Annotated in this window: 51 protein-coding genes and 5 tRNA genes (1 of these 56 running past the window's edge); 23 read left to right on the top strand and 33 right to left on the bottom strand. The window is 64.6% G+C overall.

The features are described from left to right. Positions 1-926, top strand: the 3' portion of a protein-coding gene (locus H3H39_RS26045) for a D-2-hydroxyacid dehydrogenase (RefSeq protein ID WP_375540462.1). The gene continues 37 nt to the left of window position 1, outside the view; 926 of the gene's 963 nt are visible here — the last part of the coding sequence; the start codon falls outside the window, past its left edge; the stop codon is at positions 924-926. An 18-nt stretch (positions 927-944) separates the two neighbouring features. On the opposite strand, the gene H3H39_RS26040 is transcribed toward H3H39_RS26045, so the two are convergent. After that, on the bottom strand, positions 945-1,514 hold the full coding sequence (locus H3H39_RS26040; protein WP_182157304.1) for a hypothetical protein: 570 nt from the start codon (positions 1,512-1,514) through the stop codon (positions 945-947). Here H3H39_RS26040 and H3H39_RS26035 point away from each other — a divergent pair. From H3H39_RS26035 to H3H39_RS26025, 3 genes are read left to right on the top strand one after another with little or no spacing between them, the layout of a single operon-like run. Beyond that, complete coding sequence (locus H3H39_RS26035) at positions 1,513-1,797, top strand: hypothetical protein (protein WP_182157303.1); 285 nt, start codon at positions 1,513-1,515, stop codon at positions 1,795-1,797. The genes H3H39_RS26040 and H3H39_RS26035 overlap by 2 nt on opposite strands. Beyond that, on the top strand, positions 1,794-2,447 hold the full coding sequence (locus H3H39_RS26030; RefSeq protein ID WP_311196991.1) for a DUF1326 domain-containing protein: 654 nt from the start codon (positions 1,794-1,796) through the stop codon (positions 2,445-2,447). Before H3H39_RS26035 ends, H3H39_RS26030 begins: the two co-directional genes overlap by 4 nt. A 15-nt stretch (positions 2,448-2,462) precedes the next feature. Further along, positions 2,463-3,242, top strand: a complete 780-nt coding sequence (locus tag H3H39_RS26025) for a DUF2182 domain-containing protein (protein ID WP_182157301.1) — start codon at positions 2,463-2,465, stop codon at positions 3,240-3,242. Here H3H39_RS26025 and H3H39_RS26020 read toward each other — a convergent pair. From H3H39_RS26020 to H3H39_RS25985, 8 genes are all read right to left on the bottom strand, one after another. Next, entirely contained in the window at positions 3,239-3,862 is a 624-nt protein-coding gene (locus H3H39_RS26020; protein WP_182157300.1) for a glutathione S-transferase, read from the bottom strand. The two genes, H3H39_RS26025 and H3H39_RS26020, sit on opposite strands and share 4 nt — an antisense overlap. Before the next feature lie 237 nt (positions 3,863-4,099). Beyond that, positions 4,100-4,468: a nuclear transport factor 2 family protein gene (locus tag H3H39_RS26015; RefSeq protein ID WP_182157299.1), complete on the bottom strand. Its 369-nt coding sequence runs from the start codon at positions 4,466-4,468 to the stop codon at positions 4,100-4,102. A gap of 91 nt (positions 4,469-4,559) precedes the next feature. Further along, on the bottom strand, positions 4,560-4,964 hold the full coding sequence (locus H3H39_RS26010; RefSeq protein WP_182157298.1) for a hypothetical protein: 405 nt from the start codon (positions 4,962-4,964) through the stop codon (positions 4,560-4,562). 19 nt (positions 4,965-4,983) lie between these two features. Further along, on the bottom strand, positions 4,984-5,202 hold the full coding sequence (locus H3H39_RS26005; protein ID WP_182157297.1) for a DUF7661 family protein: 219 nt from the start codon (positions 5,200-5,202) through the stop codon (positions 4,984-4,986). Positions 5,203-5,344: 142 nt separating this feature from the next. Further along, positions 5,345-6,490, bottom strand: coding sequence for an alpha-hydroxy acid oxidase (locus H3H39_RS26000; protein WP_182157296.1), 1,146 nt, complete (start codon positions 6,488-6,490; stop codon positions 5,345-5,347). A 144-nt stretch (positions 6,491-6,634) separates the two neighbouring features. Continuing rightward, a tRNA-Arg gene (locus H3H39_RS25995) sits at positions 6,635-6,711 on the bottom strand. A 127-nt stretch (positions 6,712-6,838) separates the two neighbouring features. Beyond that, positions 6,839-6,915 (bottom strand) — tRNA-Arg (locus H3H39_RS25990). A gap of 164 nt (positions 6,916-7,079) precedes the next feature. Next, positions 7,080-7,156: transfer RNA gene (locus tag H3H39_RS25985), tRNA-Arg, on the bottom strand. Positions 7,157-7,583: 427 nt separating this feature from the next. On the opposite strand from H3H39_RS25985, the gene H3H39_RS28115 reads away from it, so the two are divergent. The 3 genes from H3H39_RS28115 (at position 7,584) to H3H39_RS25970 (ending at position 11,717) form a co-directional block, all read left to right on the top strand. After that, positions 7,584-8,414, top strand: coding sequence for a response regulator (locus H3H39_RS28115; protein ID WP_182157295.1), 831 nt, complete (start codon positions 7,584-7,586; stop codon positions 8,412-8,414). A 146-nt stretch (positions 8,415-8,560) separates the two neighbouring features. Further along, positions 8,561-10,447 carry a PAS domain-containing sensor histidine kinase gene (locus tag H3H39_RS25975; RefSeq protein ID WP_182157294.1) on the top strand — a complete coding sequence of 629 codons (1,887 nt, stop codon included), beginning with the start codon at positions 8,561-8,563 and terminating at the stop codon, positions 10,445-10,447. A gap of 286 nt (positions 10,448-10,733) precedes the next feature. Next, positions 10,734-11,717 (top strand): diguanylate cyclase domain-containing protein, encoded by a 984-nt coding sequence (locus H3H39_RS25970; protein ID WP_182157293.1) that lies wholly within the window; start codon positions 10,734-10,736, stop codon positions 11,715-11,717. An 8-nt stretch (positions 11,718-11,725) separates the two neighbouring features. Here H3H39_RS25970 and H3H39_RS25965 read toward each other — a convergent pair whose 3' ends face one another. Continuing rightward, positions 11,726-12,178, bottom strand: a complete 453-nt coding sequence (locus H3H39_RS25965) for a hypothetical protein (RefSeq protein WP_182157292.1) — start codon at positions 12,176-12,178, stop codon at positions 11,726-11,728. A 191-nt stretch (positions 12,179-12,369) separates the two neighbouring features. Here H3H39_RS25965 and H3H39_RS25960 point away from each other — a divergent pair, with 191 nt between their 5' ends. Together H3H39_RS25960 and H3H39_RS25955 are read left to right on the top strand one after the other, a co-directional pair. Then, positions 12,370-14,061, top strand: coding sequence for a response regulator (locus tag H3H39_RS25960; protein ID WP_182157291.1), 1,692 nt, complete (start codon positions 12,370-12,372; stop codon positions 14,059-14,061). A gap of 112 nt (positions 14,062-14,173) precedes the next feature. Further along, on the top strand, positions 14,174-14,890 hold the full coding sequence (locus H3H39_RS25955) for a sensor histidine kinase (protein ID WP_182157290.1): 717 nt from the start codon (positions 14,174-14,176) through the stop codon (positions 14,888-14,890). Between the two features lie 131 nt (positions 14,891-15,021). Here the strand turns inward: H3H39_RS25955 and H3H39_RS25950 are convergent, their stop codons facing one another. Continuing rightward, on the bottom strand, positions 15,022-15,492 hold the full coding sequence (locus tag H3H39_RS25950) for a hypothetical protein (protein WP_182157289.1): 471 nt from the start codon (positions 15,490-15,492) through the stop codon (positions 15,022-15,024). Positions 15,493-15,599: 107 nt separating this feature from the next. Next, on the bottom strand, positions 15,600-16,373 hold the full coding sequence (locus tag H3H39_RS25945) for a transporter (protein ID WP_229218307.1): 774 nt from the start codon (positions 16,371-16,373) through the stop codon (positions 15,600-15,602). A 159-nt stretch (positions 16,374-16,532) separates the two neighbouring features. Between H3H39_RS25945 and H3H39_RS25940 the strand changes: the two genes are divergently transcribed. The 4 genes from H3H39_RS25940 (at position 16,533) to H3H39_RS25925 (ending at position 21,396) form a co-directional block, all read left to right on the top strand. Next, positions 16,533-16,967, top strand: a complete 435-nt coding sequence (locus H3H39_RS25940) for a MarR family winged helix-turn-helix transcriptional regulator (RefSeq protein WP_182157288.1) — start codon at positions 16,533-16,535, stop codon at positions 16,965-16,967. A 10-nt stretch (positions 16,968-16,977) separates the two neighbouring features. Then, on the top strand, positions 16,978-18,645 hold the full coding sequence (locus tag H3H39_RS25935) for an MDR family MFS transporter (RefSeq protein WP_182157287.1): 1,668 nt from the start codon (positions 16,978-16,980) through the stop codon (positions 18,643-18,645). 11 nt (positions 18,646-18,656) lie between these two features. Then, positions 18,657-20,168 (top strand): efflux transporter outer membrane subunit, encoded by a 1,512-nt coding sequence (locus H3H39_RS25930; protein ID WP_182157286.1) that lies wholly within the window; start codon positions 18,657-18,659, stop codon positions 20,166-20,168. A 79-nt stretch (positions 20,169-20,247) separates the two neighbouring features. After that, positions 20,248-21,396, top strand: coding sequence for an HlyD family secretion protein (locus tag H3H39_RS25925; protein ID WP_182157285.1), 1,149 nt, complete (start codon positions 20,248-20,250; stop codon positions 21,394-21,396). Between the two features lie 5 nt (positions 21,397-21,401). Here the strand turns inward: H3H39_RS25925 and H3H39_RS25920 are convergent, their stop codons facing one another. After that, entirely contained in the window at positions 21,402-22,967 is a 1,566-nt protein-coding gene (locus H3H39_RS25920; RefSeq protein ID WP_182157326.1) for a hypothetical protein, read from the bottom strand. A gap of 86 nt (positions 22,968-23,053) precedes the next feature. Beyond that, positions 23,054-23,548, bottom strand: coding sequence for an Lrp/AsnC ligand binding domain-containing protein (locus tag H3H39_RS25915; RefSeq protein ID WP_182157284.1), 495 nt, complete (start codon positions 23,546-23,548; stop codon positions 23,054-23,056). A gap of 103 nt (positions 23,549-23,651) precedes the next feature. Between H3H39_RS25915 and H3H39_RS25910 the strand changes: the two genes are divergently transcribed. Beyond that, positions 23,652-24,941: a D-amino acid dehydrogenase gene (locus tag H3H39_RS25910; protein ID WP_182157283.1), complete on the top strand. Its 1,290-nt coding sequence runs from the start codon at positions 23,652-23,654 to the stop codon at positions 24,939-24,941. Positions 24,942-25,092: 151 nt separating this feature from the next. Beyond that, positions 25,093-25,932 (top strand): HDOD domain-containing protein, encoded by an 840-nt coding sequence (locus tag H3H39_RS25905; protein ID WP_182157282.1) that lies wholly within the window; start codon positions 25,093-25,095, stop codon positions 25,930-25,932. A 66-nt stretch (positions 25,933-25,998) separates the two neighbouring features. Here the strand turns inward: H3H39_RS25905 and H3H39_RS25900 are convergent, their stop codons facing one another. From H3H39_RS25900 to H3H39_RS25890, 3 genes are all read right to left on the bottom strand, one after another. Next, the gene (locus tag H3H39_RS25900; protein ID WP_229218305.1) at positions 25,999-26,946 is read right to left on the bottom strand and encodes a substrate-binding periplasmic protein; all 948 of its coding nucleotides are present in this window, start codon (positions 26,944-26,946) and stop codon (positions 25,999-26,001) included. A 66-nt stretch (positions 26,947-27,012) separates the two neighbouring features. Continuing rightward, positions 27,013-28,296, bottom strand: coding sequence for a YncE family protein (locus H3H39_RS25895; protein WP_182157281.1), 1,284 nt, complete (start codon positions 28,294-28,296; stop codon positions 27,013-27,015). 57 nt (positions 28,297-28,353) lie between these two features. Continuing rightward, positions 28,354-29,130, bottom strand: coding sequence for a creatininase family protein (locus tag H3H39_RS25890; RefSeq protein ID WP_182157280.1), 777 nt, complete (start codon positions 29,128-29,130; stop codon positions 28,354-28,356). A gap of 528 nt (positions 29,131-29,658) precedes the next feature. On the opposite strand from H3H39_RS25890, the gene H3H39_RS25885 reads away from it, so the two are divergent. Beyond that, positions 29,659-29,886, top strand: a complete 228-nt coding sequence (locus tag H3H39_RS25885) for a hypothetical protein (RefSeq protein ID WP_182157279.1) — start codon at positions 29,659-29,661, stop codon at positions 29,884-29,886. Positions 29,887-29,974: 88 nt separating this feature from the next. On the opposite strand, the gene phbB is transcribed toward H3H39_RS25885, so the two are convergent. Continuing rightward, a complete protein-coding gene (gene phbB / locus H3H39_RS25880) occupies positions 29,975-30,697 on the bottom strand; it encodes an acetoacetyl-CoA reductase (protein WP_182157278.1) in 723 nt (240 codons plus the stop codon). A gap of 345 nt (positions 30,698-31,042) precedes the next feature. Between phbB and H3H39_RS25875 the strand changes: the two genes are divergently transcribed. From H3H39_RS25875 to H3H39_RS25865, 3 genes are read left to right on the top strand one after another with little or no spacing between them, the layout of a single operon-like run. Further along, positions 31,043-32,503, top strand: coding sequence for an NADH-ubiquinone oxidoreductase-F iron-sulfur binding region domain-containing protein (locus tag H3H39_RS25875; RefSeq protein WP_182157277.1), 1,461 nt, complete (start codon positions 31,043-31,045; stop codon positions 32,501-32,503). Continuing rightward, positions 32,491-35,169, top strand: a complete 2,679-nt coding sequence (gene fdhF / locus H3H39_RS25870) for a formate dehydrogenase subunit alpha (protein WP_182157276.1) — start codon at positions 32,491-32,493, stop codon at positions 35,167-35,169. The genes H3H39_RS25875 and fdhF overlap by 13 nt, the downstream gene beginning before the upstream one ends. Next, positions 35,170-35,481 carry a BrnA antitoxin family protein gene (locus H3H39_RS25865; RefSeq protein WP_229218303.1) on the top strand — a complete coding sequence of 104 codons (312 nt, stop codon included), beginning with the start codon at positions 35,170-35,172 and terminating at the stop codon, positions 35,479-35,481. Positions 35,482-35,597: 116 nt separating this feature from the next. On the opposite strand, the gene H3H39_RS25860 is transcribed toward H3H39_RS25865, so the two are convergent. The 5 genes from H3H39_RS25860 to H3H39_RS25840 form a co-directional block, all read right to left on the bottom strand. Next, positions 35,598-36,494, bottom strand: a complete 897-nt coding sequence (locus H3H39_RS25860; protein WP_182157275.1) for an alpha/beta fold hydrolase — start codon at positions 36,492-36,494, stop codon at positions 35,598-35,600. Positions 36,495-36,550: 56 nt separating this feature from the next. Further along, positions 36,551-37,204 (bottom strand): TetR/AcrR family transcriptional regulator, encoded by a 654-nt coding sequence (locus H3H39_RS25855; RefSeq protein WP_182157274.1) that lies wholly within the window; start codon positions 37,202-37,204, stop codon positions 36,551-36,553. A gap of 1,172 nt (positions 37,205-38,376) precedes the next feature. Beyond that, positions 38,377-38,452 (bottom strand) — tRNA-Gly (locus H3H39_RS25850). 50 nt (positions 38,453-38,502) lie between these two features. Beyond that, a tRNA-Gly gene (locus tag H3H39_RS25845) sits at positions 38,503-38,578 on the bottom strand. A 90-nt stretch (positions 38,579-38,668) separates the two neighbouring features. After that, positions 38,669-39,520, bottom strand: coding sequence for a LysR family transcriptional regulator (locus tag H3H39_RS25840; protein WP_229218301.1), 852 nt, complete (start codon positions 39,518-39,520; stop codon positions 38,669-38,671). A 131-nt stretch (positions 39,521-39,651) separates the two neighbouring features. Between H3H39_RS25840 and H3H39_RS25835 the strand changes: the two genes are divergently transcribed. Continuing rightward, the gene (locus H3H39_RS25835; protein ID WP_182157272.1) at positions 39,652-41,043 is read left to right on the top strand and encodes an MFS transporter; all 1,392 of its coding nucleotides are present in this window, start codon (positions 39,652-39,654) and stop codon (positions 41,041-41,043) included. A gap of 5 nt (positions 41,044-41,048) precedes the next feature. Here H3H39_RS25835 and H3H39_RS25830 read toward each other — a convergent pair whose 3' ends face one another. The 8 genes from H3H39_RS25830 to H3H39_RS25800 form a co-directional block, all read right to left on the bottom strand. Continuing rightward, on the bottom strand, positions 41,049-41,297 hold the full coding sequence (locus H3H39_RS25830) for a DUF3297 family protein (RefSeq protein WP_182157271.1): 249 nt from the start codon (positions 41,295-41,297) through the stop codon (positions 41,049-41,051). A gap of 92 nt (positions 41,298-41,389) precedes the next feature. Further along, complete coding sequence (locus H3H39_RS25825) at positions 41,390-43,753, bottom strand: sensor domain-containing diguanylate cyclase (protein WP_182157270.1); 2,364 nt, start codon at positions 43,751-43,753, stop codon at positions 41,390-41,392. Continuing rightward, positions 43,731-44,996: an ABC transporter substrate-binding protein gene (locus H3H39_RS25820; RefSeq protein ID WP_182157269.1), complete on the bottom strand. Its 1,266-nt coding sequence runs from the start codon at positions 44,994-44,996 to the stop codon at positions 43,731-43,733. Before H3H39_RS25820 ends, H3H39_RS25825 begins: the two co-directional genes overlap by 23 nt. 61 nt (positions 44,997-45,057) lie before the next feature. After that, entirely contained in the window at positions 45,058-45,369 is a 312-nt protein-coding gene (locus H3H39_RS25815) for a hypothetical protein (protein ID WP_182157268.1), read from the bottom strand. 388 nt (positions 45,370-45,757) lie between these two features. Further along, positions 45,758-46,387, bottom strand: coding sequence for a bifunctional 2-keto-4-hydroxyglutarate aldolase/2-keto-3-deoxy-6-phosphogluconate aldolase (locus H3H39_RS25810; RefSeq protein WP_182157267.1), 630 nt, complete (start codon positions 46,385-46,387; stop codon positions 45,758-45,760). Between the two features lie 23 nt (positions 46,388-46,410). Then, positions 46,411-47,301 carry an SMP-30/gluconolactonase/LRE family protein gene (locus tag H3H39_RS25805; protein ID WP_182157266.1) on the bottom strand — a complete coding sequence of 297 codons (891 nt, stop codon included), beginning with the start codon at positions 47,299-47,301 and terminating at the stop codon, positions 46,411-46,413. Next, positions 47,301-47,429, bottom strand: a complete 129-nt coding sequence (locus H3H39_RS28240) for a hypothetical protein (protein ID WP_255462723.1) — start codon at positions 47,427-47,429, stop codon at positions 47,301-47,303. Before H3H39_RS28240 ends, H3H39_RS25805 begins: the two co-directional genes overlap by 1 nt. A 54-nt stretch (positions 47,430-47,483) precedes the next feature. After that, positions 47,484-48,503, bottom strand: a complete 1,020-nt coding sequence (locus tag H3H39_RS25800; protein WP_182157265.1) for a 2-dehydro-3-deoxygalactonokinase — start codon at positions 48,501-48,503, stop codon at positions 47,484-47,486. 339 nt (positions 48,504-48,842) lie between these two features. Here H3H39_RS25800 and chvE point away from each other — a divergent pair, with 339 nt between their 5' ends. The 3 genes from chvE (at position 48,843) to mmsB (ending at position 52,774) form a co-directional block, all read left to right on the top strand. Continuing rightward, positions 48,843-49,910 carry a multiple monosaccharide ABC transporter substrate-binding protein gene (gene chvE, locus H3H39_RS25795; protein WP_182157264.1) on the top strand — a complete coding sequence of 356 codons (1,068 nt, stop codon included), beginning with the start codon at positions 48,843-48,845 and terminating at the stop codon, positions 49,908-49,910. Positions 49,911-49,974: 64 nt separating this feature from the next. Further along, positions 49,975-51,516 carry a multiple monosaccharide ABC transporter ATP-binding protein gene (gene mmsA, locus H3H39_RS25790; protein WP_182157263.1) on the top strand — a complete coding sequence of 514 codons (1,542 nt, stop codon included), beginning with the start codon at positions 49,975-49,977 and terminating at the stop codon, positions 51,514-51,516. Next, positions 51,509-52,774: a multiple monosaccharide ABC transporter permease gene (gene mmsB / locus H3H39_RS25785; protein ID WP_182157262.1), complete on the top strand. Its 1,266-nt coding sequence runs from the start codon at positions 51,509-51,511 to the stop codon at positions 52,772-52,774. The genes mmsA and mmsB overlap by 8 nt, the downstream gene beginning before the upstream one ends. A 172-nt stretch (positions 52,775-52,946) precedes the next feature. Here mmsB and H3H39_RS25780 read toward each other — a convergent pair whose 3' ends face one another. Both H3H39_RS25780 and H3H39_RS25775 read right to left on the bottom strand, forming a co-directional pair. Next, positions 52,947-53,387, bottom strand: a complete 441-nt coding sequence (locus tag H3H39_RS25780) for a nuclear transport factor 2 family protein (protein WP_182157261.1) — start codon at positions 53,385-53,387, stop codon at positions 52,947-52,949. Positions 53,388-53,415: 28 nt separating this feature from the next. Continuing rightward, the gene (locus H3H39_RS25775) at positions 53,416-55,212 is read right to left on the bottom strand and encodes a hypothetical protein (protein ID WP_182157260.1); all 1,797 of its coding nucleotides are present in this window, start codon (positions 55,210-55,212) and stop codon (positions 53,416-53,418) included. Positions 55,213-55,343 lie beyond the last annotated feature (131 nt).

Below are 55,343 nucleotides of genomic sequence, written 5' to 3'. Positions count from 1 at the left end.
ACCGCGACAGCCTGATCGCCAACGTGCGCCCGCCCGCCTTTCCCCATCACTGGGCGCAGTACCCGGCCACCGGCCATGCCGACGTGGTGGAACGGCTGCGCGACGCCACCATCGCCATCACCAACAAAGTGCCGCTGCGGGCCGCCGACCTGGCCCAATTGCCGAAGCTGAAGATGATCGCGGTGGCCGCCACGGGCACCGACATCCTGGACCTGGAAGCATGCCGCGAGCGGGGCATCGCCGTCTCCAACATCCGCAACTACGCCGTCCACTCGCTGCCCGAACACACGTTCGCGTTGATCCTGGCCTTGCGCCGCAACCTGGTCGCCTACCGCGCCGACGTGGAAGCGGGCCGCTGGCAGCAGGCCGGCCGTTTCTGCCTGCTCGACCATCCAATCAGCGACCTGGCGGGCAGCCGTCTGGGGCTGGTGGGCTATGGCGCGCTGGGCAAATCGGTGGCCGCGCTGGCGCGCGCGTTCGGCATGGAGGTGTGCGTGCATACGCGCTCGCCCGTGGACGATCCCACCGTGCGCCAGGTGGACTGGGACGAACTGCTGGAAACGTCGGACGTGATCAGCCTGCACCTGCCGCTGTCGCCGCAAACCCGCCACATGATAGGCGCGCCGGAACTGGCCCGCATGAAACGCGGCGCCCTGCTGATCAACACGGCGAGGGGCGGCCTGGTGGACGAACAGGCGCTGGCCGACGCGCTCAACAACAACGTGATCGCCGGCGCCGGCTTCGACGTCCTGACCAAGGAACCGCCGCCGGACGACCACGTGCTGCTCAAACTGCGCCTGCCCAACTTCATCCTCACCCCGCACACGGCGTGGGCCAGCGGCCAGGCCATGCAGGTGCTGGCCGACCAGCTGATCGACAATGTCGAAGCATGGGTGGCGGGTGCGCAGCGCAACGTGGTGGTGTGAACAGGCCCGCCGTCCCAGTCAAAAGCTTAGCGGCGTCCCCTTGTAGTAGACCGTCGCGGGCACGATGCTGCAGTTGAAGGTGATGGGCGTGGATACCTCGTATGCCCAGCCCTTGGTGACCAGCGTGGCGATGTCCACCAGCGTCAACGTGCGGTGATTGGCGGCACCGGCGGCCAGGCCTTCCGGCGTGAACACTACCAGGATCACGGACCAGGCCACATTGAAGTCGCCGGTGTGCGGCACGCCGATCAGGTGGTCATGGCCGATCAACAGTGCGCACTGGTTGGCCGGATAGCCAAACTGGACGCAGGCGGCACCGCCATTCGGATAGCCGGGCGCCGGGAACGGCAGCACGTTCACGTGGTCGCAATTGTGCGGCTGGCAGTTCAGCGTGGCCGGATTGATGGTCGAATTACTGGGATACGCCGGCAGATAAAGCGGCGCGGCCGCGCGCGGGTTGGACATGGACGGGAATGGCGCCTTCGATGGCGTCAGCAGATAGACGGTGCTGCCGTCCGCGGCGTTCACGGCTGGCTCCACGGTCGCCCGGCCGAAAGCGGTTTGCCCGGACTGGGCATACGCGCTCATGCTCGCGCCGACCAGGCCTGTCGCCAGTAACAACATCAAAACAGTTCGCTTGCACATCTTCTTCTCCCCGATGGAAACAGGCGCACCCAAGGGCACCCTTGCCCTCCTGCTGAAGCTGAATTGCGCCGCCGCTAAAGCCGGCCGATGCAGCTTTCAATATAGTTCACGTTGGCTCAACAGCGAATTCATTCATTACTCAACGGTGCGCCTGTCTCAGCAGGATCAACTTGTGTTTACCGGGACGCGACCTAGAGTGAAGCATGCGGCGTTACCGCGTGAATGACATTCGGGGAGGCGATCATGGCAACGGCAGATTGGCGCCTGGAAGGCGACTGGGTAAAAAACTGCAACTGCGCGTACGGGTGCCCGTGCGACTTTAACGCAAGACCGACCGAGGGATATTGCAAAGGACTGGTCGCCATGCATATCACTTCCGGCTATTTCGAAGCGACGCGGCTCGATGGCCTGTCATTCTGCGTCACCGTGCACTTTCCGGGCGCGCTGCATGAGGGCAATGGCGAGGCCCAGCCCATCATCGACGAACGCGCCACGGCGGCACAGCGCGACGCCCTGTTCGCCATCTTGTCGGGCCAGAACTCGCAGGAAGGCACGTTGTTCCAGATTTTCAGCCTGATCGTGACCAAGATGCACGAGCCCGTGTTCGCGCCGTTCCGCTTCGAGTTCGACCTGCGCGAGCGCAAGGCCCGCGTGGTCATCCCCGGCGTGCTGACGACGGAGGTGGAACCGATCAAGAACCCCGTGACGGGTGCGCCGTTCCGTGGCGCCGTCCTGCTGCCGGATGGCTTTGAACACCGCGAGGGGCAGATCGCATCGTCCGATATCGACAGCATCGGCGCCGTGCCGTTCGTCACCAAGGCCAAACACAGTACGCTGGCACATGTGATCCAGAGTCCGGCGGGCGTGCTGGGCTAGCACACGGCGCTGGCCATGACTGCGGCAATGCTGGCGCGCGTGCTGCGCCACGAACGGCTGCCGCCGGTGGCGGCGGTGATGCTCGTGGTCGCCATCGCGTGGGCCTACCTGCTGGCCGGCGCCGGCACCATGGAGGAAATGGACGGCATGCTCATGCCCATGAGCGCCGGGCGGTGGACGGCGGGCCATGCCCTCATCATGCTGGGCATGTGGATCGTCATGATGGTGGCCATGATGCTGCCCAGCGCCCTGCCCGTGTTGCTGCTGTATGGAACCATCGTTCGCAGGAAAGCGGCGCAGCAGGGCGCCGGGCCGGGTTATGCGGTCGCGTTGTTCGCGCTCGGTTACCTGGCCGTGTGGAGCCTGTTCAGCGTGGCGGCCGTCGCGCTGCAGTATGTACTGGAACGGGCGGCCTTGTTGTCGCCCATGATGGAAAGCACCAGCATCGTGCTGGCTGGCCTGACGCTCGTCGCGGCCGGTGTGTATCAGTGGACGCCGATCAAATCCACCTGCCTTGCCCACTGCCAGTCACCGCTGGAATTCGTGCTGGCCAACTGGCGCGGCGGCGGCCTGGGCGCGTTCCGGATGGGCGTCCGGCACGGTGCATTCTGCGTGGGATGCTGCTGGCCGCTGATGCTGTTACTGTTCGTGGGCGGCGTGATGAACCTGGTCTGGATCGCTGGACTGGCCGTGTATGTGCTGGTGGAGAAGCTGACACCGCCAGGCCACTGGATCAGTCGCGCTACCGGTGTCGTCTTCATCGCCTGGGGGGTGGCGACGCTGCTGTCGCCTTAGGCGGCGTTGAATTTCGCGTAGTACGCCAGGACTTCCGGGGTATCGGCGATGCGTAGCTGGTGCGCGTTGAGCGCTGGCGCCACGCTTCGCACCAGGTCCGTCGGCACGTGATCGAGCCGGCCCGAGTTCAGGTTGCGCACATCGACGAACACTTTCAGGTCGGCGATCGTGAGGCGGTTATCGGCGAAGAACTGGCCGCCATGGGCCAGCAACTGCGCCTCCAGCCAGCGCAGGTAGACCGGCATGGAACCGTTGACCAGCGCCAGCCGCGCCGCCTTCTGCTCCTCGCCCGCCATGCGGAAGGTGGGGCTCAGCTTGTCATTGGCGTCTTCCACCACGTACGTCACCTCGTCGCACAGCAGGGCCTGCAATGGGTCGTTCGGGTACAGGCCGGACAATTTTCCCACGTAGCGCAGGATGGCGTCGCACTGGGTGACCAGCGTGCCGTCCACATGCAGCGTGGGGACCTGACCGAACGGCGTGGCCTTACGCAACTCGGCGAATTCGGGGAAAGCGAAGCGGTGGTCTTCAAATGGAATGCCGCCGATGTGCAGCGCCAGGCGCGCCGGCTCTGCGCGGCCGCCATGGAAGTCGAAATACGTCAGTTTGAGTTGTGGCATGGTGGATTCCTTGGGGTGATAGTTTAAAAAACCGGTGTCAGGTCTGACAATTGGACAAGCAGCGTGCGCATTTGATATATCTCAAAGTGCGCAAATGGTATTCGATTTCATAAAAAGTGGTTTCATATCCATAGATCTTAGAAACGATATTGATCTTGCTCAAAGATGATGCTCACGTGTCCGAATGACAGACCTGACACCGATGTTTCGTGACACCGATGTTTCGATACCGATGTTTCACCGGTGTTTCAGGATCTTTTGGCCAGGGGCAAACGAGGCCCGCTGGATGCGCCCATCCACGACTTCGTAGATGCACAACATCTCTTGTGTACCTGGGCCTTCCGGAAAATCGCGGGTAATAAGTTCAAGGTCGGTCACGATATTGCCCATCACCGTGCGCGACAACAGTCGGGCGAGCAGATTCGGCTCTTCGAACCGGGCCATATATCGCGGTCGCAACTCAGCATGACCCTTCGCAAGCCGTTCGCCATGTAATGCAAACTGCTCGGCGTCCGGTGAGTAGGTGCTTAGGAACGCGTCGATATCCTTGGCATTAAATGCGTCGAGTTGCGCTTGAATAACGGCGAGCGGCGAAGTATTTTCCATGCGATTTCTGTCCGATTGTTCTTGAAATGTGGGGTTAAGCGTTCATTCCTGTCGAGGTTGGATCCCGACAACGAGAGCCATCCATGACGCATTAAAATCTATAACAGTGCGCCTGCTGCGCATCACTGCGCATAAATGGCATGGTTAGCACTACCGAGGTTTCTTGCTGGCATTCCAAAAGCACTCGCCTGGTTTCCTCCACGCCTACCTCGATAAATCCTCTTTTCCAAGCTTGCGCAAGCGCAATTGATAGCGTTGTTTCGATCGCTTGCGGATTTATCGGCGTCCTTTTCTGCACCTTCGAAACGTCATCATCGCCATGGTGCATCCGTAACACATTCGGCGTTTTTCGTTGGACCGAATGCAGGAGGTATGCGCCATCAGATGTGATGAATTGGCTTGCACCTTCAATGCCAGAATTGGCAGCCGCAGATACCTGAGCAAGCGCCGACGAGGCGACAAGTAGAGAAGTGACAAGTAAGATCGCGCGTCTCATGGTCACCTGCCAGTACGCGCTACAGCAATTGTTTGGCCGTGCTATTCCTCGGCGTCGCATGTTCATGAAACAGGTCGGCCAGATATTCGCACAGCTCATGTTCCGCCACGTCGTCCGGCACCACAAAATCAGCGGCCCTGCGCTTGCCCTCCGCGCCAAGAATAAAGGCACGCCATGAACCAGCCTCCCCCGTCACGGCGATGTGGGCGCCAAAAATATTGAATTTAAACTCGCTCATTGGTCACCATCAACAAAACAGGAATCGAGGCACGCTTTCCCTTCAAAAAATGCACCTCATCCATCACCCACCCTACAGCGCGGAATACCAAAGCGTACCGCACACTTGCATTCTTGGCAATCAACTAAACCCTTGCCGCAATTTAGAACGTCCCCGGCAACAGAATATTCCGATCCACCTGCTGCACGTCGCGCAGCCCGCAAAACGCCATCGTCAAATCGAGCTCATTGCGGATAATCTCCAGGCATTTGCTCACGCCCTGCTCGCCCATCGCGCCCAGCCCGTACAGGAATGGCCGGCCGATATACACGCCGCGCGCGCCCAGCGCCAGCGCCTTGATCACATCCTGCCCGGAGCGGATGCCGCCGTCCATGTGCACTTCGATCCGCTTGCCCACCGCTTCCACAATGCCTGGCAGCGCGCCGATCGACGATTGCGCGCCATCGAGTTGCCGCCCGCCGTGGTTGGAGACGATCAGCGCATCGGCGCCACTCTCCACCGCCAGCCTTGCGTCTTCGGCATCCATGATGCCTTTGATGATCAGCTTACCGCCCCAGCGCTGCTTGATCCATTCCACATCCTTCCACGACAGGCTCAGGTCGAACTGCTGGTTGGTCCAGGCGGACAGCGAGGACATGTCCGACACGGACGAAGCATGGCCGACGATGTTGCCAAAGCTGCGCCGCCGCGTGCCGGCCATACCCAGGCACCAGCGCGGCTTGGTGGCCATGTTGACGATGTTGGCCAACGTCAGCTTGGGCGGCGCCGACAAACCGTTGCGTATATCCTTGTGGCGCTGGCCCAGCACCTGCAAGTCCAGCGTCAGCACCAGCGCCGAGCAGCGCGCGGCCTTGGCGCGGTCGATCAGGCGGTTGATGAACTCGCGGTCCTTCATCACATACAACTGGAACCAGAACGGCTGGGAAGTATGGGCGGCGATATCTTCGATCGAGCAGATGCTCATGGTGGACAGCGTGAACGGCACGCCGAAGCGTTCGGCCGCGCGCGCGGCGAGGATTTCGCCGTCCGCGTGCTGCATGCCCGTCAGCCCGGTGGGCGCGAGCGCCACCGGCATGGCCACTTCCTGCCCGACCATGGTGCTTTTCAGCGTGCGGTTTTCCAGGTTGACGGCCACCCGCTGGCGAAATTTGATGGCGGCGAAGTCGCTGCTGTTGGCGCGGTAGGTCGATTCCGTCCAGGAACCGGCGTCGGCGTAATCGTAGAACATGCGCGGCACGCGTTTTTGCGCCAGGACGCGCAAGTCTTCTATGCAGGTGATGACGGTCATGAACACTTCCCTCTTCGATGATGCTTCAGATCATCGGCTATTTCATTGCAAAAGCCAATAAGAATGTGGGAAAGGCAATACAGGAGGGAAACGGAAGCTGAAATAGAAAAAGGGGTCAGATTTTGCAATCTGACCCCGATATTCTGGTGCGGCTGGCAGGAATCGAACCCACGACCCCTTGGTTCGTAGCCAAGTACTCTATCCAGCTGAGCTACAGCCGCGCGAGGCAAGATTATAGCAGGGGTGTTTGTGTATGCCAATAGGAAATTGTGGCTTTCACTTCCCCGCGGATGAAACACATTCGGAAAAGAAAAAGGGGTCAGATTTTGCAATCTGACCCCGATATTCTGGTGCGGCTGGCAGGAATCGAACCCACGACCCCTTGGTTCGTAGCCAAGTACTCTATCCAGCTGAGCTACAGCCGCAAAAAACAACATTATAACAGGTTTTCCGCTTCGCGAAACATTCCTTGAAGAAATGCCACACTCTACTTCTTGCAACGTCATACGATGGTGACGTACTCCCTGTGGGGCGAACCCCGGTACAACTTGACACTACAATCAGACCCGACGATCTGATCCCAATATTCTGGTGCGGCTGGCAGGAATCGAACCCACGACCCCTTGGTTCGTAGCCAAGTACTCTATCCAGCTGAGCTACAGCCGCTTAAGCAACATTGTAACGCATTAATTAAATTTTGCAAAGTGCGATATTTTCAATCGCTTAGTTGGCTTGGCGATACAACCACCGAATCAACTACTCCGCAATAACGTAAAAACCGCGTTTATTGCCTCTTTCAGAAGGCTTGCCGTCCGAAAGAAGCAAGATTATAGGGAGGTTCACCGTGCTTGTCCAGCACCTTCTGCCAACTAACACCGCGCACCCACCGTTTTCATGGCCGCCAGGGAATCGACTTGCTTCATTCATGCCAGTGATGCCTTGTATCACAAGTCTAAATTGGCATCTATAACTGCATTCCGGCATCATTCACCTGTCTCCTCTATCTCCTCCAAGGAAATAGATTCAGCCCGCTTCCGTAGCGGGCTTTTTTTTGTCCGTAGGTTCAGGCTGCCAATTGGTGTACGATTTAAGCATGAACCTGTCCGACAGCGTCGTGCCCCCTGCCCCAGACTGGTCGCTCACCTGTCTGGGCGAGCCCGTCTGCTGGCCACCGGGACTGCGAACGGCGATCGATATCCTGCTCAACTGCCCCACCCCCATGTTGCTGATGTGGGGCCGCGAACAAGTCATGCTCTACAACGATGCCTACGCCGCCTTCAACGGCATGCCCAACCTGCAAGCGCCCGGTGGCAATGTGCCGTCCGTGTTGCCGCCGGCCTGGAGTTGGAGCGCCGCCGTCATCGACCATGCCTGGCACGGCCACAGCGCCAGCTACCGCGCCCAGCCGCTGACCGTATGGCGCGACGGCGCGCCCACCCAACTGCCGTGCGACTTGTATTACACCCCGGTGCGCGATGCGGACGGTACCGTGGCCGGCATCCTGTGCACGCTCACGCCAGCGGCTACCGTGCCCGCGAGCGCGCCGCCCCATGCTCCGCTGCGCATCCTGGTGGTGGAAGACAATACCGACGCGCGCTACCTGGCTTGCGAAACGCTGCGCGCGCTGGGCCACGAGGTCCGGGCCGTGGCCAGCGGCGAGGCCGCCCTGCCGGCGCTGGAACAGGGGCCGGTCGATATCCTGTTCACCGACGTTAGCCTGCCCGGCATGTCCGGCGTGGAACTGGCGGGCCAGGCGCTGGCCCGTCATCCCGCCCTGCAACTGCTATTCGTGTCCGGCTATGGCGACGCGCTCACGCGCCACTTGCCCTGGCCCGTGTCCACCTTGCAGAAACCCTACGAACTGGCGCAATTGCAACATGCCCTGACCACTATCGGCCGCCGCCTACACGATGAGGCGAAATAGTCCGACACCACGGCGCGGCTATCGTGTGCCCCGTCGCTTGTCGGGCCAGCTACAATATTGTCATCGGCCTAAAGAAACCGCACGTCTCATCTCGTCCCGCTGGCCTGGCCGATATTGCACCGCTTCACAAGGGCAACGACTCACCCATGACCTTAACCACTGAGCCGACGGGCAGCGTCCGTTTCGCCCCGGCAAAAACTATCCAGTCCGCCGCATCCGCTGACGACCACGATACCGAAGTCGCCGTACTGCGGGAATCGTTGCGCCAGGCCGAGGAACGCAACACGGCCCTGCTGCGCAATGAGCAAACCTTGCGCGACCGCTTGCGGCTGGGCGAGGAAGAAATGCGGGCACTGGCCAACGCCATGCCGCAACTGGCCTGGATCGCGGGACGCGATGGCAATATGATCTGGTGCAACGAGCGCTGGTATGCCTACACGGGCACCACGCCCGAGCAGACCGGGGTGGCCGGCTGGCCCGCCGTCTACGCGCCGGACTGCCTGCCGCAATTGATGGCGCGCTGGCACGCCTCGCTGGCCAGCGACCAGCCATTCGAGATGGAAGTGCCGATCCGTGGCGCGGACGGTCAGTACCGCTGGTTCCTGACCCGCGCCAATCCCGTGCGCGATGGCGGCGGCCCGGCGTTGCGCTGGTTCGGCACCAGCACCGACGTGGACCAGGTCAAGCGCGCCCAGGAAGCCTTGCGGGATGAGACGACCGTGCTCGAACTGCTCAACAGCACCGGCAGCGCGCTGGCCTCCACCCGTGACCTGCCGTCCCTGCTGCAGGAAGTGACGGACGCGGCCACCAGTATCAGCGGCGCCCGCTACGGCGCGTTCTACTACCACAGCGGCGACGCGGAAGGCGCGCCCCAGATGCTGCACGCCCTGTCCGGCAGCGCGCCAGCGCAATTCCCCAGTTTCGGCCGGCCCCGCGCCAGCCCTCTGTTCGGCATCGGCCTGCGCGGCGAAGGCACGGTGCGCAGCAACGACCTGCTGCGCGACCCGCGCCATGCCCAGTCCATGCGCGACGACGCGGCCATGTCGCCCGTGATCCGCAGCTACCTGGCCGTGCCCGTCGTGTCGCGTTCGGGCGAAGTGGTGGGCAGCCTGTATTTCGGCCACCCGGAGCCGGACATGTTCAGCGAGCGTACGGAGCGCATCATCGGCGGCATCGCCGCCCAGGCCGCCGTCGCGATCGACAACGCGCGCCTGTATGCGGCGGCCCAGCATGCGGCCGAGGAGCGCAAGGTATTGCTCGACAGCGAACGCTGCGCGCGCGCCGAAGCCGAGCGCACCAGCCGCCTCAAGGATGATTTCCTGGCCACCCTGTCGCACGAATTGCGCACCCCGCTCACGGCCATCCTGGGCTGGGCCCAGGTGTTGCGCCGCGGCAGCCGCGAGGTGGCCGACGTGCAGCGCGGCCTGCAAACCATCGAACGCAACGCCCGCGCCCAGGCCCAGTTGATCGAGGACTTGCTCGACATGAGCCGCATCACCTCCGGCAAAGTGCGGCTCGAAGTGCAACTGCTGGCGCCGCAAACGATCGCCGAGGCCGCCATCGATGCGGCGCAGCCGGCCGCCGACGCGCGCCAGATCCGCATCGAACGGCACTTCGATCCGCTGGCCGGCCAGGTGGCGGCCGACCCCAGCCGGCTGCAGCAGATCATCTGGAACCTGCTCAGCAACGCGCTCAAGTTCACCGAGCGCGACGGCACCATCACGGTGCGCGTGGGCCAGGCCGATGGCCAGCTGGAAATCGCCGTCAGCGACAACGGGGTGGGCATCCGGCCCGAATTCCTGGCCCATGTGTTCGAACGCTTCCGCCAGGGCGACTCGTCCACCACGCGCCGCCATGGCGGGCTGGGCCTGGGCTTGGCCATCGTCAAGCACCTGGTGGAACAACATGGCGGCAGCGTCGGCGCGGCCAGCGAGGGTGAAGGCCGCGGCGCTTGCTTCACGGTGCGCCTGCCGCTGGCCCAGCCCGGCGCGCCAGGCAGCGGCGCGGCCTGCGCTGCCCCGCGCCTGACTTAGTTTATAATTAAACAATATCACTATGCTAACGGGACGCGCGGCGCCGGGATGAGTGTCCTATCAACTTACCACGCAGCAACAGTCAAATCCTACCCGCACATGGGGCACTGTCCTACAGCAACTTTCTGTGCGTTTGCTACACTTTAAAAAGGATCAAAACGCGGTACAATAATTTCCATGTGGAAATAATTGCTCTCGCGTGCGCCATGTCTCAACCGGGCGCGTTATTATCGATTTATTACGCCGCCGGCGGGGTGCCGGGGCGTCTGCAATGACAGAGAATACTATGCCGAGCCGAGATGAAATCCTGAACGCCAAGATTCTGGTGGTGGATGATTGTGCCGACAATATCGACCTGATGCTGGAAATTCTGCGCGATGCCAGCTATACCGACGTGACCTCCACCATGTTGCCGGAACAGGTGTGCCCCTTGCACCGCCAGCACTGCTACGACCTGATCCTGCTCGACTTGCAAATGCCGGGCCTGAATGGCTTCCAGGTCATGAAGGGACTCAAGGAAATCGAACAGGGCGGCTACCTGCCGGTGCTGGCCTTGACGGCCCAGCCCAGCTTCAAGATCGCCGCGCTGGAAGCCGGTGCCCGCGACTTCATCAGCAAACCGTTCGACCTGCTGGAAGTGCACAAGCGCATCCACAACATGCTGGAAGTGCGTTTGCTGTACAAGGAACTGGCTCAATACAGCAAACAGCAGCAGGAACTGGCGCTGCACGACCCGCTCACGGGCCTGCCCAACCGCCGCCTGCTGGAAGACCGCATCGCCACCGTACTGCAACATGCGAGGCGCCAGCACGACAAGGCGGCCGTCATGTATCTGGACCTCGATGGTTTCAAGGGCATCAACGATACCTATGGCCACGCCTATGGCGACGAAGTGCTCAAGATGGTGGCGCGCCGCCTCACCGGTTGCGCGCGCAAGGAAGATACGGTGGCCCGCGTGGGCGGCGATGAATTCGTGATCGTGCTGGGCAATATATCGACCTTGCACGATGCCCAGGAACCGGCCGCCAAGCTGATCGAGGCGGTGTCGGAGCCCTACCAGATCAACGGCCTCACGCTCAAGCTGTCCACCAGCATCGGCATCAGCCTGTTCCCGGACGATGCCGACTCGGTGGATGCGTTGATCGGCGTGGCCGACATGGCCCTGTATCAAGCCAAGCGCTCCGGAAAAAACCGGTGCTGCGCGGCCTCGCTGGCCGCCCCGCTGCCCAGCGCGCCGGAGCAGCACAGCATGCTGTCCACCCCGGCCTGAACCATCCGCTAATGGCTACGGGCCGGCGTCCCCGCCGCGCGCCCGCCCGTTGCGGTTCCATGCCGCAAGCCATGGGCCGTGCTTTCCTCCACTTGCCCTGCGTGCTGGTGATCGTCGTGCCCGCCCACCACTTCCGGCGCCACTTCGATGCGCGTCACGCCGGCGTCCACCGACAGCGGATCGCTGGCGGGAAACGTCATCTCCACCGCCTCGTCGATCAAGGTTTCCCTGGCCTGCTCCACCGGCGTGGGTGGTTCCTCGTCGGCCAGCGCCGTGATGACGGTGGCCCATTTGACGCAATCGAGCCGCGCCAGGTCGCGCACGGTGTGCACGGCAAACACCCGCGCCAGCGCCTCGGCGCCGTCCGCGCTCATGCTGCGCAACGCGGTGACGGGGGCGCCGGCCAGGGCCCGCATGCTCAATTCCGCATAATCATCGTTGATCAAGGTCTTCAGGTTCATGATGCGATCCCTCCCCGATTGAGACGGCGCGATGTTGCACCGGCTACAGCTTGCACTGTGGAGGCGGCCGCCCCCGCCGTCTGTGCGCCAACGAACAGTGCCCCATGGGCCGCCTCGCGTACGATAGCGGTACGGTTTTGACATTCGTAAATGCTATTGCTATGATCGACCAGCACTTTCCTGACGGCCTCATGACAGCCCTTCCCGCCGCCGCTGCCCTGCCCGCCGCCGCCCCGTGCCGCGCCCTGACCGACAGGCCTGATCCCGTGTCCACACTACACAAACCGAAGATCCTGGTCGTGAACGACGACGCCGCCAGCCTGTTCGCGCTGACCAGCTTGCTGGCCCAGTGGGCCGACCAGGAAGGCTATGAAGTCTTGCCGGCCCGCTCGGGCCAGGACGCGCTGCGCCAGGTGCTCAGGCACGATTTCGCCGTGATCCTGCTCGACGTCAATATGCCCGGCATGGACGGGTTCGAGACGGCCGAAGCCATCCACCAGCGGGCCCGCTCGGCCAACATTCCCATCATCTTCATCACTGCCTTCCTGACCGACGAACTGGACCGGCTCAAGGCTTACCAGTGCGGCGCCGTCGACTTCCTGTTCACGCCCGTGATCCCGCAAGTACTGCACGCCAAGATTGCCGTCTTCGTCGCGCTGGCCATGAAGAATGAGGAACTCAGGCTGCAGGCCCGCCAGCTCAGCCTGCGCACTACCGCGCTCACCGGCACCAACAAGCGGCTCACGCGTGAGATCGAAGAACGCAAGTCGGCCGAACGGCAGAATCACGCCAAGGACGAATTCCTGGCCATGCTGGGCCACGAGCTGCGCAATCCACTGAGCGCCATCAGCAGCGCCGCCACCCTGATCGGCCTGCCCGGCGTCACGCCCGAAGGCGCGGCCCGCGCGCGCCAGATCATCCAGCGCCAGAGCCAGCACCTGGGCCGCATCGTCGACGACTTGCTGGACCTGTCGCGCGCCATGTCGGGCAAGATCCTGCTCAGCCGCACGCCCATGGACCTGGCCGCGCTGGTGACGGGCTGCCTGGAAACCTGCCGCGCCACCGGCCGCGGCGCCGGCTACACGCTGCGCCAACAACTGGAGCCGGCCTGGGTCGACGGCGACGCCACCCGGATCGAACAGATCGTCAGCAACCTGCTCGACAACGCCCTCAAGTACACCCCGCCTGGCGGCATTATCGAGCTGCGCACCGGCACCGATGGCGACGACGCCGTGCTGACGGTGCACGATTCCGGGGTTGGCATCGCGCCCGAGCTGCTGCCCCAGGTGTTCGACGTGTTCGTGCAAGGCGCCAGCACGCTGGACCGGTCCCAGGGCGGCCTGGGCATCGGCCTGTCGCTGGTGCGCCGGCTGGCTGAACTGCACGGCGGCCAGGTGCAGGCCGACAGCGATGGCGACGGCGCCGGCAGCACCTTCACCTTGCGCCTGCCGCGCGTGGCGCACGGTGTGCCGGCCGCGCCGGCGGCGCAGCGTCTGGCGCCAGCCGACAAGCCCACCGTGCTGCTGATCGAGGATAACGACGATGGCCGCGAAATGATGGCCATGATGCTGGGCTGCTACGGTTACGCGGTGCAGCAGGCGGCCGCGGGTGACCAGGGCTTGCAGCTGGCAAGCCGCTGCCGGCCCGACCTGGCCCTGATCGACATCGGCCTGCCGGCCATGGATGGCTACGAAGTGGCGCGCCGGCTGCGGGCCGACCCGGCCACGCGCGATATCAAACTGGTGGCCCTGACCGGCTACGGCCAGGCCGAGGACCGCCAGCGCGTGCTCGATGCCGGCTTCGACCTGCACCTGGTCAAGCCGGTCGACGTGGAACACTTGCTGCAAGTGATAGGCCATTGCATGGGCCAGGCGGTGGACTGAGGCCACCAATTGACGGCACCCATCGCTACTGTCGCGTTCGCAGTGCGCCAGAATTTTCGATCCTCAGGTATGATCGCTTCAATCCGTTGTTCCACCATCAACCGAGTACGCCATGCCCGTTCAGGCTTCACCACCGACCGATCCCGCCGCGCCAGAGGCGCAACGCAGCGCGGAGCTGAGCGAACTGCTCGGCCATGTGCATACCTGCTGGGACGATGAACGGCGTTCGCTATCGCGCCAGTTGCACGACAGCCTGGGCTCGTCACTGACGGCGCTCACCATGCACCTCGGCCTGCTGATGCAGAAAATGCCGGCCGAACCGGCCTTGCAGGAACGGGCCGCCCACATGAAGCAGCTGCTGCACCAGGTCGTGGAAGTGAACCGCGACATGCAGCACCGGCTGTGGAACGACAAGCTGGAATTTCTCGGCGTGCGCGTGGCGCTGGCCGAGCAGGTGGCGCAGTTCAGCGCCAGCCATCAATTGGCCGTCCATTGCAGCCTGCCCGATGAAGACCTGGATTGCCCGCGCGGCCACAGCGTGGTGTTGCTGCGCGCGCTGGAGGAAGCGCTCGATAATGTGGCCGCCCATGCGGGTGCCACGGCCGTCGACGTGATCGTCGACGACAACGAAGACCAACTGGTGTTGACGGTGCGCGATAACGGGGTGGGCCTGCCAGCCGGCGGCGCCTTGCCGGCCACCGGAAAATTTGGCTTGCGCATGGCGCGCGAACGGGCGGCCCACCTGGGCGGGCAATTGACCTTGGCCGCCAATGATGAGCATGGCGCGACGTTGACGGTGGTGCTGCCTAAGCCCTTCAGCGCGGCTTGACGGGCGTCCGGGCGCGCCCCACCTTGCAGCGGGTGCAGGTGCGGGTGCGGGCGGCGGGGTGGCGACCGTGCGATCGCCGCCGATGGCGGGCACGCCGGCGTCAAACCAGCGTGCCGCGCCTGAACCGGCTATCAGTCGTCGTGGCCGTGACCGTGGCCTTTACCGTTGCCGTGGCCTTTGCCATGGCCATGGTCGTCGTCGTCGCGGCGGTCGTCACGACGGTCATCGCGGCGTTCTTCACGATATTCGCGGCCGCGGTCGCCATGCTCGGAGCGGTAGCGCGGCGCGTATTCCTTCTGGTACCAGTTATCATCCACGAACAGCACGCGCTGGCCGCAGGCATTGTATTCGCGGCAGTGCTTGTCCCAGTGCTTGGCGTGGCCAGGCGGCACGCGCAGGTAGATGGGCGCGGTTTCCACATAGCGCACCGGGCGTTGCACGATCACGGGCTCACGGTACAGCACTTGCGGCTGCGGATAATTACCCAGGTCGATACGGCCATAAAAGCCGGGCTCGCCGACGCTGATGGACACACCGACATCGGTCGCCATCGCGGTGGAGGACAGGGCCAGCAGACTGGCGGCAAGAATCAGAGGTTTCATCAGCGTGCTCTTTCTTTGTTATAAAAATTAAAATCCGCCGCGTAATGCTAGCGAGAATGACATTTTAACCGGGAGACAGGCGCGCGCACCGTACGCTAGCGTACACATCACCACAAACGGGCCAGCGGCAGCACCACGCCGCCGAACAGCGACCAGTCGGCCGCGGCGCGGTTCAAGCCCTTGGCCATGCCGAAGTCCAGCGTCAGGTACTTGCTGGGACTGTAGGCGGCCGCCACCAGTGCCTGGGCCGTGCGGTCGGCGCCGCGCCGGCGGGTACCCGACAATTCGCCCGTCATGCCCCAGCGGTCAGACACCGGCGTCGAGAACGAGGCCGACAGCCCGGTCTGGGTGCGGCCACTGCCCTCCTCCCACACACCAAGACGGGTCAGGTTGAGGTTGGCATCCATGTGGATCGCCTCGAAATCGTGGCTGTAGATGCCGTTGACGCTGTAATCAGCCCGGCCGCTGCCGATGCTGTCCTTGGCCGTGGGCGCCTTGGCGCCCAGCTCCAGGCCGAACGCGGTGGCGCTGTCGACCAGGAAGGCGCGCTTGAGCACGAAGGTGGTGTCGCCCACGCCGTGGCTGCGCCCGCCGTTATCGTCCGGGGCCGACACCCACGCCTCGCCGCCCACCACCACGCCCCAGCTATCGTTGAAGCCCAGCTTGAAGGCATACGGCAGGCTGTTGCGGTGCCCGCCATCGGCCTTGGTGACCAGTCCGCCCAGTTCCAGTTCCAGCTGGCCCGGAGCCGGCAACTGGGCCGGACTGGAGACGGAGGGCCGGTACGGCGTCACCGGCTGCAATTCATCGGCGCGGCCCGGCGTTGCCACCGTGGCCAGCGCGGCCAGGGCCAGCAGGAATGCGGCTTGACGTTGGATCATGCTGATCTCCTTCACATTATTCGGTGATCAATAAGTTGCTTCGTAGCCAGCAGCCTATCACTGATTGCCGAGTCACCCAAGCACCGATGTGAACTTGCTGCACAGAAAAAATACTGCTATCCTAATCGTTCGATCTCTAATCATTTGCGAGCAAACCTTTTGTCCTCTATTGAAGACCGCTTCTCCGCCGCCCTGCACACTTCCGCGCGCGGCTGGCGCCTGGCCGTGGACCGCCGCCTCAAGCACCTGGGCATCAGCCAAGCCAGCTGGATGGCCATCGCCATCGTGGCCAAGGCCGCCACGCCGCTGCCGCAGACCCGGCTGGCCGCGCTGGTCGGCGTGGAAGACCCCACCATGGTGGCCACCATCGACCGCCTGGTGAAGGCCGGCTACGCGCTGCGCGCGCCCTCGCCCACCGACCGCCGCGTCAAGCTGGTGAGCCTGACGGAGGCCGGCCAGGACATCTACCGCAACCTGAAGGCGGAATCGGACGTGTTGCGCGCCGACCTGCTCCGCAATATCGACCCGCAAGCGCTGAAGCTGGCGACGGAAGTACTGGAGACGCTGCAGGCCGGCATCGAGGCGCAGCTGTGAAAGTTCACCCATGAGCGCCGCCGGCGCCGCCCACAGCGGCCCAGCCGACGGCTTGAACCGGCCCATGATCACCGTCTCGATCATGCTGGCCACCATCATCCAGGCGTTGGACGGCACCATCGCCAACGTCGCGCTGCCACACATGCAAGGCAGCTTGTCGGCTTCGCAGGACCAGATCACGTGGGTGCTGACCTCGTTCATCGTGGCCGCCGCCATCGCCACCCCGCTCACTGGCTGGCTGTGCGACCGCTACGGCCAAAAGAACATCTTCCTGTCGGCCGTGGCCGGTTTCACGGCCGCCTCGGTGCTGTGCGGCCTGTCCGCCTCGCTGGGCCAGATCGTCGCGGCGCGCCTGCTGCAGGGCGTGTTCGGCGCGGCGCTGGTGCCGCTGTCGCAAGCCGTCCTGCTCGACATCAACCCGCGCGAAAAACACGGTTCGGCCATGGCCGTGTGGGGCATGGGCGTGATGATCGGCCCCATCCTCGGCCCCACGCTGGGCGGCTGGCTGACCGACAGCTATAACTGGCGCTGGGTGTTCTTCATCAACGTGCCGGTGGGCGCGCTGGCCTTCTACGGCATCTGGAAATACATCCGCCCCAGTCCGGCCGCGCGCCGGATGCGCTTCGACGGCTTCGGCTTCGCCACCCTCAGCCTGGCCATCGGCGCGCTGCAGATGCTGCTGGACCGGGGCGAACAGAACGACTGGTTCGCCGCCACGGAAACCTGGGTGGAAACGATCGTCATGGCGCTCAGCTTCGCGTATTTCGCCGCCCACACGGCGCTGCGCCCGGCTGGCCAGTCGTTCTTCAACTACCGCCTGCTCAAGAACGCCAACTATTCCAGCGGCCTGCTGTTCATCTTCATCGTCGGCATGGTTCTGTACGCCACGCGCGCGCTCACGCCCACCATGCTGCAAGGACTGATGGCCTACCCGGCCGCCGTTGCGGGCCTGGTGACGGCACCCAGCGGCCTCGGCACCATGTTCGCCATGCTGGTGGTGGGCCGCCTCGTGGGCAAGTTCGACCTGCGCCTGCTGCTGGGTACCGGCTTCGCCATCACCGCCTTGTCGCTGTGGTGGATGAGCGGCTACACGCTGGTGCTGTCGCGCGGCGACATCGTCTGGCCCGGCGTGGTGCAAGGACTGGGGCTGGGACTGGTGTTCGTGCCGCTCAGCACCGCCACCTTCGCCACGCTGTCGCCGGAAATGCGAGCCGAAGGCACGGCCATCTACAGCCTGGTGCGCAATATCGGCAGCAGCATCGGCATCGCCCTGGTGCAGAACCTGTTGGTGCGGAATACCCAAACCATGCACGCCACACTGGCCGAGAAGATCACCTATGGCAATCCCGCCCTATTCGACAGCCCGGTCTACAACCTGGCCACGCCGGAAGCGGCCACCGCGCTCAATAACGAGATCACCCGCCAGGCCTCAATGATCGCCTACGTCGACGACTTCTGGCTGATGATGGTGCTCACGCTGCTGGTGATCCCCTTGCTGCTGTTGATACGTCCACCGCCAAAGGCCGCCGCCGCGCACGCACCTGCACCTGCACCTGCACCTGCGCCTGCTCCCGCTCCTGCTCCTGCTCCTGCTGGTGCTGGTGCTCCTGCCCGTACTCCTGCGCCTGCGTTCGCACCTGTGCATGTACCTGCGCCCGACAACGCCGCCCCGGAATGAGAATGACAGCCATGACCACCCCACACCGCAAACGTCCCGCGCCGACGCCGATCATTACGTCGCTGATCACGCCATGGATTCCGTCGCCAGCGACGCGGCTGGCGCCACTGGCGCTGCTGGCATTTGCCATGGCCGGCTGCGCCCACATCCCGCAGGACAGCGCACCGCTGCCCCAGCGCGACGTGGCCGGCGCCAGCCTGGCCGCCGACATCCACCTGGCCCACCAAGGCTGGCCCGCCGCCCGCTGGTGGACCGGCTATGGCGACCGCCAGCTCGACGCGCTGATGACTCAAGCGCTGGCCTCCGCCCCCAGCCTGGAAGTGGCGGCCGCCCACATCGGCAGCGCGCACGCCGCGCTCGACACCAGCAGCGCCGCGCTGGGCGTGGAACTGGACGGCCACGCGGACGTGAACCGCCAGCGCTACTCCGGCACCGGCCTGTTCCCCGCCCCCATCGGCGGCAGCTACTTCACGGAAGAGAACCTGCGGCTGGAAGCGCGCTACCACTTCGATTGGTGGGGCAAGAACCGCGCCCAGATCGCCGCCGCCGTGGGTGAACTGAACGCGCAGCGCGCCAGCTACGCCCACGCCGAACAGGCGCTGGCCGCCGCCATCGCGCAAACGTACTTCCGCCTGCAAGCGACATGGGCGCGTCTGGACAACACCAACGGCCAGCTTGCCGTCCAGGCGGAACTGGTGCGGGATCAGGCCAAACGCATGGCGCGTGGCCTGGCCGCCAGCGACACCGCGCACGCGGCGCAAGCGGAACTGGCGCAACTGAAGAAGCAGCAAGCCCAGTTGCAGGCCGATGCCGGCGCCAGCCGTGAAGCGCTGCGCGCCCTGCTGGGCGCCGATGCGCGCGCGCTGGCCGATCTCAAGCCGCAACCGCTGAGCGCCACGCCGCACGCCCTGCCCGCCCATCTGGGCATGGACCTGCTGGCACGCCGCCCCGACCTGCAAGCGGCTCGCTGGCAAGTGCAGGCGGCGCTGAGCCAAACGGAAGCCGTACAGGCCGCGTTCTACCCCGACATCAACCTCAGCGCAGCCTTCGGCCTGAACTCGATCTCGTACCAGCATCTGCTGCAAGGCGCCAGCCGCACCCTGTATCTGGCGCCCACGCTGAACCTGCCCCTGTTCGACAGCAAGCGTCTGGACGCCCAGCTGGCAAGCGCGCGCAGCCAGCGCGATGAAAAAATCGCCGCCTACAACCAGGCCGTGGTGCAAGCCGTGCGCGATGTGGCGCAGGACAGCCTCGCGCTGCAAGGCGTGGAACAGCAACTGGCCCGCCAGGCCGAAGCTACCGAGGCGGCCAGCGCCCAACTGCGCAGCGTGCAGTCCCGCGCCGCGCACGGTCTGGCCGACCGCCGCAGCGAACTGGCTGCGCAACTGGCTCTGCTGCGCCAGCAGGACAGCGCACTCGCTTTGACGCACGCCCAATTGCAGGCCGAAGTGGCCCTTACCCAGGCGCTGGGCGGTGGCTACCGCAATGACACCGCGCCCATGCAAACGCGCGCCACCAATTGACCGCGCCGATCAGCGCACCAGCACACGGGCACGGGCACAAGCACGAGCACACCAGTAAATCAGGAAACCAGGAACGTCAATGAGCACCGAAACCACCAACAACGACCGCCAGCGCAAGCGCGTACTGCTGGCCATCACCGCCATCTTCCTGCTGGGCGGCGCGGCCTACGCCGCCTACTACATACTGGTCGGCTCCAGGGAACAGGAAACGGACAATGCCTACGTGGGCGGCAACCTGGTCACGCTGTCGTCGCAAGTGGCGGGCAACGTGCAGGAAATCCGCGCCGACGACACCCAACTGGTGCAGGCCGGCAGCCCCATCGTCCAGCTGGACGCGGCCGACGCCGACGTCGCCCTGAGCCAGGCCGAAGCCAGGTTGGGCGCCTCCGTGCGCCAGCAACGCCAGCGCTACGCGGACGTGGCCCAGTACGACGCCACCATCGCCCAGCGCCGCCTGATCCTGCGCGACGCGGAAGCCGACCTGGCGCGCCGCAAACCGCTGGCGGCCGACCATACCGCCTCGGGCGAGGAAGTGGAACACGCCAGCCAGGCTGTCGCCAACGCGCGCGCCGCGCTGGCCGTGGCCGAGCGCCAGGCCGACGCCGCCCAAGCCGGCGTGGCCGGTGTGGCGCTGGCCCAGCACCCGGCCGTGCTAGCGGCCAAGGCCGATTACGCGCAAGCGTGGCTAGCCGCCCGCCGCAACGCCATCCTGGCGCCGGTGACGGGCTACGTGGCCAAGCGCAGCGTGCAGGTGGGCGCGCATGTGGCAGCGGGCACGCCGCTGCTGTCCATCGTCCCGCTGGACCAGCTGTGGGTGGACGCCAACTACAAGGAATCGGAACTGCGCGGCATCCGCATCGGCCAGCCGGCCACCGTCACAGCCGACATGTACGGCGGCAAAGTGACCTACCACGGCAAGGTGCTGGGCCTGTCCGCCGGCACGGGCAGCGCGTTCTCGCTGCTGCCGGCCCAAAACGCCAGCGGCAACTGGATCAAGGTGGTGCAGCGGGTGCCGGTGCGGATCGCGCTCGACCCGAAGGAACTGGCCCAGCACCCGCTGCGGGTGGGCTTGTCGACGACGGTGGTGGTGGACATCAGCAAGACGGACGGGCCCATGCTGGGTAACACCACCGCGTCCGCACCCGTGTACACCACGCGCGCGCTGGCGCAGCCGCTGGCGCAAGCGGCCAGCGCCGCCGACGCCATCATCGCCCGCAACCTGAAATAACCGCGCTATTTGGCCAGTTCGGCGTCGAGCTGATGGATCGCCGTCTGGGCCTGGGCGATGGCGCGGTCGGCGATGCGCAGCCGCATGCCGGCCACGCGGCTGGCCGCTTCCGCTTCCAGCAAGGTGGGGGTGAGCAGTTGCAGCGCCGATTCATGAAAACCGTCGGCCACCAGGTCCAGCTGCGCATTGAACGATAGCTCGGCCTCGCGTAACTGCTTGCGCAACTCCGCTTCGAATGCGGCGCGCTTGTCGCGGATTTCCATGCGCTTGCGCTTGCCGCCGTCGCTGAACCATTTGACGGCGCCCGCCAGCAGCACGGCGCCGCCGACGAACGGCGCCACCGGCACCAGCACCGGCAGCACCACGGCCGCGCCGAACAGATAGGCGGCCGTCCCCGTACCGGCCGCCGCCACGGCGCCGCTGACCAGCGTCACATTGGCCGCCGTGTCCACCCGGTTGGCGATCCGTGTGCCCAGCCGCAGCCGCGGCATCAGGCGCGCCAGCGCTGAATGGTGCTGCCGCTGGAACACGGTCGATTGGCTCAGCCGCATGGCCGACTGAAACAGCCGCAAATCCTCCTGCAGCAGGTGCAGGGCCTGCTCCTTGCGCCGTACCACGCGATCCAGCCGCCGCTCCATCTCCTGCCCGTACTGGTTGCGGCCGATATCGTCCCACACGTCGTCATCCTTCCACTGGTCCGTGTGCAGCCGCTCGGCGATGGCCAGTTCGATGGCGTTGCCCGCGTCGTGCACGGCGTCGTCGATTTCGTCGAGCAGCAGCGCCCGTTCGTGGGCGATGCGGGCATCGATCAGGGTCAGGCGCTGCACCACCTGATGCCGCATCTCCTGCGCGGCCGTGGCCACAGCCGCGGCGCCCGCCTCGCCAGCCGAAATCGATTCCGCATGCTCCATGTAGGAGGCGATATCCTGGCTGATGGCACGCGTGGCCGCCCCCACCTGTTCGCGCAGCGCGTCCAGCCCGATCACGCCGGCCTGGAAGTCGCGCGCATGCTCGATCAAGGCTGGCTGCCCTGTGCTGCGGCCAAAGTCGGCCACCGCGTCGGCCAAGGTGCGGCCCTTGATCAACTTGCGCGCCTGATCACCCAGGCTAGCCAGCAAGCCCCGCTCCTCTTCCGGCGGCAAACCGTCCAACTCCTCGAACGTGGGTTTGACGCCCAACGCCTTGGCCAGCCGCTGCGCCTGGGGACGGGCATCCGCGCCCAGCAGCGTCAGCAAGGGGATGGCCATGGAAAAGGCGGCGTCACGCGCGGGCTGCGGCGTGCCGGCGCAAGCGCGTCCCAGCGCCGCAAAGGCCCAGTCGACATTGACGGCCGATTCAATGGCGTTCAGCACCAGCGCGGTGAAGACGGCGGACGCCTTGCCTTCGCCGGCGATCTCGGTGACGGCGGCGAATTGCGCCAGGGTGACGGTGCCGTCGGCAGCCGCCAGCGCGCCCAGTGCGCGCGCGTAGGCGGAGCTGAAGCTCTGGTCGGACGACAGATGCTCGTCCAGGGACCGGACGGCGACGATGTGCTCGTGGTGGGACTCGGCCCCGAGAGGGCCATCATGCATGCTGTTCACGGCTGCTCCATTCGATAACGGGTGCCATGCCGCGATTCTACCTGAAGCGCGGGCCGCCGTATCAGCGCACGGGTCCGTTATTGGGGCACTTCCGTCGACAGCACCAGCGTCTCCTTGATCTCCTCCATCACGACATAGCTTTTCGACTGCGCAGCGCCGGGCAGTTGCAGCAGCATTTCCCCCAGCAGCTTGCGGTACTCGGCCATTTCGTGGATGCGGGCCTTGATCAGGTAATCGAAATCACCCGACACCAGATGGCATTCCTGCACCTCCGGGATGCGCAGCACTTCGCGCCGGAACTGCTCGAACACGGAGGCTGATTTCTGGTTCAGCGTGATCTCCACGAACACCAGCAGCTTGGCCCCCAGCGCCGGCGGCGAGATGCGTGCGTGGTAGCCCGTGATCACGCCGTCGCGCTCCATGCGCTTGACGCGCTCGATGGCCGGCGTGATCGACAAGCCCACCTGCTCGCTCAAATCCTTCATGGAGATGCGGCCATCGTCCTGCAGGATGCGCAATATCTTCCGGTCAAGCTTGTCCAGGCTGCGGACGGATTCCTTCTGGGTTCGCATGAATTTCCACCAAATATCTATCGTTATACAGTAACAATTACTAGAAGAACGACACTACCATAGCAATATATCTGGCGCAATCCAAAAACAAGGGGGCAGCTTTATGAAAGTCGTTATTCTCGGCAGCGGCGTGATCGGCGTGACCAGCGCCTACTACCTGGCGCAAGCCGGCCACGATGTCACGGTACTCGACCGTCAACCCGGCCCCGCGCTGGAAACCAGTTTCGCGAACGCCGGGCAGATCTCGCCCGGCTATGCGTCCCCCTGGGCCGCGCCCGGCATTCCCCTGAAGGCGATGAAATGGATGGTGCAGCGCCATGCGCCGCTGTCCATCACGCCCGACGGCACCAAGTTCCAGCTGCAGTGGATGTGGCAGATGCTGCGCAACTGCACGCCCGAGCGCTATGCCGTGAACAAGGAACGCATGGTGCGCCTGGCTGAATACAGCCGCGATTGTTTCAAGACCCTGCGCGCGGCCACCGGTATCGAATATGAAGGCCGCCAGCAAGGCACGACCCAGCTGTTCCGCACCCAGAAGCAGCTCGACGACGCGGCCAAGGATATCCGCGTGCTGGAAGAAACGGGCGTGCCGTTCCAGCTGCTCGACCGCGACCAGCTGGTCGGCGCCGAACCTGGCCTGGCCAGCTCGCGCCACAAGCTGGTGGGCGGCCTGCGTCTGCCCAACGATGAAACGGGCGACTGCCAACTGTTCACCACCCGCCTGACGGCCATGGCCATCGAGCTGGGCGTCAAGTTCCGCTACAACGTCGACATCACCGGCCTGACCGTGGCCGGCGGCGCCATCTCCGGCGTGCAGTGCGGCGCTGACATGGTGCGGGCCGATTCCTATGTGGTGGCACTGGGCGCCTACTCGACCACGCTGCTGAAAAACCTGGTCGACATTCCCGTCTATCCGCTCAAGGGTTATTCGATCACGGTGCCCATCGTCGACGGCGGCGCCGCGCCCACCTCGACCATCCTGGACGAGACCTACAAGATCGCCGTCACCCGTTTCGACGACCGCATCCGCGTGGGCGGCATGGCCGAAATCGCCGGCTACAACCTGAACCTCAACCCACGCCGCCGCGAGACGCTGGAAATGGTGGTCAACGACCTGTTCCCCGGCGCCGGCGACACGGCCGCCGCCACCTTCTGGACCGGCCTGCGCCCCATGACGCCGGACGGCACCCCGGTGGTCGGCCGCACCGGCCTGCGCAACCTGTTCGTCAACACGGGCCACGGCACGCTGGGCTGGACCATGTCCTGCGGCTCGGCGCAACTGCTGTCGGACATCATCTCCTCGCGCCGCCCCGCGATCCGCGCCGACGACCTGTCCGTGAGCCGCTACAGCCAGCAGGACGCGCCGCGCCAGCCGGAACTGGTGAACGCCTGAGCTTAGCCGGGGCTTGGCCAATTCCTGGCCGGGTCTTGGCCGCATCTGAGCCACATCGCAGCACCATCAACGCCGAGGCCGTCGCTTTTAGAGGACGGCCTCGATGCATCATTGCGTTGAGATTGCGCGTCAGGGTGCGTATAATTTCGACATGAACAAATTGGAAGCATTCGGGCACATCGCAGCCCTGGCCATTCGAGGCGAACTGGTGTTCCCCACCAGCGTCAACGCGGCGCTCCGCGTGCAACTGGCGCTGGACGATCCCGAGTGCCCCATCGACAAGGCCATCAGCCTGGTGCTGGCTGAGCCCATCCTGGCCGCCCGCACCGTGGCCATCGCCAATTCCGCCATGTTCAACCGCAGCGGCGCGCCAGCCATCACCAACGTGCGCGGCGCCATCATCCGCATCGGTTACCACAACCTGTTCGCGCTGGCCGCCGCCATGGTGGTGCGCCAGTTCGGCAGCAAGATCACCGACCCGGAAGTGCGCGCCAAGGCTGAGCAGCTGTGGGACCACACCATCCACGTGGCCGCACTGTCCCGCATCATCGCGCGCCAGATCACGGGGGTGAATCCCGACACGGCCCTGTTCGCGGCCATCGTACACGAGGTGGGTGGCTTCTACCTGCTGTCGCGGGCCGACGAGTTCCCTGGCCTGCTGGAGGAAGACCCCGAGAACTGGCAACCGGCCAGCGAGGAAATCATCACGCGCGAAGTGATGAATAAACTGAGCATTCCGGAACCGGTGGCCGAAGCCATCGAAGGCTTGCGCGACGGCTTCCTGTCCATCCCGCCCGACAATCTGCTCGACACGCTGCTGCTGGCCAACCACCTGTCGCCCGTGCCGTCGCCGCTGGCTGGCCCGCAACGCGAAGTCCCGCCCCACTCCGATTCGGCCATCGACCTGTTCATCGACGAGGACAAACTCAAGTCCATGCTGGAGGAATCGGAGATCGACGCGGCCGCCATGAGCGCGGCGCTGCTGGTCTGAGGGCGGCGCTGCTGACCTGAAGGCCAGCCCGGCGCCCGGCTGTTTCGGCTTGCGCCGCGGAGAAGATTAGCGCTGGCCCGGCGCGCCCGGCTTGGCGCGCGGTGCGCCCTCCGGCATCAGCCACAAGTCCCGGTGCTCCAACGGCAAGCCATTCGGCAGCAGCGGATTGACCAATTCGATCACGGGCCGCTGATCCAGCCGCGCCTGGCGCAAGGCTGCGCCGAAATTCTGGTTGAACAAGCGCTCGAACGAGCCATCCGCGATGGCCGCTTCCAGCCCCCGTTTGATGGCGTCGGCCAACTGGGTGTTATTGCGGTTGACGAAGTAATACAGCGCCGTGGGGTAATGAATGACGATGTGGCTATCGATGGCGAGCGCCGGATGGGCGGCAGCCTCCGGCCCGATCTCGATCACGGCGCGGGGAAAATAGTCGATGCGCCCGGCCGCCAACATGCTGAACAATGCCTCATAGCTGGAATTGGCCGACACCGGCACGCCATTGCCACGCAGGATGCCCGTATCCGGCCAGTCGTGTCCCTGTCCACTGCGCAGCTTGCGCAGCCCCGCCAGGTCACGCACGTTGGCGAACAAATCCTGGCGATCGCCCCGCACCAGCGGCAGACGCCAGCCATACAAGCCCTTGTCGATGGGGATGCGCACGGCCAGCATCTTGCTCTCGCGTTCCTGGCTGGTCATGGTGGCGATGATATCGACCCCGCCATCGCCCTTGGCGATTTCCAGCAGCACCCGGTCCTGGGTCATGACGACAGGGGTGAATTTCAGTTCATACGGCGTGCCTGATTTTTCCAGCGCCAGCCGCAACAGCACGACCGGATAATCGTTACGCGGATCGGTGCCCAACAAGGGACGGGGATACATCACAGTGGCCGCCAGCGCTGGGACGGCGGCGCAGGCACACGCGCACGCCAGCGCCGCCAGCCGCGTCAGCAGACGCTTGGGCGAAGTGGGGTTGCCAGCGGCCGCCCGATCACATAATTGCACAGTCGCTTGCATGCCCCTCCCTCACAGGATCGGCCGGTTGCCGCCGGCGGCACGGTCCCGCTTGATGGTCCTATCGGATCAACGCAGGTTGCCCGTATGGCCCAGCGAATAACGGCCCGGCAGCGGCCACACGGTCAGGCCGTGCGGCTCCTGGCCCACCTTGACCTTGGCCACGGCGCCCGTTTCCGTATTGATGCGGTAGACCACATCATCATAACGGCCCGACAGCCACAGCGACTTGCCATCCACGCTCACGTTACCCATGTCCGGGCTGCCGCCGCCGGGGATCGGCCATTGCGCCGTGATCTTCCCGCTGGCGAAATCGATCACCGTCACGCTGCCCTTGCCATTGCGCGGGCCATGGATGCGGTGCGAACCGCGATTGGCCACGTACAGGCTCTTGCCGTCACGGCTGGGGTACAGGCCGTGGGCGGCCACGCCGGTGGCGATGAAGCCGGTTTCCTTGAAGCTGGCGCCATCGACCACGTGCACGCCGTCCGCCTCCATGTCGGCCACGTAGAATTTCTTGCCGTCGGGCGAAATGCGTATGTCCTGCGGCATGCCCTTCTTCGAGCTGCAGATTTCCGTGGCGCCGGGGCCGGCCATGGTCGGTACTTCCTTGTAGCGGGTGGAAGGCATGTTCAGTTTCAGGTAACCGAGCACGCTGCGGTTGACCAGGTCGATCTTGACCAGGCTGCCCTCGAATTCGCAGGTGAACAGCGCGTAGCTGCCATCGATCGAGAAGTCGGCGTGATTGATACCGCCGCACTTGGGCGTCTCGATCGAATACTGCAGCGCCAGCGTGCGCGGATCGCGGAAATCCAGGCGGTGCTTGGCTTCCGCCACCACGATGGCCGATTTACCGTCGGGCGAGAAGTACAGGTTGTAGGGATCATCCACCTTGATGGCGGCGCCCGGCTTGCCGGTGCGCGGATCGATCGGGGTCAGGCTGCCGTCGTCATAACGTTCGGCGTTGTTGGCCACCCACAGCGTGCGCAAGTCCCACGACGGCACGATGTGCTGCGGCGCGCGGCCCACCTTGAAACGGTCCACCACCTTCATGCTGGACGGGTCGATCACACTGACGTCGTTCGAGCGCAGGTTGGGTACATAGATGCGTTCCAGGTCGCCCTTGACGGCGGCGCTCACATGGCTGGAAGCGGTTTCGCTATACAGGTTGCTGGCATCGACCACGGGCGGCATGCCGGCCACAGTGGCGGGCGCGGCGCCGCCGGCCGGTGCCGACGTATTGGCCTGGGTGGCGGCGTACACGCCGGCGCCGCCGCCAATGGCGGCAATGGCCAGCGCGGCCAGGCCCAGGCGGGCGGGAATACGTGCGGTAGGTTTAACGGGTGAATGCATCCTGGGGTTCCTCGGTAATAGCAGCGGTTAGTTCAATATTCGTTCAATATGCGGTATTCAACGGGCCGGTGGCAAGCGTTTGATCGCCCCCACCGTGGCCTCGATAATCTGTTGCACGCCCAGCTGTCCCAGCTCGGCGCTGGCGCGGCGCGGATCGCCAGCCACACCATCGCCCGGCGTGGGGCCGTGGGCCAGCGCGGCGCTGCGCACCTGGGCCGGATCGAGCGCGAGGCTGAGCGACACATCGGCCAGTCCGGCGTGGGCGCCGATTTCGGCGGCGCTGTAGCCGCGCTTGCGCAGCAGCGCGGCGAAACCATCCGACGCGGCTTGATAATACTCGGGCGGCGCAACCACGCGGCACGTGCCGTCGCCGCCCTTGTTCACGTGCTGCGCCACGCGCTCCAGGTTTTTCTGGTAACCGCCATGGTCGCCCAGCAGCACCACCTGGCGCAAGCCGTGCTGGCACAGGCTGCGCGCGGTGGCGTCGAGCATGGCGTCGAAGGCGCTGTCGGGAATGGAGATGGTGCCGGCGAAGCGCATGTGCGCGGCCGGTGGCCGGATGCCGCCTTCCGGGACATAACTGACCGTGGGCGCGACCACGGCATTGCCCAGCCGTTCCGCGATGCGGCCCGCCAGCAGGTGCGCGCGGCCATTGTGCTTGCCCAGCACGATGTAAGGACCACTCTGCTCGGTGCCGCCGACCGGCACCAGCACGGTGGTGGCGCCGGCCGCGATGCGCTCGCGCAGTTCCGGCGACGTCAATTCTTCCAGGTAGACGCTGGCCGCGTTCGCGTGCACGGGCGCGCCCACACACGCCGCGGCCAGTGCCAGCATCGATGCCGGATGGCGAAATAACGACGGGGTCGAACAGCGCGACGACGGAAGAGATGGGCGGACGAAGTTAAAAATTGCTGGCATGACAGGATTATCGCTTGAAATGCCCAGATCCGAAATAGCTGTTTCGTGCCGGATCGCCCTAACGTCCCATTCCTGGCACATCCGCGCGCCGCACGCGTAACACAATATGGTCCATGGTGGTGCATCGACAATACGAGCGTTGCATTTCCGACGCAGCAAATCGGCGTGCGCGTCACGCATATGTTGCGTTTCATCACGCGAGATCGCCGCGCCTCATGTCAGGTGTTGTCTGCACTTTCCACAATAAGCCGATGAATCTAAAAGACTGTTTTCTGATGACCTAAAACAGGCCAGTCACATGCCTTTTTGGACTTTGATCGTCATCAAAAAAACCATGAATTTTTTTGCTGTCGCTTTCTATCGTGCCGCTATTTCCATGCGTGTTGGGCGGTGATATTGTGAGGACGTCAGGCGTTGATTTCTCACCTTAGCGAGCAGCCAGCCATGCATACGACTTTGACCAACCCACTACCCTCGTTGCAACAACTATTGCGCGAATGCCCCCTGTCCGGCGCTGCGCCGGTGGAGATCCACGGCGCCCGCGCACTCGGTTGCAATCCCAATGACGACTTCCTGTTTCAGGGATTCAAGTACGTGCTCGATGCCAATCGCGACGTGCTGGTGCGGGAAGACATCCATCGCTGGATACAAGCCCGTCGCATATTGAATTGAAGCCGGCGAACTGAAGCCAGCGAACTGAACCCGGCGCGGCGCGGCACACATCCCTTGCCGGGACGTGGCCGTGCCTTCCACTGATCCCCTAGCCCAGGTACTGCCCGCCGTTCACATCCAGCGTGGCGCCCGTGATAAAGCCCGCGCTTTCGTCGGCCAGGAAAGCCACGGCCCGGCCGATCTCATCGGGCGTACCGAGCCGGCCGACGGGGATGGCGTCGACTATGCTGCGCAGCACATCGGGCGACACCTTGGCCACCATGGACGTGTCGCAATAGCCGGGCGCGATGGCGTTGACGGTGATGTGCTTGCGCGCGCATTCCAGCGCCAGCGCCTTGGTGAAGCCGAGGATGCCGGCCTTGGCCGCCGCATAGTTGGCCTGGCCGATCTGGCCTTTTTCTCCGTTGATGGAGCTGATGTTGACGATGCGTCCGTACTGGCGCTCGCGCATGCCTTCCATCACGTGCCGGGTCATGTTGAACATGGAACCGAGATTGGTGTTGATGACGTTCCACCACTGCTCCGGCGTCATCTTGTGCATGACGGCGTCGTCCGTGATGCCGGCGTTGTTGACCAGGATGTCGATCGGCCCCAGTTCATGTTCCACCTCGGCCACGCCCAGCCCGCAGGCCGAATACACCGACACGTCCCAATGGAACACGGGAATGCCGGACGATTGCGAAAACGCTTGCGCCGCCTCCGCGTTGTCGTGATAGACGGCCGCCACGCGATGACCCGCCGCCTTCAGTGCCAGTGAAATGGCCTGCCCCAGGCCGCGGGTGCCGCCGGTCACCAATGCTAATCTTTGCATCTCAGTTCTCCTTGTAGTAAGCGCATTGCCGCGCGATGCCAGGGTGATGTGATGAAGACGCGCGCCCACCAATGTAGCGGCGGACGGAATAGCTATTCTGAACCTGTTGCGGCGTGCACGCCAGCGTACAAGTGATATAGACCAGGCGGGTACGCGCACGCCACCCTCGCCGCGCGACCGCGCGCACAGCCAGAGCGCGGCTGACCGGCCGGTCATTGTCAATTATTTACTAAGGCAAAGTTGATCTGGATCAGTCAAATTGGCGCGCCAACCGCGTACGCTGGCGCAATAGTGCAAACATGGTGCAAACGTAGTCCAACCGTAGTCCACACGACGGTGTTCTTCATGATACCCATTCATCGTGATCTCGCGGCGCACAGCTTCTACCACCTGGAGCATGTTGGCTTGCAAGGCAAGGCCTGCCAGGGCCTGGCCTGCTTTCTGGCGCGCCAGGCCGACCCGGCCCGCTGGGCCAACCCGGTGCAGGACCCCGCTCCCGTGTACTGCCTGGGCCAGTGCTACCAGGCGCCGGCCAGCCACGGCAACACCACCCCACCCTACTGCGAAGTGCATGCGGAAGAAACCGTCCTGCTGGGCAATGTGGTGGCGGGCGGCGTGCGCCACCTGGAACACTACCTGGCCGGCGGTGGCGGCGCGGGCTTGCGCCAGGCGTTGACGCTGGGGCCGCAAGCCGTGCTGCAGGCGCTGGACGAATCCGGCCTGCGCGGACGGGGCGGTGCCGGCTACCCCGCCGGCGCCAAATGGCGCAAGGTGGAGCAGCAGCACGCGGCCAGGAAGTACGTCGTCGCCAACGCCGACGAAGGCGACCCCGGCGCCTTCAGCGACCGCATGCTGATGGAGGCCGACCCGTTCCGCCTGATCGAAGCGATGCTGATTGCCGGCGTGACGGTGGGCGCCACCCATGGCATCATCTACCTGCGCAAGGAATACGATGGCGCCGCCACCGTGCTGCGCGACGCGCTGGCCCAGGCCTACGCGGCCGGCTGGCTGGGACATCAAGTCGCCGGTTCGGCCCACTGCTTCGACCTGGAACTGGTGCTGGGCCACGGCAGCTACCTGTGCGGCGAGGAGACAGCCATGCTGAACGCGATCGAAGGCCGGCGCCCGGAAGCGCGGCTGCGCCCGCCCCAGATCACGGACCACGGCCTGGAAGGCGCACCCACCCTGGTCAACAACGTGGAAACCCTGTGCGCCATTCCGTGGATCATGCAGCATGGCGCGGCGCGCTACGCGGCGCTGGGCACGGCCGGCAGCACCGGCACCAAGCTGCTGTCGCTCAGTTCCCTGTTCCGCAGGCCCGGCCTGTACGAAGTGGAGTTCGGCATCAGCCTGCGCACCATCGTCGAGATGCTGGGCCAGGGCGTGCGGCACGGCCGCTTGACGGGCCTGATGGTGGGCGGCCCGCTGGCCGGCCTGCTGCCGCCGTCCCAGTTCGATACGCTGCTCGATTACCGCGCCATGCAGGCCGCCGGTGGCGCCGTGGGCCACGGCGGCGTGCTGGCCGTGACGGACGCCACCTCCATCGCGCAACTGCTGGCCCACGTGTTCCGCTTCGGCGCGGTGGAATCGTGCGGCAAGTGCACGCCCTGCCACCTGGGCAGTCCGGAGCTGGCGCGCATGGCCACGCAAGCGGTGGCCGGACAGCGCGGCGATGGCCAGCGCTGGCGCGCGCTGGTCGAGGCGCTGGCCGCCACCAGCTTGTGTGGTCACGGCCGGGGGCTGGCCGAATTCGCGCAATCGATCGCCCGCCACTATCCCGAGGAACTGGCATCATGCTTCATCTGACCATCGACGGCGTGCCGCACACGGCGCAACCGGGCGACACGCTGCTGCACGTGCTGCTGGCGGCCCGGCGCGACATTCCCCACTTGTGCCACGACCAGCGCGTGCGACCGGCGGGCGGTTGCCGCATGTGCGTGGTGGAAGTCGAAGGCGAGCCGCGCCCCGTCTCCAGCTGCACCACCATCGTCGCCGAAGGCATGGCGGTGCGCACGGCCACGCCGGCCATCGAATCGCTGCGGCGGACCAATTTGTCGCTGCTGGCCGCGCGCTATCCAGCCGCCGCTGTGGAGGCGGAACCGGAGCAGCCCTTCCACCGGTTGCTGGCGCGCTACGGCGTGACGGCGGGCGGCGCGCCCTGGCAGGAACGCTACGCCGACGACAGCCATCCCTATCTGGGCGTGGCGATGGACCGCTGCATCTCCTGCAACCGCTGCGTGCGCATCTGCGACGAACTGCAGGGCCAATTCGTGTGGCAGGTATGGCAGCGCGGCGAACGCACCCATGTGGGCAGCGCGCTGGGCGGTTCATTGGCCGACAGCGGCTGCGTGTCCTGCGGCGCCTGCGCCGACACCTGCCCCACCGGCGCCATCTTCGACCGTCGTGACGCGCCGGCCGCCGCCACCGTCACGCAATGGACGCGCAGCACCTGCGTCTATTGCGGCGTCGGCTGCCAGATGGACGTGGGCAGCCGCGATGGCAAGGTGGTGGCCGTGCGGCCGGCCGAACACCCGGTCAACCACGGCCACCTGTGCGTCAAGGGCCGTTACGCGTTCGAATACAACCACGCGCCGGACCGCGTCACCACGCCCATGCTGCGGGACGGCGATGGCGGCGCCTGGCGCGCCGTCAGCTGGCACGAGGCGCTGGACCACGCGGCCGCCACCCTGCGGCGCATCCGCGACCAGCATGGCGCGGATGCCATTGGCGTACTCGGCTCGGCCCGCGCCACCAACGAGGAAAACTACCTGGCGCAGAAATTCGCGCGCATGGTCATCGGCACCAACAACGTCGATTGCTGCGCGCGCGTGTGCCACACGCCGTCAGCCAGGGCGCTCAAGGCCATGCTGGGGACGGGCGCGGCCACCAACGCCTTCGACGATATCGAACAGGCCCGCTGCTTCCTGCTATGCGGCTGCAACCCCACCGAGAACCATCCCATCGTCGGCGCCCGCATCAAGCAAGCCGTGTTGAAGGGCGCGGCGCTGATCGTGGTCGATCCGCGCCGCACGGAACTGGCTGAATATGCGCAGATCCATCTGGCCGTGCGGCCCGGCGCCAACGTCCTGCTGTTCAACGCCATGGCGGCCGCCATCATCGAGGAAGGCTTGCTGGACCAGCACTTCGTGGCCCAGCGCGTGGACGGGCTGGAGGAATTCACCGCCTTCTCGCGCGCCTATGCGCCCGAGGCGGTCAGCGGCCAATGCGGCGTGGCGGCGGCCGATATCCGCGCGGCGGCAAGGCTGTACGCCAGCAGCGAGCCGGCCATGTGCTTCCACGGCCTGGGCATGACGGAACACACGCAAGGTACGGAAGGCGTGATGGCGCTGATTAACCTGGCGCTGTTGACGGGTAACCTGGGCCGCGCGGGCAGCGGCATCAACCCGCTGCGCGGCCAGAACAACGTGCAGGGTTCCGCGCAGATGGGTTGCGAGCCGGCCACGCTGACCGGATCGCAGCCGCTGGCGCAGGCGCGCGCCCGCTTCGAAGCCGTGTGGGGCGGCGCCCTGCCCGCCACCGATGGCCTGGACCTGATGCAGATGCTGGACGGCGCGGCGGCCGGCAAGGTGAAAGCGCTGTGGGCGTTCGGCTACGACGTCTACATGTCGATGGCCAACCAGCACGCCAGCGAACTAGCCATGCGCCAACTGGAATGCGTGATCGTGCAGGACCTGTTCCTCAACGAGACGGCGCGCGCTTTCGGCACCGTGTTCTTCCCGGCCGCCAGCGTGTTCGAGCGCGACGGCACCTTCATGAATTCCGACCGCCGCGTGCAGCGCGTACGGCAAGCCGTGCCGCCACCCGGCGACGCGCGGCCGGACTGGTGGATCATCCAGCAACTGGCACAGCGCATGGGCCACGCGCAAGGCTTCAGCTTCGACGGGCCGCAAGCGGTCTGGAATGAAGTGCGGGCCGTGTGGCCGGCCGGCGCGGGCCTCAGTTACCGGCGGCTGGAAACGGAAAGCCTGCACTGGCCCTGCCCGCAACGCGACGACGACGCCCATCCCGGCACGCCCATCCTGCATGGCGACAGCTTCGCCGGCGCCACGCGCGCACGGCTGGCGCAAATTCCCTATGTGGCCACGCCCGAACAGTGCGACCGCGAATACCCGTTCGCGCTGATGACGGGGCGCGGCCTGTACCACTTCAACGCTGGCACCATGACCTACCGTGGCGGCAACGCGCAGTTGCAGGCCAGCGACCTGCTCGACATGGCGCCCGCCGACGCGGCCCGCCTGGGCCTGGCCGACGGCGTGCGCGTGCGCGTGCGCAGCCGCTACGGCGAGGTGGAGCTGCCGCTGCGGATCAGCCCCCGCGTCAAGCCGGGCGAACTGTTCACCACCTTCCACCGGCCCGACCTGCACGTGAACCGGCTCACCTCGCCGTACCGCGACCGGCTGGCGCACACGCCCGAATACAAGGTGACGGCGGTCTGCGTGGCGCCCGTATGAATGGCGGGTGTTGCAGGGCATGGTATGAGGGAAAGACCAACCCCTGAACGGCTGGACGATGAGAATCCAGCGTGGACGGCTGAGAGCGTCGCCAAGGTGGGTCCAGCTAACGAGGTGCTACCTCAGATATTCGGCGAGCAGATGGCCAAGGAAATGCTTAAGCCTCGTGGGCGTCCCCGCGTCGAGTTCCCAAAGGAGCGCATCAATATCCGGTTGTCGCAAGATGTCATCACTTATTTCAAGGCAGCGGGTGATGGCTTCTTTAGTGCGTGTTTGGTCAAATATCATATAGCGGCCAAATTCGCGCGCTAACCTAAGGACTACTGATTCTTATTCAAGGGGCGAATAGAAGATCCTGCGTTGATCCAAAAATAGTCATGCCAGACACGCTGAGATGAGATGATGCGTGTCGGCATGGGCATGGGCACTTACAGTGCATTCAAAAAACGCAGGCAGTGAGATGCAAGCAGCTTCGGGGCTTCGACCATGGGTACATGTCCCAGCCCTTCCAAGATCAGTTTCTCGCTGCCGGCAATTTTCTCATGGAGCAAGGCTGCATCTTCCACAGACAGTATTCGGTCTTCGGCTCCCCAGATAATGGAAGTCGGCACGGCGATCCGTTCAAGAATGGCGCGCTGATCTAGGTCGCGCGCGATATCACGGTAGATTTTTTCATCGATGGATGCACGGCTGATTTTCCTGTCGGCCAGCACGGCAAGGAAAAAACCGGGAATATACGGAGGTTTGCTCATCGCTGTATTCATCAGCAATTTGAAATCGGCAAGGCTGCGCACAGCAACCAGGGGATTATTGGTGCCGTCTTTGAACATGGCTGTGATGGTATCCGGTGTACTCTGCGCACCGGCACAGTCGATCAATTGCAGGGAAGCCAGCCGGTCGGGATGCTGGCTGGCCAGGCGCAGCGCAATGGCTCCTCCCATCGAATTGGCAATCAAATGCACTTTTTCCAGATCCAAACGGTTCATGAATGCAAGCACGCGGCTGGTTTGGTGCGAGATGTCGTAGTTGAGCGACAGGTCGGCGCTGCTATTTCCGTGTCCGGGCAAGTCGGGGATGACGATGCGGCGCGTCTGGCCCAGATGTTGGGCGAGGCTTAGCCAAGATTCTTTTTCGGCACCCGCGCCATGGAGCATGAGGATGGCGTGCTTGGCACGCTGCTCAATGCTGTCGAGATAGCAGATGGTGCCAAAACTCATTTCAACGCTGACAAGGCGTAGCTTGGCCGCCTTGGTTTGGTAGTCGATTGCTTTGGCAAGCGCACATGCGGCAAGACGCTTAAGTTGGGACGCGAAGATGGATGGCATGGGAGCTTTCAGGAGTGGCGGGATAGGTGAAAACCTCGGACGCGATCGGCACGCGGCTATTTTGTGCGTGTGCCATTGATGAAGAAACCAAGCATGTCTTCGTACAGGGTGAGCAGCGAGGAGTTGGGCCTGGCCAGCCAGTGCATGAGGCTCGACAAGCGCAAGAAGGCAAAATACTCGGCCAACTGTTCAGCACGGAGCGTGGCATCGATATTTCCATCGACCAAGGCGCGGCGCAACAGATCGAGAACCAGGCCATAAACAATGTCGTTGTCGGCGATCCGCTCGGAATTTTGCTGGCCGGCCAGCTGATAGGCGAGATAGGGGCCCATATACGGCTTCATCCGTTCCGCATAGCCCACTTCAATTTGCAATATATAGCGCAAGGCCGAAGGCAAGTCCGGGCTTGCATGGGCACCCGCACAAATCACTTGCTGGTGAGTGATTTGGTCTTGATGGAAACGGTGGGCGATCAGCGCTTCCTTGACGGGGAAATAGCGGTACAGGGTGGCCCGGGCCACATCGGCGGCCACGGCGATGGCTTCCATGGTGGTCGCTTCGTACCCTAACGTTTCAAATAATTGCCAGGCGCATGCCGCCATGTGCCCGGCATTTTCCAGTTGCTTGCGCGCCCTGCGCTGAATTGGCTGGGCCGGCGCTGAATTGCTTAGGTCCGACTGGCTGCTACGTTTCCGGCTAACAGGCTGCATACTTTGTCCATATTGAGTCAATGTCTAAAATTATACACTGTCTCAATATTTTTTGTTGACTTGGTGCTTGCCAGGCGTTTAGCCACAGCCGCTCCAGCAAGGTGTAACAGCGCAGTATATTTTCCATTGCGATTGAAACGCGGCGACCTGGAAATATGTCCTGACCCTGACGGCGTCAGGGCTTTCTGCCTACATCACTGAAACAACCTCGCGCTGATATCTGGAATTCAATGCCGCTGTTTGAAAGCGGATCGTGCTCGCTGAACGGCAAAGGCGCCCAAATCTCAAACCTTCTACCTGGCCTCACCCCGCTGACGAAAAGTTCTGGCGCAATCACAGCACCTCGGACCGTAGTCGAGTCGTTCTTCTGAAGTCCTTGCGCGGTTTGCTGATGTCTACCGGGGGCGGCAGGATGCTGCCAAGCTGGTGCGATACACTTTCCGTGGCTCAATGCCTGCATACGCAAATGAATCACTGACGGTGGAAATCGTCGCGCGCATGGCGCTTTCACACTTCGACGGTACGCATACGCCGATCTCCCAAACGATCTTTATCAGGATCGGCATAGTTGACTACAACGGAGCATCGCCCCTGATCCCGTTGGCGCGACGATGGCAAAGCTCCTTCCTCGACTCTTGGAACGCCAGCATTTGCCCACAATTTCTGTGGATAAGCTTGTTAACAAACAACCCGATCTCGATGCAAGCGGCTGATTTCAATAGACAAAAGCTCCTCGCGTATTTTTTTCGCAGGGTAAGTTATCCACTCTTCGAAGCGCATGAGTTCCGCGGCAGTTACGATGCTTGGCGAACACCAGGGTGGGCCGCTACCGTAATACAGGCTTTGCTTAGCGGGACAGAGGACTATCGGTCTCCGGCAGTGCCCGCATGATCGGTCTGCAGCATTTGGTCAACCACGTAATCTGACCCACTTCACCGCATAATTTGCACACGAAACTGCCCCACGTATAAGACACAATCCTGCTCATGACATAGAGTGGGGAATTGGAATGATCGACGTGGCATTACTAGGCATTATTCGCCCGCCCACCACGCATCAAGCGACTGATTTTTAAGGGGAAAATATAAACTGCTCAGTTTATAAGCAACGCGACAAGATTGATGTCGGCATAAGCAAAAAGGGAAGCCGCACGGCTTCCCTTTTTTGAATTCTGGAGCGGGAGAAGAGTCTCGAACTCTCGACCTCAACCTTGGCAAGGTTGCGCTCTACCAACTGAGCTACTCCCGCATAGGAGTTGTTACTGTGTCCACCGTGACCGCCATCCGCCTTGAAGCGTTTGGAGCGGGAGAAGAGTCTCGAACTCTCGACCTCAACCTTGGCAAGGTTGCGCTCTACCAACTGAGCTACTCCCGCGTGGAGGCAGAACTATAGCAGAGGGGCGCACAGTTTTTCAAGTACCCGCTGTCGTTTTCCACAAAAATTCCTGAAAACGTCACCGCCCACTCAATTGGACGGCGCCAGCGACGCCGCGAAAGCCGCGCGCGCCGGATGGTGCAGCACGTCCTTGCGCCACACCAGCATGGTGTCGACCTGGGCGATGGCCGGCGGCAGCGGATGCGTCTTGATGGTCCGGCCCAGCTTGCGCTGGCCGATGATCTCCATCGGCATCAACGCCACGCCCATGCCGGCCGCCACGCAGCCGATGATGGCCTCGAACGTGCCGAACTCGGAGATGCGGCCGGGCGCCACGTCCGCCTCGGCGAACCACGCTTCCAGCCGGCGACGGTAAGTGCAGCCAGAACGGAACACCAGCAGATTGCGGCGCGCCACGTCGTACGGCGTGCGCACGGGCGCATGGGCCGGACCGGTAATCAGCACCAGTTCTTCCGTGAACACGGGCACTTGCACCAGCTCCCCATGGGGCACGGGTGCGGCCACCAACGCCACGTCGAGCCGGTGGCGCAGCACGCCGTCCAGCAGATGGTCAGTCGGCCCCGTCTCCAGTAGCAGGTCCACCTGCGGATGCTGGCGGTTGAACGCCGCCAGCACTATCGGCAAGCGGGCCGCCGCCGTCGTCTCCATCGCGCCGATGCGGAGCGAGCCCGATGGCTGCTGATCGGGGCGCATGGCCGCCTGCGCCTCATCCGCCAGTTGCAGCAGGCGGTCAGCGTAAGCCAGCAGGCGATCGCCTTCAGCCGTGATGTGCAAGCCCCGGCCGGCACGGTGAAACAATGCCACACCCAGCGATTCCTCCAGCTGGGTCAGGCGGGCCGACACGTTCGACTGCACCCGGTTCAGCCGCGCCGCCGCCAGCGTCACGCTGCCCTCCTCGGCCACGGCTTTAAAGATACGCAAGGCGGACAATTCCATGGCACTCATTGATTCTTAAAAAACGATAGATTCAATCATTATTATTCATTTTTTTAAATAGTCAAAGGGCCGTATAGTCCTTCCATCTTCCGCACCGCGACCACCGAGGAACCGCCATGGCAACCGAACGCCCCACTTCTCCTGCCCTGCTGCTGGCCTGCAGCTTCGCCTTCATCATCGTCCAGCTGGACGTCACCATCGTCAACGTGGCCCTGCCCCGCATGGGTGCCGAACTGCACGCCAGCGTGGGCGCGCTGCAATGGGTGGTGGACGCCTACACGCTGGGCTTCGCCGTGTTCCTGCTGTCGGCAGGCGTAATGGGGGACAAATTTGGCTCGCGCCATGTATTCCTGGCCGGCTTCGGCCTGTTCTTACTGGCCTCGGCCGCCTGCGCGCTGGCGCCCAGCGCCCTGCTGCTGAACTGCGCGCGCGCCTTGCAGGGCGTGGGCGCGGCGCTGCTGGTTCCCAGTTCGCTGGCGATCCTGAACGCCGCCTACCGGCACGACCCAGCGCGGCTGGCCAAGGCCATCGGCTGGTGGACGGCGGCCGGCGGCGTCTCCATCGCGGCCGGCCCGGTGATCGGCGGCATGCTGCTGACCGTGGGCAGCTGGCGCAACATTTTCTGGGTCAACGTGCCCGTCTGCCTGGCCGGCTGCGCACTGACCTGGGCCGTGGTGCCGCGCGCGGCCGGCAAGGCGCCGGTGCGCCAACTGGACTGGCCCGGCCAGTCACTGGCCATCGTGGCGCTGGCCGGGCTGATCGCGGCCGTGATCGAAGCGCAGTCGCTGGGACTGGCCCATCCCGTGGTGTGGGGCGGCCTGCTGATGGCCGCCGTGGCCAGCATGGCGTTCATCGCCGTCGAACGACGCGCGGCCGCACCCATGTTGCCCTTATCGCTGTTCGGCAGCCGGCCGTTCTCTGGCGCCGTGCTGTTCGGGGTGCTGGTCAACTTCACGTATTACGGCATGATTTTCGTGCTCAGCTTTTACCTGCAACGGGTGCGCGGCTATAGCGTGATGCAGACGGGGCTGGCGTTCCTGCCGCTCACCGGGACTTTCATTTTTTCGAACATCGCCAGCGGACGGTTGGCGACACGGTCGGGATTGCGGACACCCATGGTGGCGGGAGGATTGATCTGTGGTGGCGGTTACGCGCTGCTGGGCGCGTGCGGCATCGCGCCGGACGCCAGCTTCCTGGCCATGCTGCCAGGGCTGGTGCTGATTCCGGCCGGCATGGGGCTGGCCGTGCCGCCGATGACGACGGCGATCCTATCGAGCGTGGAGAAGGAACAGGCGGGGACGGCGTCGGCCATCCTGAATACGGCCCGCCAGGTGGGCGGCGCGGCCGGGGTGGCCCTGTTTGGCGCCATCGTGGCCCAAGGCGACGGCGCGGCCATCACGGCCGGCGTGCGCGCGGTAATGGCCATGTGCGCGTTGCTGCTGCTGGCGGCGGCAGTGACGGCGGGCTGGACCCGGCCTGGCCAGGCCCGCCCCGCCCTCGCGCGGTGATGCCTTTATTTGTAGAAAACTTCGACGCGGCCCGTCAGCTTGATCAACATGGGGCGGCCTTTGCGGTCCAGCGACTTGCCGGAGGCGACCTTGATCCAGCCTTCGCTGACGCAATATTCTTCGACGTCGCGGCGTTCCTTGTCGTTGATCTTGATGCCGATGTCATTCTGCAACACGTCCACATTGTGGAATGGGCTGCGTGGATCGACCGACAGGCGGTCGGGTAATGGGGGGAGTGTGGTGGTATCGTTCATGGCCGCAATTATCCACGAGAATGGCCGGCGAGACAACGGCCGCACCCTGCCGCCCGGCGGCGCACCAAGGCCGATCGGTCCGTCCCGCCGTTTCAGCGCCCTGGCAGGCCATCGCCCGCGCCATCGGGCGCCGGCGCCGCCCCGGCCACGATGGCGGGCCGGTTGCTGACGACCGTCGCGGCGCCGGCCGCGATCCAGCCCGTCACATCGACCTCGCCGGTGGCGGCCGGTGGCGCATCAATGATGCCGACCCAGGCATCGCGGCCGCCGCGCTTGGCCAGGTACAGCGCCTGGTCGGCGATTTCCAGTATGGCCGGCCATTGTTCCTTGTGCTGCGACGGCGCGCTGGGAAACGACGCGAAGCCCAACGAACAGGTCAGGCGCAGCGTCGCGCCGCCATCGAGCGCGATGGGCGTGGCCGCAATGGTGGCGCGGATGCGCTCGGCCTGCACGCCCGCCTGGGCACGGGGCACACCGCGGCTGACCACCAGGAATTCCTCGCCGCCCCAGCGGACCAGATAGTCCGATTCCCGTGCGCACAGGCGCAGCTGCTGGCTGACGCTGCGCAGCACCAGGTCGCCCGCGGCGTGGCCGTGGCGATCGTTGACCTGCTTGAAATGGTCGATATCGATCAGGTAGAACACCATCGGCAGCACCTGCTCGGCGCCAAGGCGCAAGCTGTGCGCGACATCGCGCTCGACATGGGACAGGAAGTAGCGCCGGTTGCGCAGGCCCGTCAGCGCATCCGTCAACGACACCTCCTCCAGCGCCTGGTTGGCCGCCTGCAGCTCGGCCGTGCGGCTGGCCACGCGCGCCTCCAGCTGCTCGTTCATTTCCTGCAATTCGGCCAGCATGCCGTGGATCTGCGCATTGGCCAGCACCTGTTCGGCCAGCACCCCCAAGTGCGAACCGAACAGCACCTCGTCACGCGACCAGGGCCTGCCTTCGGTATGGCGCGCCACGTGCAGCAAGCCCACGCATTGGCCGCGCTGGCGCAGCGGAATTTCCAGCAACGAGTGCAAGGCCGCTCCGCCATAGAGCGCGTGCAATGCCGCGGCGTGGGGATGGAGGCGGATGTCGTGGGCCACGCGCGTTTCCTGCAGCGCCTCCACCGAATGCCAGTAGCCCGCATCCTGCGCCGCAGCGGCAGCGCGGGCGGGAGCTGCGGCGGCGGCCGGATCGGCGCCGGCGCACTGCGACCAGCCAGCGGTGCCCTTCCGCCAGATGGCCAGGCGCTCCGCATCGAGTATCTGCAGCCCGGACTGGCAGATGTGCGCCAGGGCCGCCTCCGGGTCGTCGCGCTGCAACGCCGGATCGCTGCTCAGCGCCAGCAAGGCGTCCAGCGGCGGCTGGTTGGACAAATCGTAGGGCCGCAATTCGTCCAGGCGTTCGGCCACCACCAGTTGCCGTATCAGGTGGGCCTGCAAGGCCTGCGACTGGCGCGCATGGCGCAAGGCCAGCGCGAAATCGCCTTTCGCCTCGGCCAGCTGCGCCAGTGCCTCGTGGCATTCGGCCTGCTGGCGCCGCGCGCCGTTGCGGCCGGCCAGCTCCAGCGCCGCCCCGTAGGTGGCCGCCGCCGCGTCGACCTCGCCGCGCTGCTGATAGATGGTGGCCAGCGTGCGCGTGGCGCCGGCCAGCAGCCAGGCGTGGCCGCAGCGCGCGCCCAGGTCGCGGGCCAGGACCACATAGTGCTGCGCCTCCTCCAGCGCGCCGGCGGCCAGCGCCAGTTCGCTCAGGTACCAGTAGATTTCCGCCTCGTAGTGACGCACCCGCCCCAGCCTGGCATGTTCCAGCGCCAGCGAAAACTGCGCGCGCGCGCCCTCGGCCTGGCCGATCATTTTCAGGTTGAAGCCCTGGTTGATGGCCACCTTGGCGATCAGGTAGGGATCGCCGACGGCGCCCGCCAGTACGCTGGCGTCGCCATGCAGGCGTGCCGCGGTACGGCCGTCGCCCATGGCGTCATACACCTGGCCCAGTCCCACGCGCGCCTCGATGCCAGCCTCCTCGTTCGGGCTGAGGCGGCACAGGTCCAGGCACTGGGTCCACAGCAGCGCGGCCTGGCGGTATTCGCCCTCGATGTAGCGGATGCGTCCCATCCCGACAAGGAAATAGGCCAGCGGGCCTGCCAGCCCGGCGGCGCGGGCCTCGGCGGCGGCGGCCTCCAGCGGCGCCAGGAACGACCTGGCCTGCCCCACCACCTCCAGGCAGACGAACTGCCGATAGACGATCTCGAGCGCCTGCGCCAGCTCGCCGCCGGCGCGCGCGCCGCCAGCCTGCCCAGCGCCGCGGCCAGCAGGCGGGGATGGGTGAACTGGCGCGCCAGCAGCCTGGCTAGTCGCTGTGGCGTCGGTACGGCATGGCGCGCGCGTTCGGCGCGGTTGAGGGATGATTTCATGGGCATGTTCAACTGGCGGTGGCGGCCGGCGGCGATCCTTATGGCACGGCGTGGACGTCAAGATACCGTATCGTCGCGGCGGCGTCATGCGGCGGCGTGAGGAATTGACGGAAACCCGCATAAGCAGGACTCACTATCCCCTTTCTCGCGTCGCGGTCGAAAAAGAAGGTATGACTGGCGCTCCACGCCATGGCCGCCCCGTTCCGGGCTGGCGATGCCGGCGCGCGCTGCGGCGAGACGGTGTGGTTCATCTCATTGAGCTGGCGCAAGGCGCCGCTGCCGGCCAGGAAGGTCAGCAGGCGGCGCGCCGCCTGCGGATGCTTGCCCGTGCCGGGCATGACCAGCAGGTCGAGCGGCCCTTCCTCATAGACCGGCACCAAGGGGGAAAGGCGGGGGAACGGGAAAAAGCCGATATCGTCCGCCATCGCCGCCGGAAACTTGGCCGCCACGAAGGCGCCCATCAGTATCATGCCGACCCGTTCCCGGTAAAAATAAGGCAGCACATAGTCCCAGTCGTTGCCCATGGCCTGCGCCAGGAAATAACGCCGCTCCAGCAGCACGCGCCAGGTGTCGAACACCTTGCGCACGCGGGGGTCGCCGAAGCGCTCCTGGCCGTGCAGCAGGCGGCGGTGAAATTCGATGCCGTTCAGGCGCAGGTCGAGAAAATCGAACCAGGCGGCGGCCGGCCAGCCATTCTTCGCCCCGACCGCCAGCGGTGCCAGGCCGGCCTCCTGCAACGTGGCGCAGGTGGCCAGGAAATCGTCCCAGGTGAGGGGCACCTTGAGCCCGAGCCGCGCGAACAAGGATTTGCGGTAGAAGAAACCCCACGGGTAGTACGCGATGGGCAACCCGTAGGCCTGGCCACGCACCCGCGTGGGGTTCAGGTCCAGCTCGCCCTGCGGGCCGTGCGACAGCTGCGCCACCAGCGCTTCATCGAACGGCCTGAGCAGCCCGCCGTCGACGGCGTTGCGCAACGGCTCGCCCCCCATCCAGAAAGCCACGTCGACCTTGTGACGCGCGATCAGGCTGGCAAAGGCGGGCCGGTACTGCTCATGCTGAAACACGGTGGCGGCCAGTTCGATGTCGGGGTTTTCCGCCTCGAAGCGATTCAATACGGCCTGCCAGGCGCTGCGCTGCTGCCCGCTCGAGACCATGTAATAGAACACCAGCTGCTCCCTGGCCAGCGCCTCGCCCGCCACCAGCGCGCACAGCAAGGCGCAGGTCCAGCGCCAGCGCGGCAGGCGGCAGGCGGCGCACAGGGCCAGGCACAGGAAACGGGCGCAACGCGAGGGCAAAGGCGGCATGGCGGGCTTAGAGAGGGTGGTCGGGTTGCGTTCGACAAGATACGTCAGAGTGCGAACATGGTCACCAACTCGCGCATGCGCCCGGCCCGGCGCGGGCCGCACTGGTGGCGCTCTCGCGCGCATAGCCCGTCCACAGGCGATCGGCCTGGAAGCCGATTTTCCGGATGGCCGCGTGCGCCGCGCTCATGGTCTGGAACACGCTGGCGGTGCGGTCCCGCCCCGCCACCAGCGGTCCGCTGCCACCGCCGCTGGCGGAGCCGGCGTCGATGATCACCGTAAACCAGCACTCCTCGACATTGAACTGTATGCCATGAAAATGGATCGCCACACCATCCAATTGTCCGCGCGCAAACGCATCCTGCGCCTCTTCCATGCTCCAAGATTTCATACACCGTCCCCCACTGATCATGCCACTTATTATTGTTGGCAGTACCGGACGATCATAGGTCCCAAAGCCCCATTTCACTTTTGCTTTTGGTGACACGGCGTACCCATTTCACGTCAACCGGGTCCAAACGGGGGGGCGGCGGCGGGGTCAGAAGCCTGGCCGATGCAAATGGCGCAAGTTATTAATTATTAAGACATATTATGCATTTGATCCGAAAACGGGAAGGACCATGCAGCGACAAGGAAACGGCCAAAAGGAAACGGCCGGAGCGCTCCGGCCGCAAGGGTGTGGCACGTGGAATTGTTAAACGCTTCCCATCCGCAAAGCAAGCAGGCGACGGAAGCGGGCGCCCGCCGACGCACCGCGCCGTGCGTCACGCCCCCATGCGCGCGACGAACCGGGCCGCCCGTTCAGTGACGGCGCGGTAGTCGCCCTGGGCTGCCGGGCCGCTCAGGCTGCCGCCGATGCCGACCGCCAGCGCCCCGTTGGCGAACCATTCCGGCAGGTTCTCGACCGTGACGCCGCCGGTCGGCATCAGCGGCGCCTGCGGCAAGGGCGCGCGCAAGGCTTGCAGATAGGCCGGCCCCAGCGTCTCGGCCGGGAACAGCTTGACCAGATCCGCCCCCGCCTCCATCGCCGTCACGATTTCCGTCGGCGTCACGGCGCCCGGCATGGACAGCACCTGGTAGCGCTGGCACATGCGTATCGTGGCCACGTTCACGGAGGGCGAAATGATCATCTGCGCACCTGCCAGGATCGCCATGCGCGCCGTTTCCGGGTCGAGCACCGTGCCGGCCCCCAGCAACAAGCCGTCGCCATGGCGCTGGCGCAGCGTGCGCAGCACCTCCAGCGTGTCCGGCGTGGTGAAGGCCACTTCCAGCGCCGTCATGCCGCCGGCGATGCAGGCTTCGGCCAGTTCCAGCGCGGCGTCGGCCGACGAGGAGCGCACGATCGCCACCATCGGGCGGCGCAGCAGGGTTTGCATCAGTTCATACTTGTACATGTCGGATTCCCGTTCGTTGCAGTTCAAGGCAAGGCGCCAAAGCGCGCTTCCGGTACGCCGCGCGCATCCGCCACCACGGCGCCAAACAGGCCGCCGGCCATCGGTTGCGCGGCCCGCGCTCCGGCGTCCAGGTGTTCCCACGCGGTGGTGACGAACAACTGATTCCATTCGGCGCCGCCCAGGCAGGGGCAACTGGGCTGGGTGACGGGCAGCGGCCAGCTCGCCACCAGCGTGCCGTCGGGCGCGTAGCGCGCCACACGCGAGGAGCCCCACTGCGCATTCCACAGATAGCCTTGCGCGTCGATGATGGCGCCGTCCGGCCAGGCATCGCTGCCGCGCAGGTCGGCGAACACGCTGGTGCGGGCCGGCCCGCCCGCGCCATAACCATCCCAGCGTTCGATCACCTGGCGCGTCGTGTCGCTGAAATACATGGTGTTGCCGTCCAGCCCGAAGCAGATGCTGTTGGCGATGGCGCACGGCGGCAGCGGCAACCGTTCCAGCGTCAGGTCGGTGTTGAGGCGATAGTAGCCGCCGATGGCTTGCTTGTCGGCCCGCTCGTCCAGCGTGCCGAACACGAAACGGCCCTGTCGGTCACAGCGGCCATCGTTGACGCGGGTATGGGGCAAGTCCGGTTCCACTTCGACGATGGTGGTCACGGCGCCGTCGCGCAGGTCCAGCCAGGCCAGGCGCGAGGCCAGTCCGGCCAGCAACAGGTCGGGATCGTCCGTCAGCGCGTAGCTGCACAGGCGCTCGGGCAAGGGCCACAGTTGGTGCTCGCCGGTGGCGGGGCTGTAGCTGTGCAGGAGTGCGCCGTGGATATCGGTCCAGTAGACCCGGCCGCGGCGCTCGCACCACAGCACGCCCTCGCCCAGTTCACTCTGGCCATCGACCAGCAAGCTCAGTTGCGCGTCCATCAGTGCGACTCGCGCGCAACGAACAACAAGTCCTGTTTTTTCATCCAATCGCGGTGGATGCAGGCGTCCATGTCATCGCCGCTTAACCAGTGCTGGCTGCGCAGGATGCGTCTCTTGGTGTCGGTCATATCGTGTCCGGGTGGTGATGTGAGAGTGACTGCCGATGCGGCGGCGCGCTGCCGTCAGAGGGCCAGGGCGGCGTCGGCCGGCACCAGCCCGCGCGCCGCCGCCACCGCCATCGCACCAGCGCCGGACAGCCCGGCCTGCTGCGCGTCGGTGGCGACGATGCGCCGGCCGTAGAAAAATCCATTATCTTCGATCAGCAGCGCCAGCGCGTCGCGCAGCATCGGTTTGCCGCAGATGACGATGGTGGTGTCGGGCCGCATCTGGATCGCGCTGCTGTTTTTCAAGGCCAGCACGTCATCCGACAGCACGGCGCCCAGCAGGAAGCTGGCGCGGTCGTCATGCTGCAAATCCGTGAACTGGGCCAGCGTGCGCACGCTGAAGCAAGCCCGCGCCAGGCCCGTGCGCTGGGCCGTGGAAGCCCCGGCCAGCAGCATGTCCGGCCGCAGTTCGCGCCCGAACTGGCCGCCCAGCGACTGGCTGATCAAGGTGTGCTGGGTGATGGCCTGCAGCAATTCGCCCGACAGCGTGGTGGCGCAGCCGGTGATGCGCTGCGACTGGTCGATGCTGACCAGCTTGGTATGCGAACCCGGCAGCACCAGCAAGGCGTGGCCATTCAGCTCCAGGCGGCGCAGCAGGCCGATGGTTTCCGTCTCCTCGCCGCGCATCATGTCCATCGCCTCGTGATTGAGCAGCGTCACCTTGTGGCTCTGGTTGCGCACCCCGGGAATGAACCAGATCGGCTGGGCGCATACTTCCGGCATTTCCATGCGCACCATGCCGCGCGCCAGTTCGGCCAGCCCCACGGGCGCCGTCAGGTGCGGCACTTCCACCAGCCCCAGGCTGGAAGTGATCATGCCGCTGGCCAGCACCAGCCCGACGTCGCCCGCTTCCAGCCCGGCCTGGGCCAGGGTCAGCTTGATGATGTCGCGCACGGCGTGCTTGAGGGCGTCCTTGCTGCCGCTGATGGCGCTGTCGCGCACCCCCACCTCCGCCGCCGCCTGCCCAAGCAGGACCCCGTCGCGCCACAGGTAGCAGCGGCTGTTGGTGGTTCCGGAATCAATGGTGATAATGTTCATGGCGCGCGTTTAGTAGTCCAAGCAGGAAGAAGCCACATCTTAGGTCGCGCACCCATGGCTGACTAATGACAAATTTTCGATATCCGATATCCTTTTTGATATCTGCTACCATCTCCCGCCCAAGCCGTAGCCCCGTGATTATCGCCGGCGCATGGCCTGCCGCGCATACGTATATCCATTTCGATATCACTTTCGCGGAAAAAGTCATTAGTAATGCGCTGTGGACTATTTATGATCCACACATCGCCGCCTGTGTCATACCGCCGCAAGCACGATAACCGTAAGCCGGCACACCGCACGGCCCACATGACCAAACCAACAAGATTCTGGAGACTACGAATGAAGATGAAGACTATGCTTGCCGCCCTGATGACGGTGGGCGCCCTGGGCGCCGTCTCCTACGCCAGCGCACAAGAAAAAGGCCTGATCGGTATCTCGATGCCGACCAAGTCGTCGGCCCGGTGGATCGCCGACGGCGACAACATGGTCAAGGTATTCAAGGAAAAAGGCTACAAGCCCGACCTGCAATACGCGGACGACGACATCCCTAACCAGCTGGCGCAGATCGAAAACATGATCACCAAGGGCGCCAAGGTGCTGGTGATCGCCGCCATCGACGGCACCACCCTGGCCGGTGCGCTGCAAAAAGCGGCCGACAAGGGCGTCAAGATCATCGCCTACGATCGCCTGATCCGCAATTCGAAGAACGTGGACTACTACGCCACCTTCGATAACTTCCAGGTCGGCGTGCTGCAGGCCCAGTACATCGAAAAAGCGCTGGAACTGAAAACGGCCAAGGGTCCGTTCAATATCGAACTGTTCGGCGGTTCGGCCGACGACAACAACGCCTTCTTCTTCTACAACGGCGCCATGTCCGTGCTCAAGCCGTACATGGACCAGGGCAAGCTGGTGGTGCGCAGCAAACAGGTGGGCATGGACAAGGTGGCCACCCTGCGCTGGGACGGCGCCGTGGCCCAGGCCCGCATGGACAACCTGCTGAGCGCCAACTACGGCAAGGCCCGCGTGGACGCCGTGCTGTCGCCGTATGATGGCCTGAGCATCGGCATCCTGTCCTCGCTCAAGGGCGTGGGCTACGGTACGCCTAAGCAGCCGTTCCCGGTGGTGACGGGCCAGGACGCGGAAGTGGCCTCGGTCAAATCCATCCTACGCGGCGAACAGCGCTCCACCATCTTCAAGGACACCCGTGAACTGGCCAAGGTCACCGCCAGCATGGTGGACGCGGTCCTGAGCGGCAAAACGCCACCGGTCAACGACACCAAGACCTACAACAACGGCGTCAAGGTGGTGCCATCCTACCTGCTCAAACCGGTCAGCGTGGACATCAGCAACTGGAAGCAGGTGCTGGTGAGCGGCAGCGGCTACTACAGCGAGTCGCAGTTCAAATAAGCGGCGCGCCCCGGCGGTGTGCAGCGCCGCCGGGGCATTCATGCAAGACAGTCCGAGAACCAATATGACCAATATCATCCTGGAAATGCGCGGGATAAGGAAGACTTTTCCGGGCGTTGTTGCGCTCGACCATGTGAACCTGAAGGTGCGCGACGGCGAGATCCACGCCATCGTCGGCGAGAACGGCGCCGGCAAATCCACGCTGATGAAGGTGCTGAGCGGAGTCTACCCGCACGGCAGCTACAGCGGCGACATCCATTATCAAGGCCAGGTGCGTGCCTTTGGCGGCATCGCCGACAGCGAACACGCTGGCATCATCATCATCCACCAGGAACTGGCGCTGGTGCCGCTGCTGTCGATCACGGAGAATATCTTCCTGGGCAACGAGCCTGGCCGCAATGGCGTCATCGACTGGCACACGGCCCACGCCAAGACGCGCGAACTGCTGCGTAAGGTGGGCCTGAACGAAGCGCCCGACACCCCCGTGAACCGGCTCGGTGTGGGCAAGCAGCAGCTGATCGAGATCGCCAAGGCGCTGTCCAAAGAGGTCAAGCTGCTGATTCTGGACGAGCCGACGGCCAGCCTGAACGAAAGCGACAGCGATGCCCTGCTCTCGCTGCTGCTGGAATTGAAGGCGCAAGGTATCGCATCGATCCTCATTTCGCACAAGCTCAATGAGATTTCCAAGGTGGCCGACGCCATCACGGTGCTCCGCGACGGCAACACGGTCGACAGCTTCGACTGCCGCGTCGAGAAGATCAGCGAAGACCGCATCATCCGCCACATGGTGGGCCGCGACATGGCCGAGCGCTACCCGCGCCGCACGCCCAACATCGGCGACACCTGCTTTGAAGTGCGCGACTGGCGCGTGCACCATCCGGAAAACGCGGAACGGCAGGTCATCAAGGGCATCGACCTCAAGGTGCGCAAGGGTGAAGTGCTGGGCATCGCCGGCTTGATGGGCGCCGGCCGTACGGAACTGGCCATGAGCATCTTCGGCCGCTCCTACGGCCAGAAAATCAGCGGCCAGGCCTTCAAGGACGGCAAGGCGATCGACGTCAGCACGGTGCAAAAGGCCATCAAGCACGGCATCGCCTATGTCACCGAGGACCGCAAGGCGCTGGGACTGGTGCTGCAGGACGATATCAAGCGCAACACCAGCCTGGCCAACCTGAACGGCGTGGCGCGCCACCTGGTGATCGACGAGGGCCGCGAATTCCAGGTCGCCGACGACTTCCGCAGCAAGCTGCGCATCCGCTGCGCCGACGTGTTCCAGCAAACGCTCAATCTGTCGGGCGGCAACCAGCAGAAGGTGGTGCTGGCCAAATGGCTGTTCTCCAGGCCCGATGTGCTGATCCTGGATGAACCGAGCCGCGGCATCGACGTGGGCGCCAAGTTCGAGATCTACACCATCATCAACCAGCTGGTGGCGGAAGGTAAAAGCATCATCATGATCTCGTCGGAGATGCCTGAACTGCTGGGCATGTGCGACCGCATCATGGTGATCAATGAAGGCAGCTGCGTGGGTGAATTCAGCGCGGCCGAAGCGACGCAGGAAAAAATCATGCGCGCCATCGTATTAAACGGAGACAAGCAACATGGGTAATCAAATCGAAGCCGGCGTGACCGGCGAACTGGCCAGCCACACCAAGCCGGCCGCCCCGGCCACGGCGGCATCGGCCGCGCCGCAGTCGGCGCCGCCCAAGGGGGCGTCGGCGCTGGGCTTCATCAAGAACAACCTGCGCGAGTACGGCATGCTGTTCTCGCTGGTGCTGATCATGGCCTTCTTCCAGTTCATGACCGACGGCACCCTGATGGAGCCGCTCAACATCACCAACCTGCTGCTGCAGAACAGCTACGTGGTCATCATGGCGCTCGGTATGCTGATGGTGATCGTGGCCGGCCATATCGACTTGTCCGTGGGTTCGGTGGTCGGTTTCATCGGCGCGCTGGCCGCCGTGCTGATCGTGAACTACGACTTCAATTACGTGGCGGCCGGCGCCCTGTGCCTGGCCATGGGCGGCCTGATCGGCGCGGCGCAAGGCTATTTCGTCGCCTACGCCAAGATCCCGTCCTTCATCGTCACGCTGGCCGGCATGCTGGTGTTCAAGGGCTTGACGCTGGCGCTGCTGCAAGGCCAGTCGGTCGGCCCGTTCCCGGAAGGCTTCCAGCGCCTGAGCTCCGGTTTCATTCCCGAACTGTTCGCCGGCGGCGACCTGCGTCTCACTTCCCTGCTGCTGGGCGTGGTGGCCGCCGTGGCGCTGGGCTACGTCAAGCTGCGGGCCCGGGCACGGCTGGTGGGCAGCGGCATGTCCGATGAACCGCTGGCCTTCTTCCTGGTCCGCAACGCGCTGCTGGCCGCCGCCATCGTCTACTTCAGCTACCTGCTGGCATCCTACAAGGGCATGCCCAATGTGCTGATCGTGATGGCGCTGCTGATCATGGCCTACACCTTCATCGCCAACCGCACCGTGATCGGCCGCCGCGTGTACGCCGTGGGCGGTAACGAGAAGGCCAGCCGCCTGTCGGGCATCAAGACGGAACGGGTGAGCTTCGCCACCTTCGTCAACATGGGCGTGCTGGCCGCGCTGGCCGGCCTGATCTTCGCCGCCCGCCTGAACACGGCCACGCCGAAAGCGGGTAACGGCTTCGAACTGGACGTGATCGCGGCCTGCTTCATCGGCGGCGCCTCGGCCTCGGGCGGCGTGGGCAAGGTGATGGGTGCGGTGATCGGCGCCTTCGTGATGGGCGTGATGAACAACGGTATGTCCATCATGGGCATCGGCATCGATTACCAGCAGGTGATCAAGGGACTGGTGCTGCTGGCGGCCGTATTCGTGGACGTCTACCACAAGAACAAGTAAGGAACGATCAAGGAACAACTATTTCTCCCCTTTGAACCCGGCAAGCGCCTGCTAGCCGGGTTTTTTTTCCTCCCGCCATCCCAAGAATTCCAGCGCCCTTGATGGCCACCGAACTGGACCTTGTTCCTGCCCGGCGCGATGCGTCCAGGAGTATTGGGACCGGTGACGGCTGTCACTGCTTGTCCAGGCTCGCACTGCCCCGGATCAAGGTCACCTTGGTGATCTTGCCGTCGTTGACTTCGTAAATGGCGATCGCTTCCATCCGGCCCGGACCGGCGGCCTGAGTGTTGAGGATTTGCTCGTAGTCGATGACCACGTTGCCCATGACGATACGTTTGTCCACCGTGGCGTGCAGGCGGGGATCGTTGAAACGCTTGGTTTCATAGAATTCCTGGATCTGCGCCGCGCCCTTCATGAGCGGCTTGGCCGGAAATTCAACCACTTCCGCGCCCGGGTCGTAGGTCGCCATGAAGGCCCGGATGTCATGAGCGTTATAGGCGTTCAGTTGTTGCTGGACGACGGATTGCGCATCCGAGGCCAGCGAAGGCGCCGCGTAGGCAATGCATGTCAAGCCGAGCGCCACGCCCATCGCCGTGCGGTTAAGTGCTTGCATTTTGTCTCCTTCAGGTGTTGTGGAACGATCAGTTGCGAGACGATGCCGGCACGGCCTGCACGCTTTCGGGCACCATGCGCGCGCCAAGCATGCGCATGGAGTCCGTCAGGGTGCTGCAGCGGATGCGCAAGGCTTCGGCCTCGGCTTCCACGCGGGCGATGTCGGATTTCAGGGCTTCGTTATCGAGCGCCGCCAGGTCCAGGCCGACCTGGTGCACCGCGTAGGCCAGCACTTCCAGCTCGTCGGCCCGATACGCCGCACCGCCCGGCTTGGCGTCGAGCAGGACGAAACCGCGCAATTCGCCCCGATGCAGCATCGCAACGGCCAGTTCGCCGGGCTGCCTGCTCAGGGTTTCCGCCACCAGCACGGGCTTGCGGGATTCGGCCAATGCTGTCGCCAGCGGGTCGTCGATGTCGATGGATGGCGCGTCGCCGCTAACAAACATGCCGGCCCTGAGCCTGTACAAGCGAACCTCCGCGCCGGCGAAACGCGCCAGCGCGCGCGTCGTCTGCTCGATCAGCGCCCGGCGCGAACGAACATGGGCCGCTTCCCGCACAAACTGGCGCAGCGCGTTTTCCGCCTGATGCCACGAGTGAAAGAACAAGCGTTCAATCCAATGCTCGACGCCGTGCCGCAAGCGATGAAATGCCAGGTACACGCCAAGCGCGATGGCGCCGTCGAGCAAGACATTCTTCTCGCGGCCTTCGACATGGACCACGTGTCCGACCAGCCATTCGACCAGGCCAAAGGCGACCAGTAACAGGATGCTGGTCACCGAATACACCAGGGTGCGATTGATGGCGAAGCCGAAGTCGAAGATCCGGTGGCGCAGCACGGCATAGGTCAGCACACTTTGCGCGACCGACCACACCATGCCGTTGACGATATTCCAGCTCGACGTGAAACTGCCGATCTGCAAATCGAACGGCGCCCATTGCACCAGAATGTCGGCGAGCGAAGCGACGCACAGCGCCCATGCCAGCCAGCCAAACCGGACGCGCAGCGCTCCTTTGCTTTCCCACCACCCGGCCAGCAAGGCCGTGACCAGCACCAGCGCTTCGACAACGGTGGTTGCAACGAACACGCGCCTGGTCCAGGCGGACTCGTAAAGATCCGTATGCTTGGCCACCATGAGCGTGGTCGCGGCGGCGGACAGCGCATACATCAGCCAGCGCTGGCGATACAGGAAAGCGCGTAGCCCCTGCGGCCGCTCGTCCGGGTAGCGCAAGGCGAACAAAGGCAGCAGCGGCCCGATCGCCCAGAACACCAGCATCCACGGCAGCCACAGCAACATGCGCAAGGTGCCCGGCGGCGTGAAATTGACGTAATTGGCCAGCGCGACCAGGATCAGGTAGAGCGACAGCATGCGATAGCAGGCGCCGTCCGGCTTGCGCAGGCCGGTCAGCAGGCCCAGCACAAGGCTCAGCCACATGGAGGCCCAAACCAGGACGTAGCCGGTGATCTCGCTGCTGTTGAACGGCGTTTCGGTGGCCATCACCAGCAGGCGGGTGGCGCTTGCCCCATGAAACAAGGTCATGCCCACCTGTTCGCCCGGCGTGCGCACGGTCTTGCGGGCGGTGTTGTCGTCGAACGCCAGGGTGTCGCCGGCGACAGCGCCGGCCAGCCCCAGTTGCGAGCCCGGCGCCACATTGTCGATGATGCGCCGGTGCCGCCCATCGGCGTACCCGTCATGCCCGGTGTATCCGAGGCTGCCTTGGGTGCCCCTGGCCAGCGCGGCGACGCCATAAGCCATCTCGACACAGATCGCCAGCGCCGACAAGCCGGCCAACAGCAGTACCAGCAGCTTCCAATGTTTGGCTCGCATGCGCCCCCGTTACTATATACAGACCTTGATCCTCAAGGTTTTGGCCAGCCAAGTTCGGCATGATTGTTGCCCCCAGTCGTCCATGATCCGGGGGGTGTTGTCACCGGACTTGGTGGGTGGCTGGTGATCGC

Origin of the sequence: Rugamonas apoptosis, assembly GCF_014042355.1 — a bacterium.
GTDB classification, from domain to species: Bacteria; Pseudomonadota; Gammaproteobacteria; order Burkholderiales; family Burkholderiaceae_D; genus Rugamonas; species Rugamonas apoptosis.
This window is presented reverse-complemented; position numbering and strand designations above follow the sequence as displayed.

Excerpts from the sequence above, each read along its gene's own strand:
- H3H39_RS26035 (WP_182157303.1), top strand. The coding sequence starts at position 1,513 with ATGCTCGCGCCGACCAGGCCTGTCGCCAGTAACAACATCAAAACAGTT.
- H3H39_RS26040 (WP_182157304.1), bottom strand. The coding sequence starts at position 1,514 with ATGAGCGCGTATGCCCAGTCCGGGCAAACCGCTTTCGGCCGGGCGACC.
- H3H39_RS26030 (WP_311196991.1), top strand. The coding sequence starts at position 1,794 with ATGACATTCGGGGAGGCGATCATGGCAACGGCAGATTGGCGCCTGGAA.
- H3H39_RS26025 (WP_182157301.1), top strand. The coding sequence starts at position 2,463 with ATGACTGCGGCAATGCTGGCGCGCGTGCTGCGCCACGAACGGCTGCCG.
- H3H39_RS26020 (WP_182157300.1), bottom strand. The coding sequence starts at position 3,862 with ATGCCACAACTCAAACTGACGTATTTCGACTTCCATGGCGGCCGCGCA.
- H3H39_RS26015 (WP_182157299.1), bottom strand. The coding sequence starts at position 4,468 with ATGGAAAATACTTCGCCGCTCGCCGTTATTCAAGCGCAACTCGACGCA.
- H3H39_RS26010 (WP_182157298.1), bottom strand. The coding sequence starts at position 4,964 with ATGAGACGCGCGATCTTACTTGTCACTTCTCTACTTGTCGCCTCGTCG.
- H3H39_RS26005 (WP_182157297.1), bottom strand. The coding sequence starts at position 5,202 with ATGAGCGAGTTTAAATTCAATATTTTTGGCGCCCACATCGCCGTGACG.
- H3H39_RS26000 (WP_182157296.1), bottom strand. The coding sequence starts at position 6,490 with ATGACCGTCATCACCTGCATAGAAGACTTGCGCGTCCTGGCGCAAAAA.
- H3H39_RS28115 (WP_182157295.1), top strand. The coding sequence starts at position 7,584 with ATGAACCTGTCCGACAGCGTCGTGCCCCCTGCCCCAGACTGGTCGCTC.
- H3H39_RS25975 (WP_182157294.1), top strand. The coding sequence starts at position 8,561 with ATGACCTTAACCACTGAGCCGACGGGCAGCGTCCGTTTCGCCCCGGCA.
- H3H39_RS25970 (WP_182157293.1), top strand. The coding sequence starts at position 10,734 with ATGCCGAGCCGAGATGAAATCCTGAACGCCAAGATTCTGGTGGTGGAT.
- H3H39_RS25965 (WP_182157292.1), bottom strand. The coding sequence starts at position 12,178 with ATGAACCTGAAGACCTTGATCAACGATGATTATGCGGAATTGAGCATG.
- H3H39_RS25960 (WP_182157291.1), top strand. The coding sequence starts at position 12,370 with ATGACAGCCCTTCCCGCCGCCGCTGCCCTGCCCGCCGCCGCCCCGTGC.
- H3H39_RS25955 (WP_182157290.1), top strand. The coding sequence starts at position 14,174 with ATGCCCGTTCAGGCTTCACCACCGACCGATCCCGCCGCGCCAGAGGCG.
- H3H39_RS25950 (WP_182157289.1), bottom strand. The coding sequence starts at position 15,492 with ATGAAACCTCTGATTCTTGCCGCCAGTCTGCTGGCCCTGTCCTCCACC.
- H3H39_RS25945 (WP_229218307.1), bottom strand. The coding sequence starts at position 16,373 with ATGATCCAACGTCAAGCCGCATTCCTGCTGGCCCTGGCCGCGCTGGCC.
- H3H39_RS25935 (WP_182157287.1), top strand. The coding sequence starts at position 16,978 with ATGAGCGCCGCCGGCGCCGCCCACAGCGGCCCAGCCGACGGCTTGAAC.
- H3H39_RS25930 (WP_182157286.1), top strand. The coding sequence starts at position 18,657 with ATGACCACCCCACACCGCAAACGTCCCGCGCCGACGCCGATCATTACG.
- H3H39_RS25925 (WP_182157285.1), top strand. The coding sequence starts at position 20,248 with ATGAGCACCGAAACCACCAACAACGACCGCCAGCGCAAGCGCGTACTG.
- H3H39_RS25920 (WP_182157326.1), bottom strand. The coding sequence starts at position 22,967 with ATGCATGATGGCCCTCTCGGGGCCGAGTCCCACCACGAGCACATCGTC.
- H3H39_RS25915 (WP_182157284.1), bottom strand. The coding sequence starts at position 23,548 with ATGCGAACCCAGAAGGAATCCGTCCGCAGCCTGGACAAGCTTGACCGG.
- H3H39_RS25910 (WP_182157283.1), top strand. The coding sequence starts at position 23,652 with ATGAAAGTCGTTATTCTCGGCAGCGGCGTGATCGGCGTGACCAGCGCC.
- H3H39_RS25905 (WP_182157282.1), top strand. The coding sequence starts at position 25,093 with ATGAACAAATTGGAAGCATTCGGGCACATCGCAGCCCTGGCCATTCGA.
- H3H39_RS25900 (WP_229218305.1), bottom strand. The coding sequence starts at position 26,946 with ATGCAAGCGACTGTGCAATTATGTGATCGGGCGGCCGCTGGCAACCCC.
- H3H39_RS25895 (WP_182157281.1), bottom strand. The coding sequence starts at position 28,296 with ATGCATTCACCCGTTAAACCTACCGCACGTATTCCCGCCCGCCTGGGC.
- H3H39_RS25890 (WP_182157280.1), bottom strand. The coding sequence starts at position 29,130 with ATGCTGGCACTGGCCGCGGCGTGTGTGGGCGCGCCCGTGCACGCGAAC.
- H3H39_RS25885 (WP_182157279.1), top strand. The coding sequence starts at position 29,659 with ATGCATACGACTTTGACCAACCCACTACCCTCGTTGCAACAACTATTG.
- phbB (WP_182157278.1), bottom strand. The coding sequence starts at position 30,697 with ATGCAAAGATTAGCATTGGTGACCGGCGGCACCCGCGGCCTGGGGCAG.
- H3H39_RS25875 (WP_182157277.1), top strand. The coding sequence starts at position 31,043 with ATGATACCCATTCATCGTGATCTCGCGGCGCACAGCTTCTACCACCTG.
- fdhF (WP_182157276.1), top strand. The coding sequence starts at position 32,491 with ATGCTTCATCTGACCATCGACGGCGTGCCGCACACGGCGCAACCGGGC.
- H3H39_RS25865 (WP_229218303.1), top strand. The coding sequence starts at position 35,170 with ATGGCGGGTGTTGCAGGGCATGGTATGAGGGAAAGACCAACCCCTGAA.
- H3H39_RS25860 (WP_182157275.1), bottom strand. The coding sequence starts at position 36,494 with ATGCCATCCATCTTCGCGTCCCAACTTAAGCGTCTTGCCGCATGTGCG.
- H3H39_RS25855 (WP_182157274.1), bottom strand. The coding sequence starts at position 37,204 with ATGCAGCCTGTTAGCCGGAAACGTAGCAGCCAGTCGGACCTAAGCAAT.
- H3H39_RS25835 (WP_182157272.1), top strand. The coding sequence starts at position 39,652 with ATGGCAACCGAACGCCCCACTTCTCCTGCCCTGCTGCTGGCCTGCAGC.
- H3H39_RS25830 (WP_182157271.1), bottom strand. The coding sequence starts at position 41,297 with ATGAACGATACCACCACACTCCCCCCATTACCCGACCGCCTGTCGGTC.
- H3H39_RS25820 (WP_182157269.1), bottom strand. The coding sequence starts at position 44,996 with ATGCCGCCTTTGCCCTCGCGTTGCGCCCGTTTCCTGTGCCTGGCCCTG.
- H3H39_RS25815 (WP_182157268.1), bottom strand. The coding sequence starts at position 45,369 with ATGGAAGAGGCGCAGGATGCGTTTGCGCGCGGACAATTGGATGGTGTG.
- H3H39_RS25810 (WP_182157267.1), bottom strand. The coding sequence starts at position 46,387 with ATGTACAAGTATGAACTGATGCAAACCCTGCTGCGCCGCCCGATGGTG.
- H3H39_RS25805 (WP_182157266.1), bottom strand. The coding sequence starts at position 47,301 with ATGGACGCGCAACTGAGCTTGCTGGTCGATGGCCAGAGTGAACTGGGC.
- H3H39_RS28240 (WP_255462723.1), bottom strand. The coding sequence starts at position 47,429 with ATGACCGACACCAAGAGACGCATCCTGCGCAGCCAGCACTGGTTAAGC.
- H3H39_RS25800 (WP_182157265.1), bottom strand. The coding sequence starts at position 48,503 with ATGAACATTATCACCATTGATTCCGGAACCACCAACAGCCGCTGCTAC.
- chvE (WP_182157264.1), top strand. The coding sequence starts at position 48,843 with ATGAAGATGAAGACTATGCTTGCCGCCCTGATGACGGTGGGCGCCCTG.
- mmsA (WP_182157263.1), top strand. The coding sequence starts at position 49,975 with ATGACCAATATCATCCTGGAAATGCGCGGGATAAGGAAGACTTTTCCG.
- mmsB (WP_182157262.1), top strand. The coding sequence starts at position 51,509 with ATGGGTAATCAAATCGAAGCCGGCGTGACCGGCGAACTGGCCAGCCAC.
- H3H39_RS25780 (WP_182157261.1), bottom strand. The coding sequence starts at position 53,387 with ATGCAAGCACTTAACCGCACGGCGATGGGCGTGGCGCTCGGCTTGACA.
- H3H39_RS25775 (WP_182157260.1), bottom strand. The coding sequence starts at position 55,212 with ATGCGAGCCAAACATTGGAAGCTGCTGGTACTGCTGTTGGCCGGCTTG.